53 protein-coding genes (2 of these 53 running past the window's edge) are annotated in these 56,463 nt (G+C 71.0%); 25 read left to right on the top strand and 28 right to left on the bottom strand.

The window, feature by feature from the left end; genetic code table 11:
* Both ACFYZR_RS06680 and ACFYZR_RS06675 read right to left on the bottom strand, forming a co-directional pair.
* Positions 1-309 carry the 5' portion of a DNA-3-methyladenine glycosylase I gene (locus tag ACFYZR_RS06680; protein ID WP_391905934.1) on the bottom strand. It extends 285 nt beyond the left edge of the window, so the window shows 309 of its 594 coding nt (coding positions 1-309); the start codon lies at positions 307-309; its stop codon lies off the left edge, out of view.
* Positions 306-752, bottom strand: coding sequence for a DivIVA domain-containing protein (locus ACFYZR_RS06675; RefSeq protein WP_391905931.1), 447 nt, complete (start codon positions 750-752; stop codon positions 306-308). Before ACFYZR_RS06675 ends, ACFYZR_RS06680 begins: the two co-directional genes overlap by 4 nt.
* Before the next feature lie 116 nt (positions 753-868).
* Here ACFYZR_RS06675 and folP point away from each other — a divergent pair, with 116 nt between their 5' ends.
* Positions 869-1,768, top strand: coding sequence for a dihydropteroate synthase (folP, locus tag ACFYZR_RS06670; protein ID WP_391905928.1), 900 nt, complete (start codon positions 869-871; stop codon positions 1,766-1,768).
* 10 nt (positions 1,769-1,778) lie between these two features.
* Here the strand turns inward: folP and ACFYZR_RS06665 are convergent, their stop codons facing one another.
* Together ACFYZR_RS06665 and dapE are read right to left on the bottom strand one after the other, a co-directional pair.
* The gene (locus tag ACFYZR_RS06665; RefSeq protein WP_391905925.1) at positions 1,779-2,528 is read right to left on the bottom strand and encodes a TIGR00730 family Rossman fold protein; all 750 of its coding nucleotides are present in this window, start codon (positions 2,526-2,528) and stop codon (positions 1,779-1,781) included.
* A gap of 105 nt (positions 2,529-2,633) precedes the next feature.
* Complete coding sequence (gene dapE / locus ACFYZR_RS06660; protein WP_391905922.1) at positions 2,634-3,713, bottom strand: succinyl-diaminopimelate desuccinylase; 1,080 nt, start codon at positions 3,711-3,713, stop codon at positions 2,634-2,636.
* 73 nt (positions 3,714-3,786) lie between these two features.
* On the opposite strand from dapE, the gene ACFYZR_RS06655 reads away from it, so the two are divergent.
* Entirely contained in the window at positions 3,787-4,698 is a 912-nt protein-coding gene (locus ACFYZR_RS06655; protein WP_391905919.1) for a hypothetical protein, read from the top strand.
* 289 nt (positions 4,699-4,987) lie between these two features.
* On the top strand, positions 4,988-5,386 hold the full coding sequence (locus tag ACFYZR_RS06650) for an ATP-binding protein (RefSeq protein ID WP_391905917.1): 399 nt from the start codon (positions 4,988-4,990) through the stop codon (positions 5,384-5,386).
* A gap of 126 nt (positions 5,387-5,512) precedes the next feature.
* On the opposite strand, the gene ACFYZR_RS06645 is transcribed toward ACFYZR_RS06650, so the two are convergent.
* Positions 5,513-6,610, bottom strand: a complete 1,098-nt coding sequence (locus ACFYZR_RS06645) for a bifunctional succinyldiaminopimelate transaminase/glutamate-prephenate aminotransferase (protein ID WP_391905914.1) — start codon at positions 6,608-6,610, stop codon at positions 5,513-5,515.
* A 111-nt stretch (positions 6,611-6,721) separates the two neighbouring features.
* Positions 6,722-7,051, bottom strand: a complete 330-nt coding sequence (fdxA, locus tag ACFYZR_RS06640) for a ferredoxin (protein WP_229351726.1) — start codon at positions 7,049-7,051, stop codon at positions 6,722-6,724.
* 114 nt (positions 7,052-7,165) lie between these two features.
* Between fdxA and ACFYZR_RS06635 the strand changes: the two genes are divergently transcribed.
* Both ACFYZR_RS06635 and ACFYZR_RS06630 read left to right on the top strand, forming a co-directional pair.
* Entirely contained in the window at positions 7,166-8,170 is a 1,005-nt protein-coding gene (locus ACFYZR_RS06635) for a GNAT family N-acetyltransferase (protein WP_391905911.1), read from the top strand.
* A 62-nt stretch (positions 8,171-8,232) separates the two neighbouring features.
* Complete coding sequence (locus ACFYZR_RS06630; protein ID WP_391905908.1) at positions 8,233-9,084, top strand: transglutaminase-like domain-containing protein; 852 nt, start codon at positions 8,233-8,235, stop codon at positions 9,082-9,084.
* 96 nt (positions 9,085-9,180) lie between these two features.
* Here the strand turns inward: ACFYZR_RS06630 and ACFYZR_RS06625 are convergent, their stop codons facing one another.
* The 8 genes from ACFYZR_RS06625 to ACFYZR_RS06590 form a co-directional block, all read right to left on the bottom strand.
* Positions 9,181-9,810, bottom strand: coding sequence for a response regulator transcription factor (locus ACFYZR_RS06625; RefSeq protein ID WP_358624311.1), 630 nt, complete (start codon positions 9,808-9,810; stop codon positions 9,181-9,183).
* A gap of 16 nt (positions 9,811-9,826) precedes the next feature.
* Complete coding sequence (locus tag ACFYZR_RS06620; protein WP_391905905.1) at positions 9,827-11,044, bottom strand: sensor histidine kinase; 1,218 nt, start codon at positions 11,042-11,044, stop codon at positions 9,827-9,829.
* A 47-nt stretch (positions 11,045-11,091) separates the two neighbouring features.
* Positions 11,092-11,832 (bottom strand): ABC transporter permease, encoded by a 741-nt coding sequence (locus ACFYZR_RS06615; RefSeq protein WP_391905902.1) that lies wholly within the window; start codon positions 11,830-11,832, stop codon positions 11,092-11,094.
* Positions 11,829-12,782: an ABC transporter ATP-binding protein gene (locus ACFYZR_RS06610; protein ID WP_391905899.1), complete on the bottom strand. Its 954-nt coding sequence runs from the start codon at positions 12,780-12,782 to the stop codon at positions 11,829-11,831. Before ACFYZR_RS06610 ends, ACFYZR_RS06615 begins: the two co-directional genes overlap by 4 nt.
* Positions 12,783-12,937: 155 nt before the next feature.
* Positions 12,938-16,078 carry a hypothetical protein gene (locus ACFYZR_RS06605; protein ID WP_391905896.1) on the bottom strand — a complete coding sequence of 1,047 codons (3,141 nt, stop codon included), beginning with the start codon at positions 16,076-16,078 and terminating at the stop codon, positions 12,938-12,940.
* 199 nt (positions 16,079-16,277) lie between these two features.
* Positions 16,278-16,655: a DUF6113 family protein gene (locus ACFYZR_RS06600; protein WP_391905893.1), complete on the bottom strand. Its 378-nt coding sequence runs from the start codon at positions 16,653-16,655 to the stop codon at positions 16,278-16,280.
* Between the two features lie 8 nt (positions 16,656-16,663).
* Positions 16,664-17,560 carry an N-acetyl-1-D-myo-inositol-2-amino-2-deoxy-alpha-D-glucopyranoside deacetylase gene (gene mshB / locus ACFYZR_RS06595; protein WP_391905890.1) on the bottom strand — a complete coding sequence of 299 codons (897 nt, stop codon included), beginning with the start codon at positions 17,558-17,560 and terminating at the stop codon, positions 16,664-16,666.
* A gap of 107 nt (positions 17,561-17,667) precedes the next feature.
* A complete protein-coding gene (locus ACFYZR_RS06590; protein WP_126915863.1) occupies positions 17,668-17,862 on the bottom strand; it encodes a hypothetical protein in 195 nt (64 codons plus the stop codon).
* 223 nt (positions 17,863-18,085) lie between these two features.
* Here ACFYZR_RS06590 and ACFYZR_RS06585 point away from each other — a divergent pair, with 223 nt between their 5' ends.
* The 8 genes from ACFYZR_RS06585 (at position 18,086) to ACFYZR_RS06550 (ending at position 28,127) form a co-directional block, all read left to right on the top strand.
* On the top strand, positions 18,086-20,209 hold the full coding sequence (locus ACFYZR_RS06585; RefSeq protein ID WP_391905887.1) for an alpha/beta fold hydrolase: 2,124 nt from the start codon (positions 18,086-18,088) through the stop codon (positions 20,207-20,209).
* A 221-nt stretch (positions 20,210-20,430) separates the two neighbouring features.
* Positions 20,431-21,453: an ABC transporter permease gene (locus ACFYZR_RS06580; protein WP_391905884.1), complete on the top strand. Its 1,023-nt coding sequence runs from the start codon at positions 20,431-20,433 to the stop codon at positions 21,451-21,453.
* A 72-nt stretch (positions 21,454-21,525) separates the two neighbouring features.
* Positions 21,526-23,334, top strand: coding sequence for an ABC transporter substrate-binding protein (locus ACFYZR_RS06575; protein WP_391905882.1), 1,809 nt, complete (start codon positions 21,526-21,528; stop codon positions 23,332-23,334).
* Positions 23,335-23,338: 4 nt separating this feature from the next.
* A complete protein-coding gene (locus ACFYZR_RS06570) occupies positions 23,339-24,316 on the top strand; it encodes an ABC transporter permease (protein ID WP_391905879.1) in 978 nt (325 codons plus the stop codon).
* Complete coding sequence (locus ACFYZR_RS06565; RefSeq protein WP_391905877.1) at positions 24,313-25,410, top strand: ABC transporter ATP-binding protein; 1,098 nt, start codon at positions 24,313-24,315, stop codon at positions 25,408-25,410. The genes ACFYZR_RS06570 and ACFYZR_RS06565 overlap by 4 nt, the downstream gene beginning before the upstream one ends.
* A gap of 14 nt (positions 25,411-25,424) precedes the next feature.
* On the top strand, positions 25,425-26,456 hold the full coding sequence (locus ACFYZR_RS06560) for an ABC transporter ATP-binding protein (RefSeq protein ID WP_391905874.1): 1,032 nt from the start codon (positions 25,425-25,427) through the stop codon (positions 26,454-26,456).
* Between the two features lie 19 nt (positions 26,457-26,475).
* Positions 26,476-26,664, top strand: coding sequence for a cittilin family RiPP precursor (locus tag ACFYZR_RS06555; RefSeq protein ID WP_391905871.1), 189 nt, complete (start codon positions 26,476-26,478; stop codon positions 26,662-26,664).
* 131 nt (positions 26,665-26,795) lie between these two features.
* Entirely contained in the window at positions 26,796-28,127 is a 1,332-nt protein-coding gene (locus tag ACFYZR_RS06550) for a cytochrome P450 (protein WP_391905868.1), read from the top strand.
* A 93-nt stretch (positions 28,128-28,220) separates the two neighbouring features.
* On the opposite strand, the gene ACFYZR_RS06545 is transcribed toward ACFYZR_RS06550, so the two are convergent.
* The 5 genes from ACFYZR_RS06545 to ACFYZR_RS06525 form a co-directional block, all read right to left on the bottom strand.
* Positions 28,221-29,246, bottom strand: coding sequence for an ABC transporter ATP-binding protein (locus ACFYZR_RS06545; RefSeq protein ID WP_391905865.1), 1,026 nt, complete (start codon positions 29,244-29,246; stop codon positions 28,221-28,223).
* Positions 29,247-29,256: 10 nt separating this feature from the next.
* The gene (locus tag ACFYZR_RS06540; protein ID WP_391905862.1) at positions 29,257-30,252 is read right to left on the bottom strand and encodes an ABC transporter ATP-binding protein; all 996 of its coding nucleotides are present in this window, start codon (positions 30,250-30,252) and stop codon (positions 29,257-29,259) included.
* A gap of 11 nt (positions 30,253-30,263) precedes the next feature.
* Complete coding sequence (locus ACFYZR_RS06535) at positions 30,264-31,178, bottom strand: ABC transporter permease (protein WP_391906064.1); 915 nt, start codon at positions 31,176-31,178, stop codon at positions 30,264-30,266.
* 106 nt (positions 31,179-31,284) lie between these two features.
* Positions 31,285-32,208, bottom strand: a complete 924-nt coding sequence (locus ACFYZR_RS06530; RefSeq protein ID WP_391905859.1) for an ABC transporter permease — start codon at positions 32,206-32,208, stop codon at positions 31,285-31,287.
* Between the two features lie 42 nt (positions 32,209-32,250).
* Positions 32,251-33,888, bottom strand: coding sequence for an ABC transporter substrate-binding protein (locus ACFYZR_RS06525; RefSeq protein WP_391905856.1), 1,638 nt, complete (start codon positions 33,886-33,888; stop codon positions 32,251-32,253).
* A gap of 206 nt (positions 33,889-34,094) precedes the next feature.
* Between ACFYZR_RS06525 and ACFYZR_RS06520 the strand changes: the two genes are divergently transcribed.
* From ACFYZR_RS06520 to ACFYZR_RS06490, 7 genes are all read left to right on the top strand, one after another.
* Positions 34,095-34,970: an SDR family oxidoreductase gene (locus ACFYZR_RS06520; RefSeq protein WP_391905853.1), complete on the top strand. Its 876-nt coding sequence runs from the start codon at positions 34,095-34,097 to the stop codon at positions 34,968-34,970.
* A 121-nt stretch (positions 34,971-35,091) separates the two neighbouring features.
* On the top strand, positions 35,092-35,487 hold the full coding sequence (locus ACFYZR_RS06515) for a DUF6507 family protein (protein WP_391905851.1): 396 nt from the start codon (positions 35,092-35,094) through the stop codon (positions 35,485-35,487).
* Between the two features lie 200 nt (positions 35,488-35,687).
* Entirely contained in the window at positions 35,688-38,174 is a 2,487-nt protein-coding gene (locus tag ACFYZR_RS06510; RefSeq protein WP_391905848.1) for a hypothetical protein, read from the top strand.
* A 16-nt stretch (positions 38,175-38,190) separates the two neighbouring features.
* A complete protein-coding gene (locus tag ACFYZR_RS06505) occupies positions 38,191-39,045 on the top strand; it encodes an immunity 49 family protein (RefSeq protein ID WP_391905845.1) in 855 nt (284 codons plus the stop codon).
* 55 nt (positions 39,046-39,100) lie between these two features.
* Positions 39,101-39,544 carry an SUKH-3 domain-containing protein gene (locus ACFYZR_RS06500; RefSeq protein WP_391906061.1) on the top strand — a complete coding sequence of 148 codons (444 nt, stop codon included), beginning with the start codon at positions 39,101-39,103 and terminating at the stop codon, positions 39,542-39,544.
* A 15-nt stretch (positions 39,545-39,559) separates the two neighbouring features.
* Positions 39,560-40,972: a DUF6177 family protein gene (locus ACFYZR_RS06495; RefSeq protein ID WP_391905842.1), complete on the top strand. Its 1,413-nt coding sequence runs from the start codon at positions 39,560-39,562 to the stop codon at positions 40,970-40,972.
* 22 nt (positions 40,973-40,994) lie between these two features.
* Positions 40,995-41,909 (top strand): GDSL-type esterase/lipase family protein, encoded by a 915-nt coding sequence (locus ACFYZR_RS06490; protein WP_391905839.1) that lies wholly within the window; start codon positions 40,995-40,997, stop codon positions 41,907-41,909.
* 14 nt (positions 41,910-41,923) lie between these two features.
* Here ACFYZR_RS06490 and ACFYZR_RS06485 read toward each other — a convergent pair whose 3' ends face one another.
* Both ACFYZR_RS06485 and ACFYZR_RS06480 read right to left on the bottom strand, forming a co-directional pair.
* A complete protein-coding gene (locus ACFYZR_RS06485) occupies positions 41,924-42,286 on the bottom strand; it encodes a hypothetical protein (protein WP_391905836.1) in 363 nt (120 codons plus the stop codon).
* On the bottom strand, positions 42,283-42,477 hold the full coding sequence (locus ACFYZR_RS06480; protein ID WP_391905833.1) for a hypothetical protein: 195 nt from the start codon (positions 42,475-42,477) through the stop codon (positions 42,283-42,285). Before ACFYZR_RS06480 ends, ACFYZR_RS06485 begins: the two co-directional genes overlap by 4 nt.
* Before the next feature lie 275 nt (positions 42,478-42,752).
* Here ACFYZR_RS06480 and ACFYZR_RS06475 point away from each other — a divergent pair, with 275 nt between their 5' ends.
* The 3 genes from ACFYZR_RS06475 to ACFYZR_RS06465 all read left to right on the top strand — a co-directional run bounded on the left by ACFYZR_RS06475 (position 42,753) and on the right by ACFYZR_RS06465 (position 44,523).
* Positions 42,753-43,610, top strand: coding sequence for a helix-turn-helix domain-containing protein (locus ACFYZR_RS06475; RefSeq protein ID WP_391905830.1), 858 nt, complete (start codon positions 42,753-42,755; stop codon positions 43,608-43,610).
* Positions 43,607-43,828, top strand: coding sequence for a DUF397 domain-containing protein (locus tag ACFYZR_RS06470; protein ID WP_391905827.1), 222 nt, complete (start codon positions 43,607-43,609; stop codon positions 43,826-43,828). The genes ACFYZR_RS06475 and ACFYZR_RS06470 overlap by 4 nt, the downstream gene beginning before the upstream one ends.
* Before the next feature lie 173 nt (positions 43,829-44,001).
* Complete coding sequence (locus ACFYZR_RS06465) at positions 44,002-44,523, top strand: YbaK/EbsC family protein (RefSeq protein WP_391905823.1); 522 nt, start codon at positions 44,002-44,004, stop codon at positions 44,521-44,523.
* Between the two features lie 66 nt (positions 44,524-44,589).
* Here the strand turns inward: ACFYZR_RS06465 and ACFYZR_RS06460 are convergent, their stop codons facing one another.
* From ACFYZR_RS06460 to ACFYZR_RS06430, 7 genes are all read right to left on the bottom strand, one after another.
* Positions 44,590-45,738: an ABC transporter ATP-binding protein gene (locus tag ACFYZR_RS06460; RefSeq protein ID WP_391905820.1), complete on the bottom strand. Its 1,149-nt coding sequence runs from the start codon at positions 45,736-45,738 to the stop codon at positions 44,590-44,592.
* The gene (locus ACFYZR_RS06455; RefSeq protein ID WP_391905817.1) at positions 45,731-46,792 is read right to left on the bottom strand and encodes an ABC transporter ATP-binding protein; all 1,062 of its coding nucleotides are present in this window, start codon (positions 46,790-46,792) and stop codon (positions 45,731-45,733) included. Before ACFYZR_RS06455 ends, ACFYZR_RS06460 begins: the two co-directional genes overlap by 8 nt.
* 11 nt (positions 46,793-46,803) lie before the next feature.
* Positions 46,804-47,760, bottom strand: a complete 957-nt coding sequence (locus ACFYZR_RS06450) for an ABC transporter permease (protein ID WP_391905814.1) — start codon at positions 47,758-47,760, stop codon at positions 46,804-46,806.
* Positions 47,753-48,679: an ABC transporter permease gene (locus ACFYZR_RS06445; protein WP_189451621.1), complete on the bottom strand. Its 927-nt coding sequence runs from the start codon at positions 48,677-48,679 to the stop codon at positions 47,753-47,755. The genes ACFYZR_RS06450 and ACFYZR_RS06445 overlap by 8 nt, the downstream gene beginning before the upstream one ends.
* Positions 48,680-48,844: 165 nt before the next feature.
* On the bottom strand, positions 48,845-50,488 hold the full coding sequence (locus ACFYZR_RS06440) for an ABC transporter substrate-binding protein (RefSeq protein ID WP_391905811.1): 1,644 nt from the start codon (positions 50,486-50,488) through the stop codon (positions 48,845-48,847).
* A 390-nt stretch (positions 50,489-50,878) separates the two neighbouring features.
* A complete protein-coding gene (gene typA, locus ACFYZR_RS06435; protein ID WP_391905808.1) occupies positions 50,879-52,783 on the bottom strand; it encodes a translational GTPase TypA in 1,905 nt (634 codons plus the stop codon).
* A 186-nt stretch (positions 52,784-52,969) separates the two neighbouring features.
* Positions 52,970-55,174, bottom strand: a complete 2,205-nt coding sequence (locus ACFYZR_RS06430; RefSeq protein ID WP_391905805.1) for an ABC transporter family substrate-binding protein — start codon at positions 55,172-55,174, stop codon at positions 52,970-52,972.
* A 301-nt stretch (positions 55,175-55,475) separates the two neighbouring features.
* On the opposite strand from ACFYZR_RS06430, the gene ACFYZR_RS06425 reads away from it, so the two are divergent.
* Positions 55,476-55,778: a hypothetical protein gene (locus ACFYZR_RS06425; RefSeq protein WP_391905803.1), complete on the top strand. Its 303-nt coding sequence runs from the start codon at positions 55,476-55,478 to the stop codon at positions 55,776-55,778.
* 52 nt (positions 55,779-55,830) lie between these two features.
* On the top strand, positions 55,831-56,463 hold the 5' portion of the coding sequence (locus ACFYZR_RS06420; RefSeq protein WP_391905801.1) for a hypothetical protein. Its footprint extends 210 nt past the window's final position; the window shows 633 of its 843 coding nt (coding positions 1-633); its start codon is at positions 55,831-55,833; its stop codon lies off the right edge, out of view.

The raw sequence follows: 56,463 nt of genomic DNA, 5'->3' as shown, positions 1-56,463 counted from the left end.
GTTGCGGATGATGCCCGGGTCGGCCAGCAGCCGTTCGGCGTCCTCCTCCGTGAAGGCCGCCACCTTCTCGATGGAGAAGCCCGCGAACGCGGCCCGGAACCCCTCGCGGCGCCGCAGGATCGTCAGCCACGACAGCCCCGACTGGAAGGCCTCCAGCGATATCCGTTCGAACAGGGCGTCGTCGCCGTGGACCGGGTGGCCCCACTCGGTGTCGTGGTAGACGCGGTAGTCCGCGAGGGTCTCCGCCTCCAGCCCCCAGGGGCAACGGGCCAGGCCGTCCGCCCCGATGACGACCCCACCGCCGCTCATGACGCCTTCCCCTGACTGTCCTGCGGCTCCTGCTCCGCCTGCCGACCCTGCTCCTGCTCCGGCCCCTCCCCGCCCGGCCGCTCCTCCACCACGCCGCTCTCGCGCTCCAGCAGCCCCTGCACCCCTATCGCCGCCGCCTGCGCCCCGGCGAGCGCCGCCTCCAGCTCGGCGATGCGGGCGTCGCGCTCGGCGAGCTCCGCGCCGAGCCGGTCCAGGGCGTCGTCGGTCTCGGCCATGCGGTAGCCGCGCAGGGCCAGGGGCAGGCGCAGCGCCTCGACGTCGGCGCGGCCCAGCGGCCGGCCGGCGGGCAGCGGCCAGGCCATCCGGTCGTGGGCGGCCTCGGGCAGGACGTCCCCGCCACCGCCGTCCCCGCCTCCCCCGGCGACGGCGAGCGTGACCGCGGCGACCACCACGACCAGCGCGATGAGCAAGAACCAGAACACGGCCGTCCCCTCGTTGCGTCCAGGCGGCCGGCGTCGGCCAAACCGTCGACTCCGATCGTGCCATGCCGCACTGACAGTTAAGGTCGCTGGCGGACCAGGGAGAGGAAGAACGGAAAATGCTGCGGCTTGGACGACGCGAGTTCGACACCCACGAACCGGTGATCATGGCGATCGTCAACCGGACCCCGGACTCCTTCTACGACCAGGGCGCCACGTTCAGCGACGAGCCGGCGCTCGCCCGGGTGGAGCAGGCCGTGGCCGAGGGCGCCGCCATCATCGACATCGGCGGGGTCAAGGCGGGCCCCGGCGCCGAGGTGACGGCCGAGGAGGAGGCCCGGCGCACGGTCGGGTTCGTCGCGGAGGTCCGGCGGCGCCACCCGGACGTGGTCATCAGCGTCGACACCTGGCGGCACGACGTCGGCGAGGCGGTCTGCGAGGCCGGGGCGGACGTGCTGAACGACGCGTGGGGCGGCGTGGACCCCAAGCTGGCCGAGGTGGCCGCCCGTTACGGCGCCGGCCTGGTGTGCACCCACGCGGGCGGCGTGGAGCCGCGGACGCGGCCGCACCGCGTCGAGTACGACGACGTGATGGCGGACGTCCTGCGGGTGACGCTGGGGCTGGCGGAGCGGGCCGTGGAGCTGGGCGTACGGCGCGACGGCATCATGATCGACCCCGGGCACGACTTCGGCAAGAACACCCGTCACTCGCTGGAGGCCACGCGCCGGCTGGGCGAGATGACGGAGACGGTTCCCCGAGCTCTCGGCTTCGCTCGAGCAGGGGATACCCCATTGCCGGTGCTCGTCTCGCTGTCCAACAAGGACTTCGTGGGCGAGACGCTGGACCGGCCGGTCAAGGAGCGGGTCATCGGGACGCTGGCGACGACGGCCGTCTCGGCGTGGCTCGGCGCGCAGGTGTACCGGGTGCACGAGGTCGCGGAGACGAAGCAGGTGCTCGACATGGTGGCGGCCATCGCCGGCCACCGCGCGCCCGCGGTGGCCCGGCGAGGGCTGGCGTAAGACGGGCCCGTCAGGTGCCCGCTTCCTTCGTGACGACCCCGATCGCCTCTTCCACGTCGTCCGTGATGTGGAAGAGCTGGAGGTCCGCCGCGCTCACCTTGCCCTCGGCGACGAGCGTGTGCTCCAGCCAGTCGAGCAGGCCCCGCCAGTATTCGGTGCCGAAGAGGACGATGGGGAAGCGGGTGACCTTCTTCGTCTGGACGAGCGTGAGGGCCTCGAAGAGCTCGTCGAGGGTGCCCAGTCCGCCGGGCAGGACCACGAAGCCGCTCGCGTACTTCACGAACATGGTCTTCCGGACGAAGAAGTACCGGAAGTCGACCCCCAGGTTCACATAGGGGTTGAGGCCCTGCTCGAAGGGCAGCTCGATGCCGAGGCCGACGGAGATCCCGCCGGCCTCCATCGCGCCCTTGTTGGCGGCCTCCATCGCGCCGGGCCCGCCGCCGGTGATGACGGCGAAGCCCGCCTCGACGAGGCCGCGCCCGATGGCCACCCCGGCCTCGTAGTCCGGCGAGCCCGGCTTCGTACGGGCCGACCCGAACACGCTGATCGCCGGTGGCAGTTCGGCGAGGGCGCCGAAGCCCTCGACGAACTCGGCCTGGATGCGCAGGACCCGGAAGGGGTCCTCGTGGACCCAGTCCGCCGTCCCCCGGGTGTCCAGCAGATGCTGGTCCGTGGTGCCCGCCTGCATCTGGCCGTGCCGGCGGACGACCGGCCCCCGGCGCTGTTCCCGTCGCCCGCGCGACGCCTCGGGACTGCCCATGCCGTGCTCCCTCCGCCGCGGGCCGCAGAACCCGCGGATCGTCGGTCTCGTTGCGCTTCAGGGTAGGTGGTGACCGCCGGGACGCCGCCCCTCCGGACGACCGGATCAAGCCGTCAGCCAGGCACGCAGCCGCTCCTCGCAGTGGATGATCTTCGCGGTGTCCACGTGCTCGTCCCGCTTGTGGGCGTAGAGGGGGTCGCCGGGACCGTAGTTGACGGCGGGCACGCCGAGGGCGCTGAAGCGGGCCACGTCCGTCCAGCCGAACTTGGGCCGCGCCGCGCCGCCGACGGCCGCCATGAACGCCACGGCCGCCGGGTGGTCGAGACCGGGGCGGGCGCCGCCGGAGTGGTCGTCGACGACGAACTCGGTGACGCCGCAGTCCGCGAAGACCTCGCGGACGTGCGCGAGCGCCTCCTGCGGCGTGCGGTCCGGGGCGTAGCGGAAGTTCACCGTCACGGTGCACTCGTCGGGGATGACGTTGTTGGCGACGCCGCCCTCGATCCGTACGGCGTTGAGGCCCTCGTGGTACTCGAGGCCGTCGACGACGGGGCGGCGCGGCTCGTAGGCGGCGAGGCGGGCCAGGATGGGGGCGGCCGCGTGCACGGCGTTGGAGCCCATCCAGCTGCGTGCCGAGTGGGCCCGCTCGCCCGTCGTGCGCAGCAGGACGCGCAGGGTGCCCTGGCAGCCGCCCTCGACCTCGCCCTCGGAGGGCTCCAGGAGGATGGCGAAGTCGCCCGCCAGCCAGTCGGGATGGGCCTCGGCGACATGGCCGAGGCCGTTGAGGTGGGCGGCGACCTCCTCGTTGTCGTAGAAGACGAAGGTGAGGTCGCGGTTGGGCTCGGGGACGGTCGCGGCGACGCGCAGCTGCACGGCGACGCCGGACTTCATGTCGCTGGTGCCGCAGCCCCACAGGATGCCGTTCCCGTCCAGGCGGGAAGGCACATTGTCGGCGATGGGCACGGTGTCGATGTGCCCGGCCAGGACGACCCGCTCGGCGCGGCCCAGGTTCGTACGGGCCACGACGTTGTTGCCGTGCCGGTCGACCGTCAGGTGCGAAAGCTTGCGCAGCTCGGTCTCGATGGCGTCGGCGAGCGCTTTCTCGTCACCGCTCTCGGAACGGAAGTCGACGAGCCGGGCGGTGAGGGCGGCGGCGTCGAGGGACAGGTCCAGTGCGGGATGATCCATGCGGCGAGCCTAACGCGACGCCCGGTACGGTCCGGAGGGGCCGCCGGGCGGACTCTCAAGTAACGTGGCCCGCATGTCCGGGATCATCGTCACCCGCCGTGGCCGCCTGCTGCGTACCGTGGCCGCCTGTGCCGTGCTGCTGGCACTGGTCGGCTATCTGGTGGCGCAGCTGATCACCGGTGGGCCGGGGGCGCCGCGCTGCACGATGCGGGCGAACGGGCAGTCGTACTCCCTCTCCCCCGAGCAGGCGGTCAACGCGGCGACGATCTCCGCCGTGGGATCGGCGCGCGGACTGCCGGAGCGGGCCGTGACGATCGCGCTGGCCACGGCGATGCAGGAGTCGGGGCTGCGCAACATCCACCACGGCGACCGCGATTCGCTGGGGCTCTTCCAGCAGCGGCCGACCCAGGGCTGGGGCACGGCGGCGCAGATCACGGACCCGGTCTACGCGGCGGGGAAGTTCTACGACCATCTGGTGGAGGTGCCGGGCTACTCCCGGCTGCCGCTGACGGTGGCCGCGCAGAAGGTGCAGCGCAGCGGTTTCCCGCAGGCGTACGCCAAGCACGAGCCGGACGCGTCGTTGCTGTCGTCGGGGCTCACGGGCCGCGCGGTGGCCTCGTTCAGCTGTACGAAGAGCCCGAGCGACGGCAAGGCCGGCGACCCGGTGGCGGTGCGGGCGAAGCTGAGCCGAGAGTTCGGGGTGGCGGCCGCCCTGTCCGTGACCGGGGACGGCCGGGCCGGGGTGGCCGGCGGCCGCACGGTGACCGTGCCGGTGCGCCCGGGGCCGGACGACGAGTCCCCGTCGCGGCGCGGCTGGGCGGTGGCGTCCTGGGCCGTGGCGCACGCGGCGGAACTGCGGATCGAGCGGATCTCCTTCGGCGGCCGGGTGTGGTCGGCGGAGAATTCGGCGGACGGCTGGCGGAAATCGGCGGAGGAAGCGGGCGGCGACGGCCCGCCGGCGGTACGGATCACGACCGTTCAGTAGTACGACCGTCCCCTCTCCGGGAGTATCCGCCGCATACGGGAGTTGCCGGGGCGGCGGCAATCCGCACGCGTTCTCGACCCGCCCTCAACTCCCTTGTGAATAAAGGCTTTTCGGGCTTCCGTATCGATTGACAACCTGCCCGGTATGGCGGGTTTTCAGTGGGCCCGATAATGCGACGCATTACTCAGTCTTTACCCTGGTCCACCGCAACCTTCGCCGGGCTCACGCGGTAGTCACTGCGTCCGCACGCCGGACAGCAATCGACTTCCCACTCCGTCAAAGGAGCAACATGTCCCTCCCCCTCACGCGCCGGATCGCCCGGGTGGCCCTGCTCGTCGCTGCGGGCGCCGCTCCCGTCGTCGGCGCGGCCGGATCCGCGAGCGCCGCGGACCTCACCAAGGCCACGGATCTGGCTCCGGTGAGCGCGCTGGACACCTCCACCGTGAGCAAGACCGCCGGCGCGACCTCCCAGCAGGCCGGCACCATGGCGGCGGGCGTCGGGCAGAAGGCCGTCGGCACGGCCGTACCGGTGGCGTCCCACGCGGTGCACAAGGCCGGCAACGAGACCGTTCCCGCCGCCAACAAGGCCGCGGGCAACCTCGTGGGCGGCGCGGCCTCGGCCGTCGGCGGCACCGCGCAGGGCGTGACCAAGGGCGGCGTTCCGCAGCTGCCCGGCGTCGGCGGCTGATCCGTCCGTCGGGCACGGCGGCGTCACGACACCGGAGCGGCGGCGCCACACAGCAGCACCGAGGGGCCCGGGAGCTTTCGCTCCCGGGCCCCTCGTCGTGCGTGCCGCGCGCGGCGTGCGTAGGCGCTACTCGGCCAGACGGCGGACCGCCGCCTCCACCCGCTCGTCGGTGGCGGTGAACGCGATCCGTACGAACCGCTCGCCCGCCGGACCGTAGAAGTCACCCGGCGCGACGAGGATGCCGCGCTTGGCCAGCGCGTCGACCGTCTCCCAGCACGACTCGTCGCGCGTGGCCCACAGGTACAGCGACGCCTCGCTGTGCTCGATCCGGAAGCCCGCGGCCTCGAAGGCGGCGCGCAGCGCGTCCCGGCGGCCGGCGTAGCGGGCCCGCTGCTCGGCGACGTGCGCGGAGTCGCCCAGGGCCGCGACGGTGGCGGCCTGGACCGGGGCGGCGACCATCATCCCGCCGTGCTTGCGGATCTGGAGCAGCTCACCGAGGACGGCCGGGTCGCCGGCGATGAACGCGGCGCGGTAGCCGGCCAGGTTCGAGCGCTTGGAGAGCGAGTGGACGGCGACGATCCCCTCGTACGAGCCGCCGCAGACGTCCGGGTGGAGCACGGAGACGGGGTCGGCCTCCCAGCCCAGCTCCAGGTAGCACTCGTCGCTGAAGACCAGCACGCCGTGCTCGCGCGCCCAGGCCACCGCGCGGCGCAGCTCGTCCTTGGACAGCACGCGGCCGGTGGGGTTGGACGGCGAGTTCAGCCAGAGCAGCTTCAGGCCGGCCGGGTCGAGCTCGGTCGGGTCGTCGTAGACGACGGGCTCGGCGCCCGCCAGCCGCGCGCCCACCTCGTAGGTCGGGTAGGCGAGGCGGGGGTAGGCGACCTTGTCGCCGGGGCCGAGGCCGAGCTGGGTGGGCAGCCAGGCCACCAGCTCCTTGGAGCCGACGACCGGCAGCACGTTCGCGTGCGTCAGGCCCCGGGCGCCCAGGCGGCGCTCCACCCAGCCGGTCAGCGCGTCGCGCAGCGCGGCCGTGCCCCACACCGTGGGGTAGCCGGGGCTGTCGGCCGCGTCGGCCAGCGCACGCTGGACCACGGCGGGCACCGGGTCGACCGGGGTGCCCACGGACAGGTCCACGATGCCGTCGGGGTGGGCGGCTGCGGTGGCCTTGTAGGGCTCGAGCCGGTCCCAGGGGAAGACGGGGAGGCGGGAAGAGACTGCGCTCACGGTGCTCGCTGCTCGCTCTCGTGCGCTAGGGGTGGCCGGTGGGGGGAGAGAAAACACCGCGGGCCCCGCACGGCGATGGCCGTACGGGGCCGCGGCGAGGACCGCTGTGGGTCAGTGCTCCGGGTTGATGTCCGCGGGCAGAGACGCGATGAAGGGGTGGTCGCGCTCGATCAGGCCCAGCTTGGAGGCACCACCGGGCGAACCGAGCTCGTCGAAGAACTCGACGTTCGCCTTGTAGTAGTCCTTCCACTCCTCCGGCGTGTCGTCCTCGTAGAAGATCGCCTCGACGGGGCAGACCGGTTCACAGGCACCACAGTCGACGCATTCGTCCGGGTGGATGTACAAGGACCGGGAGCCCTCGTAGATGCAGTCGACGGGGCACTCCTCGATGCACGCCTTGTCCTTCACGTCGACACAAGGCTGCGCGATGACGTAGGTCACGCTGTCGTTCCTCCTCGGTAGGGCTCATCTCGCGCGGGAGCGCGGCGTCGTCGATGCCCACACCTAGTATCTCCCTCCCCGGGCACATGACGAACAAGAGGGGCGGACGGAGCTGTGGAATTCACCACGGGCGGAAGACTGGAGGTCCGGATCTCCACGGCAGATGTGGGAAAAAGGGTCTCCGTACGACGGCTGAACGACTCCGGGAGTTCGGAGCGTTTCACCGACGCGGTGGGCGTACTGACGTCCTGGAGCGACGGTGTGCTGCGAATCACACGCCGTACCGGGGAGGTCGTGGAGGTTCCCGAGGCCTCTCTGGTCGCGGGGAAGGTCGTCCCCATGACGCCCGCCCGGCGGCGGGGGCCCGCCGCCGGGCTGCGTGAGCTCCAGGAGGTCGCGGCGCGCGGCTGGCCCGCGCGCGAGACCGCCCGGCTGGGCGGCTGGACGCTGCGCGCCGCGGGCGGCTTCACCGCCCGGGCCAATTCCGTCCTGCCCCTCGGAGACCCCGGGCTGCCCCTGCCGGAGGCCCTGGACCGGGTGGCCGCCTGGTACGCGGAGCGCGGCCTGCCGGCGTATCTCCAGGTCGCCACGGGTCACCCGGACGCGGACGAGCGGCTGGACGCGGAGCTCGCCCGGCGCGGCTGGACGGCCGAGCGGCACGCCGTGACCCGGACGGCCGCGCTGGCGCCGATCGCCGACGCCGTGGCCCCCGGCTCCGGTGACGTACGGCTGACCCGCGAGCCGGACGCGGCCTGGCTCGCCGCCTACGGGCGGGCCGGCGCGGACCCGGCGGACGCCCGGGCCGTGCTGGGCGGCGGGCCGTCGGTGTGGTTCGCGACCGTGCCGGGAGCCGCCGGGGAGCGCCCGGCGGCCGTCGCGCGCTGTGTCGTCGACGGCCGGTGGGCCGGGTTCGCGGCGCTGGACGTGGCCCCGGAGCGGCGCCGGGAGGGGCTGGGCACGCTGGTGATGGCCCGGCTGGCCCAGGAGGCGCTGGGCGAGGGGGCCTCGGCGGCGTACCTCCAGGTCGAGGCGGACAACACGGCCGCGGCCGCGCTCTACGACGAGCTCGGTTTCACCACCCACCACGCCTACCACTACCGTCGCGGCCCCCAGGGCTGACACGGTCGCACCATGGACAGTGGCGGTGGCTGCGCCACCGCCCCGAGGGGTACGAGGCACCCATGTACGACGACACGACCGCCCGGCGGCGCCGCTTCGCCGGGGCCGCCCGGGACGAGCGGCCCGACCTGGCGCTGCTGTGCCTGCTGATCGCCGCCGAGGCCGAGGCCGTGGCGGGCGGGGAGCTGGGCGAGGAGGCGACCGACGCCGCGCAGATGGAGCTCGACCGGCTCGCCGGGTCGCTGCCCGCGCTGGGCCGCCGGGCGGCACCGGTCCTCTGGGCGGACGCCCTGGCCACGCTCCTCGGCGAGCGCTGCGGCTTCCACGGCTCGCCCGCGGACTACCGGCGGCTGGAGTCCTCGCTCCTCCACGAGGTGCTCCGGCGGCGGCGCGGGCTGCCGATCCTGCTGTCCGTGGTCTGGATGGAGGTCGCCCGCCGGGCGGGCGCGCCGGTGTACGGGGTGGCGCTCCCCGGCCACTTCGTCGTCGGCCTGGGCGACCCGCTGGGCGAGCATGTGCTCGTCGACCCCTTCGACGGCGGCCGGGTCCTGTCCGAGGAGGACGCGGGGCTGCTGGTCGCGGGCGCCACGGGCACTCCCCTGACGCCGTCGATGTTCTCCCCGGCGGTCCCCCAGGAGATCGTGCTGCGCGTCCTGAACAACATCCGCGCCTGGGCCGCGGCGCGGCCCGAGCGCAGCGACGTCCAGCTGTGGGCCGTCGAGCTGTCCCTCCTCCTGCCCAGCCACCCCGCCCGGCTCCGCTACGAGCGCGCAGAGCTCTTCGTCGAGCGCGGCGACTTCGCGCGGGGGGCACGGGAGCTGGAGGAGTACGCGGAGGTCATCGCGGCGGTCGAACCGGAGGCGGCGGAATCGGTCCGCCACCAGGCACTGGCGGCGAGGGCGATGCTGAACTGAGAGCGTTTGTGGGCAATCGTTCCGCAGGGCTGGGGGCACCTCCCAGCGGTAGCTGGGGGAGGGTGGGCACAAACGGCCCACCGGCCCGCACCGCCCCTACAGCCACCCCTTGTCGCGAGCGATCCGTACCGCTTCCGCCCGGTTCCGCGCGCCCGTCTTCTGGATCGCCGTGGACAAATAATTCCGCACCGTCCCGTGCGAAAGATGCAGCTTCCGCGCCAGCTCCGCGTTCGTCGACCCGTCGGCGGACGCCGTGAGGACCGCGCGCTCGCGGTCGGTCAACGGATTCGCCCCCTCGGCGAGCGCGGCCGCCGCCAGGGTCGGGTCGATGACGCGCTCGCCGCGCAGCACCCGCCGCAGCGCGTCCGCCAGCTGGGCCGCCGGGGCGTCCTTCACCAGGAACGCGTCGGCGCCGGACTCCATGGCCCGGCGCAGATAGCCGGGCCGGCCGAACGTCGTCAGGATGACGACCTTGAGCGCCGGCAGTTCCCGCCGCAGCAACGCCGCCGCGTCGAGCCCGGTCATCCCGGGCATCTCGATGTCCAGCAGCGCCACGTCGAGGGCCGTGGCACGGGCCGCGTCCAGGACCTCGTCGCCCCGGGCCACCTGCGCGACGACCTCGATGTCGTCCTCCAGGCCGAGAAGCGCGGCCAGCGCCTCCCTGACCATCGACTGGTCCTCGGCGAGGAGGACACGAATATTCCCGGGCGGCTGTGCTGAAGTCACAGCGACAGGGTAGAGGTCAGACGGCCACCCGCCGCGAGAGCGGTACGCACGCCCGCAGCCGGAACCCGCCGCGTGGGCCCGTGCCGGTCTCCAGCCGGCCGTCGGCGAGGGCGAGCCGTTCGCTCAGCCCGGTCAGCCCGTTCCCGTAACCGCGCCCCGGACCGCGGCCGTTGTCGGTGACGGTCAGGCACATGTCGTCGCCCGCCTCCGTGAGCGTCACCTCGCAGCGCGTGGCACCGCTGTGCCGGACGACATTGGTCACCGCCTCGCGCAGCGCCCACGCCAGGGCGCCCTCCTCGTCGGGCGGCAGATCGGGGTGGCCGGCCGCGGCCCGGGCCAGATCGGCGGTGATGCCGGCGGCGGCCAGGGCGGTACGGGCCCCGGCGAGCTCGGCCTCCAGGGTGGGGCGGCGAAAGCCGCTCACCGCCTCCCGGACGTCCACCAGCGCCTGCCGGCTCACCCGTTCGATGTCGGCGACCTGCCGGGCCGCGTCCTCCGTCTTGTCCGGGAGCATCCGCCCGGCCAGCTCGCTCTTGAGCGTGATCAGCGAGAGCGAGTGGCCGAGCAGATCGTGGAGGTCGCGGGCGAGCCGCAACCTCTCCTCGTTGGCGGCGAGATGGGCCACCGTCGCCCGTGCCTCGCGCAGCGCACGGGTCGTCAGGGCCATCTGCCGCACCCCCACCATCGCGAACCCGCCGAGGAGCGCGGGGACGACGAGCGCCACCACGAACTCCGCCACGGGCCCCCGCATGCTCGCGCCGACGGCCACCAGTACCCCCGTGACCAGTGGAACGGCGGCGCGAGCGAGCTTGGTGGGGAAGACCGCCCCGCAGGCGATGCTCGAGAAGACGAAGAGCACCAGCCAGGGGGTCCCCAGGGTGAGGGACAGGACGAGGGCCAGGCCCAGCATCACCCCGATCCAGCCGAGCACCTTGGGCCGGTCCAGGGCCCGGGAGGTGTGGCGGAAGACCAGGGTCAGATAGGCGGCCACGAAGGCCACCAGGCCCACGCCGCCCAGGACGTCGGCGACCAGGGTGTGGTGGTCGCCGAGGACGTCCTCCGCCGGGGCGGCGAGGTAGAAGAACCAGATGGAGATCCACAGCAGTTTGATCACTATCTGGCGGCGGTTCTCGGGCTGGGTGCCCATGCCGTTGTGGGTCTCGGCGGCCGACGGGTCGTCCTCGATCTCCATGACGGCGCGCCAAGGGTTCCAGCGTCGCTCGCGTCCGGCCATCGGCCCGTCTCCTCCTCCGTCCGTCCTCACGCCCGTCCTGCGCCGGCTCAGGCCTTGCGGGTGTCCTTGCGGTAGAGCCAGGCCGCGGATCCGGCGAAGAGGACAAGATAAGCCAGCAGCAGGCCGACGTCCTTCAGGTGCGGCGCGTCGCCGCCCTCGATGGCCTGGCCCAGCGCCGCGTAGGCGTGGGTGGGCGTCCACTTGGCGATGGACTGGAGCCAGCCCGGGAAGGTCGCGGTCGGCATCCACAGGCCGCCCAGGATGGACAGCGCGAAGTAGACGATCATCGTGACCGGGCGGACGGCGTCACCGGAGACCAGATAGCCCAGGGCCACGCCGAGCGCGGCGAAGACGATGCTGCCGGCCCAGATGGAGCCCGTCAGCGCGCCCCACTGCCAGGCGTCGAGCCGGACGTGCTTGACGCCTGCGGCGACGGCGAAGACGACCAGGATGGAGGGCAGGGAGACCACGGCGGCCGAGGCCACCTTGGCGGCCACGTAACCGCGGCCGGGCAGGGCGGTCAGGCGCAGCTGGCGCACCCAGCCCTTCTCGCGCTCCTTGGCGATGCGCTCGCTGTTGCCGACGAGGACGGCGGTGATGGCACCGAAGGAGGCCATCGAGACCATCATGATCAGCGGCAGCGTCAGGCCGGTGCCCTCGACGATCTCCTTCTCGCTCGCACCACCGGCGATGATCACGAAGAGCAGCGCCGGGTAGAGCACGGAGAAGAACATGAACTTCTTGTTGCGCAGGGTGCGCGTTATTTCGAGCTTGACGAGAGTCTTCACTTGGCCGCCTCCTCGGCGGTCGCGGCGTCGTTGATGGCGAGGAAGGCCTGCTCCAGGCCGAGGCCCGCGACCTCGAGGTTGCGCGGGTAGAGACCCAGCCCGTAGAGGGCGTGGACGGTGGCGTCGGCGTCGTGGGACTGGATGCGCACGGTACGGCCGGACACCTCCAGCGCGGCGAGGAACGGCAGCTCGCGCAGCGCGCCCTCGCCGACCGGCTGGTCGAGGTCGAAGACGATCCGGCGGGCGCCGGCCTTGGCCTTGATCTCGGCGGCCGAGCCGTCGGCGAGCAGCGTGCCGCCGCGCAGCACGATGACGCGGTCGGCGATGGCGTCGGCCTCTTCGAGGTAGTGGGTGGCGAAGAGGACCGTACGGCCCTGGCGCGTCTGCTCGCGCATCACGCCCCAGAACGCCTGGCGGGCCGAGACGTCCATGCCGGTCGTCGGCTCGTCCAGGACGATGAGGTCATTGGCGCCGGCCGTGGCCATGGCGAAGCGCACGCGCTGCTCCTGGCCGCCGGAGAGCTTGTTGACCATGCGGTCGGCGATGCCGGTGAGGTCGGCCGCCGCCAGCACCTGGTCGACGGGGAACGCCTTGGGGTGGAGGTCGCAGGCGAGCTTGACGATCTCGCGGACCTTCACCTCCTCCATCAGCCCGCCGGTCTGGAGCATGGCGCCGACCCGGCCCTGGAGGATGGCCTGCTGGGGCGTGGTGCCGAAGACCTCGACGCGCCCGGCGTCGGGGTTGCGCAGGCCCAGCAGCAGGTCCAGGGTCGAGGACTTGCCCGCGCCGTTGGGGCCGAGCAGGGCGACGGTCTCGCCCGGGAAGAGGTCGAGGCTCAGATCGGCGACGGCGCGCACGGTGCCGTAGTTCTTGCTGACGTTCTCAAAGCTGACCACGGGGGCGCCCGTGCGGCGCCCGTCCCCCGTGTTGATGCTTGCCGTAGTGGTCATGGAAGACATCTTCGCTGGTCAGGGGGTGCCGTCGGCAGTGTCGGACGTCGTGGACGGGAGATGACAGATGTCATGGACAAATCCATGCCCGGACGCACACGAGCCCCCGTGCCGCTGGGGCACGGGGGCTCGTGGGGGACGTGCGAGGGGCTCGCTCAGCCCGTCTGCTGGATCGTCCCGACGCGCTCGGCGGGCGTCTTGCCGCGCAGCGCCTTGCCGAGGGCGCCCGCGACGTCCTGCGGGGTGACGGGCTTCTTGGTGCCGTCGCCGCGCTGGATGAGGACGCCGTCGAACTTCTTGCCGTAGAGCTTCTTGAGCTCCTCCAGGTCGTAGCTCTCGACGAGCTTGCCGCCCACCTCCTTGACGGAGAGGATCTTCGGCAGCGACAGCTCCGGCCCGAACTGGATGCTGTGGGCCGCGTCCGCCTGCACGGTGACCAGAGCGGACATCGCGGGCTTCGCGAACTCGTTCATCATCCGGTCGACCTCGGCGTTGGTCACCTTCGGCTGCTGCGCGGACGTCGTCAGCTCGACGGGCTTGTCCTTGCCGGTGGCCGCGCGGTCGCGGTAGGCCTGGGCGATCGCCTTGACCGACTTGTCCACGTCCACGCCCTCGTACGGCTTCCCGTAGACGGGGACGGCCTTGCCCGGCTCGAACTTGATCGTGCCGTCCGTCGCCGAGCCGGTGTCACCGGCCAGCGACTTGAGGGCGGCGGCGACCTTCTCCTCGTCGACGTTCAGGGCGGGCTCGGCGGCGTGGGTGTTGCCGATGAGCGAGCCCAGGACGGTGACGGGGTTGTAGTCCCGGCCGGACGCGTCGCGCACGGTGGCCTGGGTGTCGATGGACAGGCCCGCCACGGAGGGCTTGAGGGCGGCCGGCTTGCCGCCGATGGAGAGCTTCAGCGGGGCGGTGGCGCGGTCGCCGAGGGCCGAGTCGAGCTTCTTGACGGCCTCGTCCTTGGACTTGCCGCCGATGTCGACGCCGAGAACGGTGGTGCCGTTCGGGACGTCGGCGTGGTCGAGCAGCAGCCCCGCCGCGTAGGCGGCGGCGACCAGGCCGATGACCCCGCCGCCCAGGAGGACGAGCTTGGAGCGGCCCTTCTTCTTGGGCGCGGGCTTGGGTGCCACCTTGCCGGCCGGCTTGGCCGCCGGGGCCGGCGGCTTGGGCACGCCGGTACCGGACTTCGCCGGCGGGGGCGGGACGGCCCCCTTGGGCTTGGGCACGGCGATGCGCGGCGCACCGGCGTCCGCCGGGGGCTTCGGCACCTGCCCGGCGGTCGCCGGAGGAACGTTCGGCACGCCACTGACGAGCGTCTCGCCGGCCGGCCTCGGTACGGACCCGGACGGTGCGCCCGGCGCACCCGGCGCGCCCGGTGCGGGCATGCCGACGGGAGCGGAAGCGGAAGGGGAAGCGGAACCCTTTGGTCCGCGCTTCTTCTTGCCCTTGCCCGCACCGCCGCCCTGCGGAGCGCCGCCCTGCGGGGCCGGCGGCGGGACCACGGGAACGCCCTGGCGCGGTGTGTCGGTGCGCCCGGTCGCGAACGCGGCGCCTCCGGCGGGCACGCCACCGATGGTGGGGCCGACGGTGGGCATGGACATCTGCTGGGTGGTCCCGGCGTTCGGCGCACCGCCCTTGGCACCCGGACCACCGGGACGGCCCTTGCCGCCGGGCGGCGGCACGGCACCGGCGGCGGCACCCGGGCCACCCGGCTGCGGCATGCCGCCGGTCGTCGCGGCGTCACCGGGCCACGGCACACCGCCGTTCGCACCGGGAACACCCGGCTGCGGAACGGCACCGGTCGTCGAGGCATCGCCCGGCCACGGCGCACCGCCGCCGACGGCACCCGGACCACCCGGCTGCTGTCCGCCGCCGGCCGTCATACCGTCACCCGGCCACGGGGCACCGCCCTTGCCGACGGGGCCACCCGGCTGCGGCACGGCACCCGCCGTCGAAGCGTCACCCGGCCACGGCGCACCCGCGCCCGCGGCACCCCGACCGCCCTGGCGGCCCTTGCCACCGGACTGCGGGACGCCGACCGGCGTCGAGGCGTCACCCGGCCACGGCGCACCACCGTTGGCACCGGGGCCGCCCGGGTGGCCCTTGCCACCCGGCTGCTGTCCGCCACCGGCCGGCGAGGCGTCGCCGGGCCACGGCGCACCGCCCGTCGGCGCGGGGTCGTCGGGGTGCTGCATGGCGCCCTGCGGGGTGGACGTGCCGGGCCAGTCGTCGCCGGCGGCGGCCGCGCGGCGGCGTGCCGCGCCCTTGCCCGTGGGGAGGCCCTGCTGCGCGCCACCGGTCGGCGTACCGTCACCCGGCCACGGGGCACCGCCGTTGCCGGTGGGGCCGCCCGTCTGGGGCATACCGCCGGTCGTCGCGGGGTCGCCCTGCCACGGCGCGCCGGCATCCGGCACGGGCGGCTGCGGCATCGCGCCGGTCGTCGAGGCGTCGGCCGGCCACGGCGCACCGCCGCCGGCGGCACCGGGAGCGCCCGTCTGCGGCACACCCTGCGGCATGCCGCCGGTCGTCGCGGGGTCGCCCTGCCAGGGCGCGCCGGCGCCCGGTACGGGCGGCTGCGGCATCGCGGCGGTGGTGGAGGGGTCCTGCGGCCAGGAGCCGCCGGAGCCCGCGGCCGGGGCGGGGGCGGGGGCGGGGTTGCCGCCGTACGCGCCACGGGCGGCGGCGCCGCGGCGCGGCAGCGGCGGCGCCTGCTTGCCGGCGGAGCCGGAGCCCGCGCCGCCCACGGGCGGCTGGCGGCGGGCCGCTGCGGGCGGCGGCGGGGTCGTCCCGGAGGACTTGCGCGGCGCGAACCAGTCGCTCGTCCCGGAACCCGAACCGGAATCGGAAGCGGAACCCGAACCGGAGCCCGCGGCGGCGGCCGCGCCGGCCGCGGCGGCGGGGGACTTCTTGCCCGTCTTGGGGCGCGTCGGCAGGCCGGACTTACGGGACCCGGCGGGAGCGGAGGCGGCGGGCGCGGCGGGCGCGGCCGGACCGGAGGCCGCGCCGGGCCCGGACGGCGCGGCGGCGGCCGCGTCCGCGGCGCCGCCCTCGCCGTCGACGGTCGTACGCATGACGACGGGCGGAATGGGGCGCGAGCCGGGGATGTTGATGCGGATCCGCGTCGTCATCGTGGTCTCGGTCTTCGGCTCGTTCGGCCTGGCGGCCGAGGCCGGCGGAGCGGCGGGGCCCGGTGCGGCTTCCTCCCCCTGGGGGGACCCGTAGGGCGTGGTGCCCGAGGGGTAGGCGGCACCACCGCGGCCCTGGGCCCCGGAGGACGAACTGTCAGATGCACGGCTCAAAGCAGGATCTCCCGGTTACTCTTCGCCGCCCTCTTTTGACCTCGCTTGGGGTCGCCCATGCCGGAGGCCAGGGGAGGCTCGGCGGCGCGCACCACCATACTGGGGACCACGGGCCCGTATTCGACGACTGCTGGATCACTCCCCCGACCGGCCGGATGACAGTCGGGTAGAAATCATCACGACACTTCCCAAGTCGGGCCTAAGCGCCGTCCGGTTGCGGCACTTTCGCAACCGTGGCGCACATCACAGCGACGCCCATGCCGCCCAGGAGGTAGGCGTACGAGCCCAGGCCGGCCGCGAAGAGGAAGTCGCCCTCCGGCCGGCCGGCCGCCAGGATCAGCACGGAGACGAGCCAGCCCGTGCCGGCCGCCGCGCCGCCGATGCGGCTGCGGGTGGCGACCACCGAGCCGTAGCACAGCCCGCCGACGGCGAGGAGGGCCAGCAGCAGCCCGCCGGGGAACCAGCCGCCCTGGACGAGGGCGCCCGCGACGCCCGTCACGAAGCCGAGGACGGCCAGGCCCAGATAGGCGGCGAGCCGTCCGGGGCCGGGCACGGTGAAGAGTCCGCTGTTGTCCATGGGCCCGGTCACACACCCGTCCCGGCGAACAGGTCGTCCTCGCGGGCGCCCGGGGCCGCCCCCGGCTCGCCCCGGACGAGCCGGTAGTACTCGGTGGGGAAGAGCGGCTGGCCCAGGTCGTTGGAGAGGGCGAAGAAGGGGCCGTCCACGGCGATCTGCGTGGCGTGCGCGCGCATCGCCGCCGCCTTCCGGTCCGCGTGGGCGGAGGCGTCGACCGCCGCCGTCACGTCCTCGTCGGGCAGCACGCCGGGGACGTCGTCGACGGAGGCGATGCCGGGGAAGAGGTCGCCCTCCCGGCCGGCCTCGCGCAGCCGGGCGAAGCCGGCCTCGACCACGGAGCGCGGGACGCAGTTCCAGTAGATCTTCGCGATCGTGTGGGGGTCGCCCAGGTCGCGGCGGAAGGCCGGCTCGGCGGCGAGGTCCGCGGCGCGCATCGCGACGCGGTGGGCCTGGATGTGGTCCGGGTGGCCGTAGCCGCCGTTCTCGTCATAGGTGATCAGGACCTGGGGGCGTACCCGGCGGATCACCTCCACGAGGGACGCGGCGGCCTCGTCCACGTCGGCCCGCCAGAAGCAGTCCGGGCGGTCGTTCTGCGGGGCGCCCATCATGCCGGAGTCGCGGTAGCGGCCGGCCCCGCCGAGGAGGAGGTGGTCGGTGACGCCCAGCTCCGCCATGGCGGCGTCCAGTTCGCCCGCGCGGTGGGCGCCGAGGGTGTCGTCCCGGTCGGCGGCCAGGTGCGCCAGGGCGGGCGGGATCACCTCGCCCTCCTCTCCGAGCGTGCAGGTCACCAGCGTGACGTGGGCACCCTCGGCGGCGTACTTGGCCATGGTCGCGCCATTGTTGATCGACTCGTCGTCCGGGTGCGCGTGCACCAGGAGCAGCCGGCGGCCGGGAAGATCGGTCATGGGGACAGCCTACGGTTCACGGCGGTCCGCCGGGTTGCCGCCCGCGACCGCCGCGCACCGCGCCCGCCTCCGCCGGTCGCCCCGGCCGGGCGGGCCCGTCCGGCCCATCAGAACTTGATGTTGCTGACCATGGCCGTGACGCTGGATGTGAACTGGTGGATGGTCGGGCCCACGGAGGAGCTGGCGAGGTAGAACCCCAGCAGCACGCAGATCGCGGCGTGGCCCGTCTTCAGCCCGGATTTCCGGACCAGCAGGATGACGATGATCGCCAGCAGCACCACCGCCGAAATCGAGAGTGCCACAGCGGCTCACCTCCAGGGACGCGCGGTCGGACGGACGGCTTCGAGCGGATGGCATACGAATGCCCGAGGGCACGCGGACACCGGAGTTCATACCCACTATGCGCGAGCGATCATAACTTTCCGTGCGCGGGCATGACTCGGAGCACAGGAGCAAACACGGGGCGCACGGCGAGTTCTCGCCGTCTTGGGTGAACCCGGTGGTAAGGGCCGTAGGCTCCCCCGCATGACCGGACAGCTCTCGTTCCCCCGTCAGCACGCCCGTACTCAGCGCTTCACCCTGGGCGCGCCCCGTTCCTTCAGCGTCTCCCCGGACGGCTCGCGCGTCGTCTTCCTGCGCTCCCGCGCGGGCACCGACCGGGCGAACGTCCTGTGGGTGCTGGATCTGGAGGAGGGCCGGGAGTATCCGGCCGCCGATCCGTTCGCGCTGCTGGAAGGCGCGGACGAGGAGTTGTCCGCCGAGGAGCGGGCGCGTCGCGAGCGCAGCCGCGAAGGGGCGGCGGGCGTGGTGTCGTACGCGGTGGACGCCGCGGTGGAGCTGGCCGCGTTCGCGCTCTCCGGACGGCTGTTCGTGGCCGAGCTGCGCGGCGGCACGGCCCGTGAACTGTACGTCCCGGGCCCGGTGAGCGACCCCCGGCCGTCCCCCGACGGGCGGCACGTGGCGTTCGTCGCGCACAACTCCCTTCAGGTGGTGGAGGCCGACGGCGACGACCGCGCCACGGTCCTGGCCGGGCCGGACGGGGAGACCGTCTCCTGGGGGCTGGCGGAGTTCATCGCGGCCGAGGAGATGGACCGTTCGCGCGGCTTCTGGTGGTCGCCGGACGGCGACGCCCTGCTGGTCGCCCGCGTGGACGACGCGCCCGTGCGCCGCTGGTGGATCGCCGACCCGGCCCACCCGGAGGCGGCGCCCGCCGAGGTCGCCTACCCGGCGGCCGGCACCCCCAACGCGGAGGTGTCGCTCTGTCTGGTGGGCCTGGACGGCACCCGGACGGACATCGAGTGGGACCGCGAGCGCTTCCCCTATCTCGCGCGGGCGCACTGGTCGGCCGACGGGCCGCCGCTGCTCCTCGTCCAGGCCCGTGACCAGCGGACCCAGGCGTATCTGGCCGTCGACACGGCCTCCGGGTCCACGCGGGTCCTGCGCACGGACGAGGATCCGAAGTGGCTTGAACTTTTCGATGGTGTGCCCGCGTGGACGCCCTCCGGGGAGCTGCTGCGGATCGGCGACGAGAGCGGGGCCCGGGTCCTGACGGCCGGCGACCGGGCGTTGACGGGGCCGGATCTCCACGTCCTGGCGGTGCTGGACATCGGGGAGGACGACATCCTGTTCTCCGCCTCCGCCGGAGCGGGAGCCTCCGATCCGGAGGTGGGCGAGGCCCATGTGTACCGGGTGGGCGAGCGGGGCGTGGAGCGCGTCTCGGAGGGCCGGGGCCGGCACTCGGCGGTCCGTACGGGCGCGGTGACCGTCCTGGCGTCGGCGGACCCGGAGCGGCCCGGGACGGAGGTCCGGGTGCTGCGCGACGGCAAGCAGATCTCCTCCGTGGTCTCCCACGCCGAGACGCCGGTGCTGGCGGCCCGGCCCCGCTTCGTCCGGGCGGGCGCCCGCCGGATCCCCACCGCCGTGCTGCTGCCGAGCGGTTACCGGGAGGGCGACGGCCCGCTGCCGGTGCTCATGGACCCCTACGGCGGGCCGCACGGGCTGCGCGTCGCCGCCACGCACAACGCCCATCTGACCTCGCAGTGGTTCGCCGACCAGGGCTTCGCGGTCGTCGTCGCGGACGGCCGGGGCACCCCGCACACCTCGCCGGCCTGGGAGAAGGCCGTCCACGAGGACTTCGCGGGCGCCACCCTGGACGACCAGGTGGAGGCGCTGGAGGCGCTGGCGGAGGAGTTCCCGCTGGACCTCGGCCGGGTGGGCATCCGCGGCTGGTCGTACGGCGGCTATCTGGCGGCCCTCGCGGTGCTGCGCCGCCCCGACGTCTTCCACGCCGCCGTGGCGGGCGCGCCGGTCACCGACTGGCGGCTGTACGACACCCACTACACCGAGCGCTATCTGGGCCTGCCCGAGGAGCGGCCCGAGGTGTACGCGCGGAACTCCCTCGTCACCGACGACGGTCTGTCGTCGCCGGCGGAACAAACCCGTCCGCTGATGATCGTCCACGGTCTCGCGGACGACAATGTGGTCGCCGCGCACACCCTGCGGCTCTCCTCGGCACTGCTGGCGGCGGGCCGTCCGCACGAGGTGCTGCCGCTGTCGGGCGTGACGCACATGACCCCGCAGGAGCAGGTGGCGGAGAATCTGCTGCTGCTCCAAGTGGACTTCCTCAAGCGATCGTTGAAGATCGCCTGACCCTCTTGGGGTGACACCGGGCGCGGCGTGCTTGACCTGCTGTCAAGCACGCCGCCACCTCGATCCGCACAACCTTCGCCCAAAAAGCGGGAGAAGACCGCATCCCCCGCACCGGCCCCCTTGACTGCACCGCTCGCACATTGCGAAAGTCCGCTCAGCTCACCCGTGTTGGTGATTGCCACGAGTGGCCGTGGTGACGAGAGTTGCGGGGGATGTGCGCGATGACGAGTCCTTCCCAGAGCCCTTCCGAGGCGCCCTCCCCGGCCTCCCCGCCCGCCGGGGCCGCCGTCGCGGGGGCGGCCGGGCTCGTGGGCCGCTCGCCCGGACAGCTGATGTGGCGGCGCTTCAGACGCGACCGCACCGGCGTCGTCTCTGCCTGGATCGTGCTGTTCTTCTTCGTGGTCGCGCTGGCGGCCCCGCTGATCTCCCTGCTCTACGGCAAGGACCCCACGACGACGTACGGGCTCAACGAGACCGGGCTGCTCAATCAGTACGGCTATCCGGTCCGGCCCAACGGCGGCATCTCCGGGGAGTTCTGGTTCGGCATCGAGCCGACCCTGGGCCGCGATGTGCTCACCCAGCTCGTCTACGGCATCCGCACCTCGCTGCTGATCGCCGCCGCGGCCACCGTGCTGTGCGTGCTCACCGGCATCCTGGTCGGGGTGACCGCCGGGTACGTGGGCGGCCGGACCGACTACTTCCTGGGCCGCTTCATCGACCTGCTGCTGGCCTTCCCGGCCCAGCTGTCGTTCGTCGCCTTCACGCCCGTCGTCTACTCCCTCTTCGTCAGCCCCGGCAAGGAGACCCCCACCTATCTGCGGGTGATCACCCTGATCCTGGTGCTGTGGGTGCTGGGCTGGATGGGGCTCGCGCGGCTGCTGCGCGGGCAGGTGCTCAGCCTGCGGGAGCGGGAGTTCATCGAGGCGGCGAAGGTCACCGGCGCCTCGCCCTGGCGGATCATCACCAAGGAGCTGCTGCCCAACCTCTGGACGCCGATCCTGGTGCAGGCGACGCTGATGCTGCCCACGACCGTGACGATCGAGGCGGGGCTGTCCTTCATCGGCGTGGGGATCCTGGAGCCCACGCCCGACTGGGGCCGGATGTTCGCCAATGGCGCCAAGTACTACGAAAGCGACATCACCTATATCTTCTTCCCCGGGCTCGCGATGATCGTCTTCGTGGTCGCCTTCAATCTGCTCGGGGACTCCGTCCGGGACGCCTTCGACCCCCGGACCAGACGCTGACGGCCCACCGGCCACGCGTCACTGCCATGACATGTCACGATCCGTCCGGCGAACAGGCAGGTGCAGCGATCCATGACTCGTAGGCCAAGGTCCTATAAGGGCAGAGTCCGGCTCTCGGCCGTCGCCGTGGCGGCGGGCGCCGTGGTGCTCTCCGCGTGCAGCAGCGGAGGCGGTGGCGGCGGGGACGGTGACAAGAGCCAGGGGCCGGGCGAGGACAAGACCAGGTCCGCCAACTACTCCATCGGCACCAAGGCCGACTCCACCGGCCCGGCCCCCGAGGTCCAGGGCGCCAGGAAGGGCGGCACGGTCGGCGTCCTCCAGCGCGACGCCTTCAACCACCTGGACCCGGGCCAGATCTACTACGCCGACGTCCTCACCGACCAGATGCTCTACAACCGCACCCTGACCTCCTACAAGACGGACGACAAGGGCCGGGTCAAGGTCGTCGGCGACCTCGCCACCGACGCGGGCACGCCCTCGGACGGCGGCCGCACCTGGAAGTTCACCCTCAAGGACGGGCTGAAGTTCGAGGACGGCTCGCCGATCACCGCCAAGGACATCCGCTGGGGCGTCGAGCGGCTCTACGCCTCCTTCGAGACGGACGGCCCCCTCTACATCCCCCAGTGGCTCTCCGGCGACGGCAACGATTTCCGCAAGGCGCTGCCCGACGGCCCCTACAAGGGACAGCACCTGCCGGCGTCCGTCCTGGACACCCCCGACGACAAGACGGTGGTCTTCCACTTCCGCTCGCCGCACGCCGACACCCCCTTCGCCACCGCCATGCCCAACATCGGCCCGGTCAAGGCCGAGAAGGACACCCAGCAGAAGTACGACAACGCACCCTTCTCCTCCGGCCCGTACAAGGTCGGCGACTACAAGGTCGGCAAATCCCTCACGCTCGTGCGCAACGAGCACTGGGACGCCAAGAGCGACCCCATCCGCCACCAGTACGCGGACAGGTTCGAGATCAGCTTCGGCCACCAGTACGCCGACTCGACCCGGCGTTTCCTGGCCGACCAGGGCGCCGACAAGAACACCATGTCGTTCAGCAACGCCGTCGCCCCGGAGATGACGGAGAAGGTCCTCGCCCAGGCCGACACCAAGAGCCGCCGGCTGCTGGAGATCCAGCCGTACGTCGACTACATCAGCTTCAACACCAGCCGCCTCAAGGACGTAAGGGTCCGCAAGGCCCTCGCCTACGCCATGCCCAACGGGCAGATCCTCCAGCAGAACGGCGGGGCGACCGCCGGGGTGATCGCCACCAACTTCCTCTCCCCCGCCATGGACGGCTACCGGCCGACCGACCCCTTCGGGAAGAAGGCCAAGCCCGCCGGCGACCCCGAGAAGGCCAAGGAGCTGCTGAAGGAGGCCGGAAAGCTCGGCCAGGAGGTCGTCTACGCCTACGCCAACACCGACGTCCAGCAGAAGGTCCAGGTCGTGGTCGTCCAGGCCCTGGAGCGGGCGGGCTTCAAGGTGCAGCGCAAGGAGATCGACTCCAACATCTGGCGCACCGAGATCGCGAAGGTGAAGAACGACTTCGACCTCTACCGCACCTCCTGGGGCGCGGACTGGCCGGTCTCCTCGACCGTCGTCCCGCCGCTCTTCGACGGCCGCCAGATCGCCGACGGCTCCCAGAACTACGGCCACCTCGACGACGCCAAGGTGAACGCGGAGGTCGACCGCATCAGCGCCCTGCCCGATGTGAAGCAGGCGGCCCCCGCGTGGCAGAAGCTCGCCGACAAGATCCTCACAGAGGACGTCCCGGGCGTGCCGACCTTCTACAACAACCAGTTCTCGCTGTGGGGTTCGAACCTCGGCGGGATCAAGTACCACCCGGTGTACGGGACGGTCGACCCGACGGCCGTGTTCGTGAAGCGGTGAGCTCGTGCTGAGATTCCTCGCCCGCCGAACCCTCGGCGCGATCGTCATCATCCTGCTGATCAGCGCGATCACGTTCTTCCTCTTCTTCGCGCTGCCCTCCGAGCCCGCCCTGATGTCCTGCGGCAAGAACTGCACCGCCGACTCCCTCGCGGTGATCAACAAGAACCTCGGCCTCGACCAGCCCGTGCCCGTCCAGTACTGGCACTACATGGTGGGCATCTTCGCCGGCCGCGACCTCACCGTCGGCCACTGCCCGGCCCCCTGCTTCGGCTACTCCTTCTCCAACCAGCAGCCGGTCTGGGGCACGATCGTCGACCGCTTCCCCACCACGCTCTCCATCACCATCGGCGGCGCGGCCGTCTTCCTGACCGTCGGCGTGGGCATCGGCATGCTCGCCGCCGCCTTCCGGGGCACCTGGATCGACAAGGCCGTCAGCTCCCTGTCCCTCCTCGGCAACGCCCTGCAGATCTACTTCGTGGGCGTCATCGCGCTGGCCGTGCTGGTCAGCGGGCTCCACTGGATGGACAACCCCGCCTACTACCCGATCACCGAGAACCCGGTGAAGTGGTTCACGGGCATGATCATCCCCTGGCTGGTGCTCTCCATCATCTTCATCGCCAACTACAGCCGGATGACCCGCTCCCAGATGATCGAGCAGCTCGCCGAGGACCATGTGCGCACCGCGCGCGCCAAGGGCCTCGGCAGACGCACGGTCTTCTTCCGCTACGCGTGGCGCGGGGCGATGGCACCGATCGTCACCATCTTCGGCATCGACCTGGGCTCGCTGTTCGGCGGGGCGATCATCACGGAGTTCACCTTCAGCCTCCACGGCCTGGGGCGGCTCGCGGTCTCCTCCGTCAGCGAGACGGACCTGCCGACGCTGATGGCCGTGATGCTCGTCGGCTGCACGGCGATCGTCGTCGCCAACATCGTCGTCGACGCGGCGTACGCGTTCATCGACCCGAGGGTACGGCTGGCATGACCGAGGGCGAGCCCGGGCCCCGACCTGGAGAACGACACGTGATCACCGACCGTCCGGCCACCGGCACCCCCACCGCCGACCGCCCGTTCCTCGCCATCAAGAACCTCCGCGTCCGCTTCCATACGGAGGACGGCACCGTCCACGCCGTGGACGACCTCTCTCTCGACCTCCACCGCGGCCGCACCCTCGGCATCGTCGGCGAGTCCGGCTCCGGCAAGTCCGTCACCGGGCTCGCCGTGCTGGGGCTCCACGAGCCGCGCAGCACCGCGATCGAGGGCGGGATCCTCCTCGACGGCCAGGAGTTGACGGCCGCCCCCGAGTCCGTCCTGGAGAAGCTCCGCGGCGACAAGGTCGCGATGATCTTCCAGGACTCGCTGACCGCCCTCTCCCCCTACTACACCGTCGGCCGGCAGATCGCCGAGCCCTTCCGCAAGCACACCGGCGCCTCCCGCCGCGACGCGCGGCTGCGCGCGACCGAGATGCTGGAGAAGGTCGGCATCCCCAACCCCGCGCTGCGCGTGGACGACTACCCCCACCAGTTCTCCGGCGGGATGCGGCAACGCGCGATGATCGCCATGGCCCTGGTCTGCGACCCCGAGCTGCTGATCGCCGACGAGCCGACCACGGCCCTCGACGTCACCGTCCAGGCGCAGATCCTCGATCTGCTGGGGGACCTCCAGCGGCAGTCCGGTTCGTCGATCGTCCTGATCACCCACGACCTGGGCGTCGTCGCCAACACCGTCGACGACCTGCTGGTGATGTACGCGGGCCGGGTCGTCGAGCGCGGCCCGGTCCGCGAGGTGCTGCGCGAGCCCCACCACCCCTACACCTGGGGCCTGCTGGGCTCGATGCCACGCCTCACCTCGGACGTGGAGGCGCCGCTCACCCCCATTCCCGGCACCCCGCCGAGCCTGCTGGCGCCGCCGCCCGGCTGCCCGTTCCAGCCGCGGTGCGCGTACACCTCCCTCGTCGGGGGCGACCGGTGCCAAACGGAACGCCCGGAGGCGCCGGCGGGCCGCGGGGCGGCCTGCCACCTCACGGCCGGTCAACGGCACACCGTCTTCACCGAGCAGATCAGGCCCCGACTGGGCTGAGGAGCGCCTCCACCATGACCCACAGCATTCCCCCGCAGGGCGAGCAGCGGCCGCTGCTCGTCGCCGAGGGCCTGACCAAACACTTCCCGATCATGGGCGGCTTCCCGGTGAAACGGAGGGTCGGCGCCGTCCAGGCGGTGGACGGGATCGATCTGGCCATACGGGCCGGGGAGAGCTTCGGCCTCGTCGGCGAGTCCGGCTGCGGCAAGTCCACGACGGGCCGGCTGCTGACCCGGCTGCTGGAGCCGACGGCCGGCCGGATCCACTACCGGGGCGAGGACATCACCCACGCCGACCGCGGACGGCTGGCCCCGATCCGCTCCGAGATCCAGATGATCTTCCAGGATCCCTACTCCTCGCTGAACCCCCGGCAGACCGTCGGCAAGATCATCTCCGGGCCCATGGAGATCAACGGCATCGCTCCCCCGGGCGGCCGCGAGGCCCGGGTGCGCGAGCTGCTGGAGGTCGTCGGCCTCAGCCCCGAGCACTACAACCGCTTCCCGCACGAGTTCTCCGGCGGCCAGCGGCAGCGCATCGGCGTGGCCCGCGCGCTGGCGCTGGAGCCCAAGGTGATCGTCGCGGACGAGCCGGTGTCGGCCCTGGACGTCTCCATCCAGGCCCAGGTGGTCAATCTGCTGGCCCGGCTCCGGCGTGAGCTGGGCATCGCGTTCCTGTTCATCGCCCACGACCTGGCCGTCGTACGGCACTTCTCCCAGCGCGTTGCGGTGATGTACCTCGGCAGGATCGTGGAATCCGGCGACCGGGACGACATCTACCGGCGCCCCCGCCACCCGTACACCCACGCGCTGCTGTCGGCGGTGCCGGAGGCGTCGGACACCGCCGACGGACCGGCCCGGGAGAGGATCCGGCTGACCGGGGACGTCCCCTCCCCGATCCGGCCGCCGTCCGGCTGCCGCTTCCGTACACGCTGCTGGAAGGCGCGGGAGAAGTGCGCGGAGGAGGTGCCTCCACTGGTGCCGGCCGAGGGCGACGGGGAGGGGCATCTGACCGCGTGTCACTTTCCCGAGTTCCGGCCCGGCCCGTAATGAAAGGCTCCGGGTTACCGTGAAGGGGCGCGCGAAACCGGCGCGCAGCAAGCGGAACACCACCCCACCGATCCATGCGCTGTCCCTTCAGGAAATCGACGAGCTCGAGAAGGAGGTGCACGCCATGCGCAAAATCATCCTCACCGGGGCTCTTTTCGCCCGGCTCACCCGTAAGGACCGCCTCACCCTGCCGTACTCGTACTACTGAGCCGGCACGGTGACCTCACCCGGTGGCCGCGGCAGCGATGTCGCGGCCACCGGCCTTCCGTCCACCGAGCTTCCGTCCACCGGCCTTCCGTCCACCGGCCTTCCGTCCACCGACCGACCTGCGAGGCGTCCATGACCACCGCCGCTTCCTCCGGCGCCGGCACCGGCGCCGGCATCCCGGGCCCGGGCGGGGACAAGTACCTGGGAAATCTCCACGCGTTCAGCACGGACCCGCTCGGCTTCCTGACCGAGTGCTCCCGCACCTACGGGGACGTGGTGCGGCTCGGCGCCAGCAATGTGCTGCTGACCGATCCGGGCGACGTCGAGCGGATGCTGGTCGACCGGAACGCGAAGTTCTCCAAGGCCGGCGCGGACACCCGGCGCGGCTCGCGCCGTCAGGGCTTCCCGCTGTCGACCATGAACAGCGACGGCGCCACCTGGCAGGCCAAACGGCACCGGATGCAGCCCGCCTTCGGCCGCAAGCTCTCCACCAAGGCGGCGGAGATCGTCGCCGACCAGGGCGAGCGCATGCTCGCCGGCTGGCGCCCCGGCACCCCTCGTGACCTCCAGGCCGACGTCTCCGTGCTGACACTGCGGCTGGTGACGTCGCTGATGTTCGGTGACGAGTTCGGCGAGGAGGACACCGACGGGATCGCCCGGCTGGTCGCCCCCATCATGGACCTGTCCACCTCCCCCGTGCTGCTGCCCGAATGGGTGCCCACCCCGCGCAAGCTGCGCATCCGGCGCTCGATGGCCCGCGTCGACCGCACCCTGCGCGCCCTGGCCGCCTCCCCCGCGGCCGCCGACCCCGACCGGGCACCCGTCCTCCACGCCCTCGTCCACGGGGACCCGACCCCGACCCCGGACGAGCTCCGCGACGAGCTCGCCACCCTGATCATGGCCGGGTTCGAGACGACGAACGACGCCGTCGTCTGGACGAGCGTCCTCCTCGCCCGCCACCCCGAGATCGCCGAACGGGTACGGGCGGAGGCCGAGGCAGCGTTCACCACCACCCCGGCCGGGCTCGCCCGCATGGAGGCGCTGCCGTACACCAACGCGGTGGTCCGCGAGTCCCTTCGGCTCTACCCGCCGGTCTGGCTGACCAGCCGGGACGCCACCGAGGACATGGAGTTCAGCGGCCACCTGATCCCCGCCGGGACGACGGTGACCGTCAGCCAGTGGGTCGCCCACCGCGACCCCCGCCACTGGGAGGACGCCGAGGAGTTCCGCCCCGGGCGCTGGACGGGCAAGGGCCCGTCGGTGCCCCGCGGTTCGTACTTCCCCTTCGGCCTCGGGCCGCGCGTCTGCGTCGGCGCGGCGGTCGCGACGACGGAGACGGTGCACATCGTCGCGGACATCTGGCGCCGCTTCCGGCTGGAGCTCGTCCGGCCGGAGCGGATCCGGCCGAGGCCGGCCTTGGCCTTGCAGCCGGTAGGGGTCGAAGTCGTCCCGAGGGAGTGGTAGGCCGGGCTGATTTCAGCCCGGCCGGCGTTTGAGGACCGGGGGTCCGGGGGCGGAGCCCCCGGGAAACGGTGAAAGGGCGGGACCGGGGCCTCCTCACTCCCCCGGCACGACATGACGCTCCTCCGCGAAGTGACAAGCCGACGCATGCGCCACCGGCCCCCCGCCCCGGAACCACTCCGGCACCTCCAGCCCCGGTACCACCTCCGCGCACTTCTCCCGCGCCTTCCAGCACCGCGTACGGAAGCGGCAGCCGGACGGCGGGTCCGCCGGGGACGGGATGTCCCCGGCCAGCAGGATCCGTTCGCGCCGCTCCCGCGCCAGCGGATCCGGCACCGGAACAGCGGAGAGCAGCGCCTGCGTATACGGATGCGTGGGGTGGTCGTAGATCTCCCGGTCCGTGCCCACCTCCGCGAAGCGCCCGAGGTACATCACCGCGACCCGGTCGGAGATGTGCCGCACCACCGACAGGTCGTGGGCGATGAAGACGTACGACAGCTTGAACTCCTCCTGGAGCCGCGCCAGCAGATTGACCACCTGCGCCTGCACCGAGACGTCCAGCGCCGAGACCGGCTCGTCGGCCACGATCACCTCGGGCCGCAGCGCCAGCCCCCGCGCGATGCCGATGCGCTGCCGCTGTCCCCCGCTGAACTGGTGCGGATAGCGGTTGATGTGCTCGGGGTTGAGGCCGACGACCTCCAGCAGCTCCCGGACCCGCGCCCGCCGGCTGCCCTTGGGCGCGGCCTCGGGGTGGATCTCGAAGGGCTCCCCGACGATGTCGCCGACCGTCATCCGGGGGTTGAGCGAGGTGTACGGGTCCTGGAAGACCATCTGGATGTTGCGGCGGACGGCCTTGAGCGCCCGCCCCGACAGCCGGGTGATGTCGTCGCCCTTGTAGAGGATCCGCCCGGCGGTCGGCCGTTCCAGGTGGACGAGGAGCTTGGCGACGGTGGACTTGCCGCAGCCGGACTCCCCCACGATGCCGAGCGTCTCGCCGCGCCGCAGGTCGAAGGAGAGGTCGTCCACGGCGTGGACGGCGCCGACCTGTTTCTTGAAGAGGATGCCCCGGTGCAGCGGATAGTGCTTGACCAGGTCCCGCACCTCAAGGATCGCCTCACCCACAGCCCCTCCCTCAGCCTTTACCGGACTCACCGAGGGTCTCCTTCCAGAAGTGGCAGGCGCTGCCGCGCCCCGGGGCCACGTCGAACAGCGGTGGCCGGTCGGTGCGGCAGATGTCCTGGGCCAGGGGGCAGCGCGGGTTGAAGGGGCAGCCGGGCGGGATGGCGGTGAGGCTGGGCGGCATGCCCTTGATCGCGTAGAGCTCCCGGCCCTTCTGGTCCAGGCGGGGGATGGAGTCCAGCAGGCCCTTGGTGTACGGGTGGGCGGGCGCGGCGTAGAGCTCGCGCACCGGGGCGGTCTCGACGATCCGGCCCGCGTACATCACCGCGATCCGGTCGGCGACGTCGGCGACGACACCCAGGTCATGGGTGATGAGGATGAGCCCCATGTTGTACTCGCCCTGCAACTCCGCCAGCAGGTCCATCACCTGGGCCTGGACGGTCACGTCCAGCGCGGTCGTCGGCTCGTCGGCGATGATCAGGTCCGGCTCCAGGGCCAGCGCCATCGCGATCATGATGCGCTGACGCATACCGCCCGAGAACTGATGGGGGTAGTCCCCGGCGCGTTCCTTCGCCGCCGGGATGCGGACCCGGTCCATCAGCCGGACGGCCCGGGCGCGGGCGTCCTTGCGGGTCATGCCCTCGTGGACCTCGTACATCTCGCCGAGCTGGGCGCCGACGGTCATCACGGGGTTCAGCGCGGAGAGGGCGTCCTGGAAGATCATGGCCAGTTTGGCGCCGCGGATCCGGCGGCGGTGCTCCTCGCCCATGGTGAGCAGGTCGCGGCCGCGGAAGAGGACCTCGCCGCCGGTGACCCGGCCGGGCGGCGAGTCGAGGATGCCCATGACGGCCTGGGCGGTCACGGACTTGCCGGAGCCGGACTCGCCGAGCACCGCGAGGGTCTCGCCGGCGTCGACGGAGTAGCTGACGCCGTTGACGGCCTTGGCCACCCCGTCCCGGGTGCGGAACTCCACGCGCAGGTCGCGTACGTCGAGCAGGGTGTTCGTCATGTCGCCCTTCCTCAGCGCAGCTTGGGGTCGAGGGCGTCGCGCACCGCGTCGCCGAGCATGATGAACGCGAGCACCGTGATGCTCAGCGCCCCCGCCGGCCACAGCAGCATGTGCGGGGCGTTGCGGATCTGGATCGAGGCGTTGGAGATGTCGATCCCCCAGGAGACGGTGGGCGGCCGGAGGCCGACTCCGACGAAGGACAAGGTCGCCTCCAGCGCGATGTAGGTGCCCAGCGCGATGGTCGCGACGACGATGACGGGCGCGACGGCGTTGGGCGCGATGTGGCGGAGCAGCAGGCGGGCGTTGCCGGCGCCGAGGGCGCGCGCGGCCTGGACGTAGTCGTGCTGTTTGGCGCCGACGACCGCGCCGCGGGCGATCCGGGAGATCTGCGGCCAGCCCAGCAGCACGATGAAGCCGACGACCGGCCAGACGGAGCCGCTGGGGACGACGGAGAGGAAGACGAGTCCGCCGAGGATGATCGGGATGCCGAAGAAGATGTCGGCGAGCCGGGAGAGCAGCGCGTCCCACCAGCCGCCGTAGAACCCGGCGAGCCCGCCGAGGACGCTGCCGAGCAGCGCGGCCCCGGCGGTGGCGCAGACGCCGACGGTGATGGAGGCCCGCGCGCCGTGCACCGTACGGGTGTAGACGTCGCAGCCCTGGGTGTCGAAGCCGAAGGGGTGGCCGGGTGCGGGGCCGTCCTGGGCCCTGGCGAGGTCGCAGCTGAGCGGGTTGCCGCCGGCGACGGCGCCCGGCCAGATCGCGATGAGGACGAGGAAGGCGATGACGAGCGCGGAGACGAGGAAGACGGGGTTGCGGCGCAGGTCGTGCCAGGCGTCGGACCAGAGGCTGCGGGCCTTGCCGCTGCCGGTGCCGCCGGGGACGGGGCCGTTCTCGAGACTCGCCGCGTCGCTGGTGGCCAGGGTCATGGCGCCGCCGTCCCCGGGTGTGATGGTGGCGTTGGGGTCGGAGGGGTCGGCGTACGGGGGCTCCGGGAGTCCCGGAGGTGGCCCGGGCGACGGCGGCGGTGGGGTGTCAGGCATAGCGGATCCTCGGGTCGAGCACGGCGTAGAGGAGGTCGACGAGCAGGTTCGCCATGAGGAAGACGATGACGAGGATGGTCACGAAGCCGACGACGGTCGGCGAGTTCTGCCGGAGGATGCCCTGGTAGAGCTGGAATCCGACGCCGTGGATGTTGAAGATCCGCTCGGTGACGATGGCGCCGCCCATCAGGGCGCCGATGTCGGTGCCGATGAAGGTGACGACGGGGATGAGGGAGTTGCGCAGCAGGTGCCGGGTGATGACGCGGTGCCGGGGCAGGCCCTTGGCGACGGCGGTGCGGAGGTAGTCGGCGCGGGAGTTCTCGGCGATGGAGGTGCGGGTGAGGCGGGTGACGTAGGCGAGCGAGGTGAGGGCGAGCACGACGCCCGGCAGGAGGAGTTCGTCGAAGGGCGCCTCGGGCGATACGGACGGGGAGACCACCGCCCATTTGACGCCGATGAGGTACTGGAGCACATAGCCGCTGACGAAGGTCGGCACGGAGACCACGATCAGGGTGAGCAGCAGCACGGTGGTGTCCAGGGAGCGGCCGCGGCGCAGTCCGCTGAGAAGGCCCAGGGTGACGCCGATGACGATCTCGAAGAGGATGGCGACGATCGTGAGGCGTACGGTCACGGGGAAGGCGTCGGCCATCAGCTCCAGGACCTCCTGGCCGTTGAAGGCGGTGCCGAAGTCGCCGGTGAGGATCTGCCCCATGTAGTGGGCGTATTGGAGCCAGAGGGGCTTGTCGAGGTAGAGCTCCTGGCGGATGCGCGCGGCGGTCGCGGGGTCGGGCGCCTTGTCGCCGAAGAGCGCGGCGATGGGGTCGCCGAGGGCGTACACCATGAGGAAGATCAGGAACGTGCTGCCGATGAACACGGGGATCATCTGGAGCAGCCGCCGGATCACATACCGTCCCATCAGGACTCCCGATTCGTTCGGCCGAGGCGGCTACTTGGGCGGCTATTTGACGGTGATCCGCTCGTAGACGGGCACGCTGAAGGGGTTGAGCTCGACGTCGGTGATGTCGGTGGAGTAGCCGGCGCTGCCGTTCTGGTACCAGAGCGGGATGGCGGGCATCTGAGCGGCGAGGATCCTCTCCGCCTGCTGGAACTTCGCGACGGCCTTGGCCGTGTCGGATTCGGCGTTGGCCTCGTCGACGAGCTTGTCGAAGCCCGGGTCGCTGAACTTCCCGTAGTTGGAGGAGGCGTCGGTGTAGTAGAGCGGCTGGAGGAAGTTCTGGACGAGCGGGTAGTCCATCTGCCAGCCGGAGCGGAACATGCCGGTCATCCGGTGGTCGGTGATCTGGTTGCGGAAGTCGGCGAAGGTGCCGACGGGGTTGACGGTGCAGGCCTGGTCCTTGCCCAGGGCGTTGTTGATGCTGTTGCAGACGGCGTCCATCCACAGCCGGTGGGAGCCGGTGTCGACGTTCGAGGTGATGGTGACCCGGCCGCCGGGGAGCCCGCCGCCCTCCTCGATGAGCTTCCTGGCCCGGGTGGGGTCGTAGCCGCAGGCGTCGCCGCACAGCCCTTCCCGGTAGCCGCCCTTGGCACCGAGGACGGGTGAGGTCCAGTCGGTGGCGGGGGTGCGGGTCCTGCGGTAGATCTGCTCGGTGATCTGCTTGCGGTCGATGGCCATGGACAGGCCCTGGCGGACCTTCTCCATGCCGGGCTTGTTCCAGGCGGCGTCGTACATGGGGAAGACGAGGGTCTGGATGATGCCGGCGGGCTGGTTGATGTAGCGGTCGCCGAGGTCCTTCGCGACGTTCTTCAGCTGGGCGCTGGGGATGTCGTCGACGAGGTCGATGTTGCCGGCCTGGAGGTCGGTGTAGGCGGTGTTGTTGTCGGTGTAGACCCGTAGCTCCACTCCACTGTTGCGGGCCTTGTCGGGCCCCGCGTAGCCGTCCCAGCGGGTGAGCCTCATCTGGGAGCCCTTGGTGTACGAGTCGATGAGGTACGGCCCGTTGCCGATGGGCTTCTTCAGCCACTTCTCGTGCTGGTCGAAGAAGGCCCTGGGCAGCGGCGCGTAGGCGGTGTAGCCGAGGGTGTCGGGCCAGGTGGAGAACGTGGTGCGCAGGGCGACGGTGAAGGTCCGCTCGTCCTTGACGGCGAGGCCGGAGAGGGTACGGGCGGTGGGGGACCCGTTGGCGGGGTGGACCTTCTCGTAACCCTCGACGTCCTGGAAGAAGGAGGCGTTCTTCTGTTTGTTGTCGACGAGGGCGGCGTAGTTCCAGGCGTCGACGAAGGACCTCGCGGTGACCTTCTCGCCGTCGCTGAAGGTCCAGCCGTCCTTGAGGGTGACGGTGAAGTGCCGCTGGTCGGGGCTGACGATCTTCTCGGCGACCATGTCGACGGCGGCGCCGGTCCTGGGGTCGTACCGCTTCAGCCCCCGGAAGATCATGTCGAGTACCTTGCCGCCCTGCACCTCATTGGTGTTGGCGGGCTCCAGCGGCCCCTGCGGATCCCCCCACGAGGCCCGTACCGCCCCCACGGCGGTGCCGCCCCCGCCGCTGCCACAGCCGCCGGCCAGCAGGGCGACGGCCGCGCAGCAGGCGAGCCCGGCCGCGGCCCTGACGCGCGTGCCTCGACCGCGTAGCCGCATGGATGCCTCCTTGGTCGGACGGGCCGGAGCCGGGGCCGGGGCCGGGCGTGCTGCCAGGCCACATATCACCTCATGAGGCGTTATAAATCGGCACTCATAACACGGCTTGTCATAGAAACCGCCCATATGCGGGAGTGAGGACCGCCACCGGGGCGGGGCAAGGATGAAGGGCCGGAAGGGGGGCTCCACCGCACGAGAGGCCCCGGATGCCCCCCACCGCCCACCCCCACCCCCACCCCCACAAGACCTGGTTCATCACCGGCACCTCCTCGGGCATCGGCCGCCAGCTGACCGAGCTGCTGCTCGTCCGGGGCTGCCGCGTCGCCGCCACGGCACGGCGGACCGAGACCCTGGACGACCTCGCGGCGGAGCACGGCGACCGGCTGCTGGTCCTCTCCCTGGACGTCACCGACACGCCGGCCGTCCGGCGGGTCGTCGACGAGGCGTTCGCGGCGTTCGGCCGCGTCGACGTCGTGGTGAACAACGCGGGCTACGGGCTCTTCGGCGCGGCCGAGGAGCTGACGGACGAGCAGATCGCCCGGCAGCTCGCCACCAATCTCACCGGCTCGATCCAGGTGGCCCGGGCGGCCCTGCCCCACCTGCGGGAGCAGGGCGGGGGCCGGATCGTCCAGATCTCCAGCATCGGCGGCCAGATCGCCTTCCCGCTGCTGAGCCTGTACCACGCCACCAAATGGGGCATCGAAGGGTTCTTCGAATCACTGCGCCAGGAGGTCGCCCCCTTCGGCATCCAGACCACGATCGTCGAGCCGGGCGCGATCCGCACCGCCTTCGTCGACCGGGGCCTCGACCGGGCGGCTCCCCTGGAGGCGTACGAGGACACCGACCTCGGCGAGTTCCGCCGCAGCATGCTCGCCGGAACCGCGATCGACCCCATCGGCGACCCGGCCAGACTGGCCCGCGCCGTCATCGACAGCGCCGACCAGGACCCCGCCCCCACCCGCCTCGTCCTCGGCAGCGACGCGTACGAGATGGGGAGGACGGCGCTGTCGCAGCGGCTGGCCGACCTGGAGGCGCAGCGGAGCGTGGCGTACTCGACGGACGCGGAGGACGCGCGGGGCTGAGGGAGCGGCAGAGGTCAACCGTCACACGCGTGTACTGAAAAACAGGTGTGTCAGTCGGTTGTGGCAAGGTGCCATATGAAGCAATCGCACATGTGACGGGGACCGGGGATCGGGGGATTCGGTGACAGCGTGGGACATTCGTCCGGCGGAAGTGGGCGGGGTGCTCCAACGGACGGCGACGGCGGCGGAGGGCCTGTCGAAGGCGGGCCAGAACGTGCAGAAGACGCTGCCGAGCGCCGCGACGGCGGCGGGCACGATCAGCGGCATGGTCTGCGGCCCGGTGCCGAGCGGTCCCGTCGCGGGGGCGCTGAGCGAGTTCGCCAAAAAGTGGTCGGGCGACCTGCAGTACATCGCCAAGCGCACGGCCGCCTCGCTGAACGGCGCGTCCGAGGCCACCCGTCACTACGTCGAGGGCGACCTGGAGATGGCCGCGACCACCCAGAGCGACGCCCTTAAACAGCCCGAGATAGACATGCCCGGGCAGGGCGGCGGGGGCAAGGACGGTGAGAAGAAGTGAGCGACGAGGAGCTCATCGTCCCCTCGGGCATACCCCAGTTCACGGGCAACGTCGACACGCTGGTGTCCGATGCCAAGACCATGGCCTCGGACGCCAAGCTCTTCCGCGACTCGGGCGCGTCCGTCCACTCCACGTTCCAGGGCCTCCAGGCCTGTTACAAGGCGCCGGAGGCGGAGAAGCTCTTCGCGACGACGGCACCGGTGGCGACGAAGGCCGGCGCGTTCGCGAGCGACCTCGAAAAGGTCTCCGGCGCGCTGAGCACCTACGCGAGCGAGATACGCCCGCTGGCCAAGAAGCTCGGCGACCTCAAGGACGAGGCCGTCGCCTTCGTCGCGAGCGTCGAGGGCGACGACCACTGGCGCCGGGACAAGAAGAAGGTCGACCACAACAACAGCCTGTGGCGCAGCGTCAACGCCACGGTCGCGGCCTTCACCGACGCCGAACGCTCCTGCCACGACAAGATCGTCGCCCTGGTCGGCGGGGACAAGCTCACCGTCGACGACGGCTCCCACAAGCCGAACATGTACGGCTACAAGGCGAGCGACCTCGACCACGCCGAGTCGACGCCGTGGGGCTCGATGGCGGAGCGCGAGTACACGGGCATCGCCTGGCTGGGCCACCAGATCAAGAGCTTCGTCTGGGACGGCTTCATCGTCGACGGCGTCTGGGGCACCATCACGGGCCTGGGCACCCTCGTCGGCACCGACGGCTGGGACAAGGCCGGCCAGGCCTGGACGGGCCTCGCCAAACTCGCCACGGGCATCGCCATCACCGCCTCCCCGCTGGGGGCGGCCTACTGGATGGCCCCCGAGGACAAACTCCCCAGCTGGCTGCGCGACTCGCGCACGGCGATGAAGGAGACGGGCAAGGCCCTCGTCGCCTACGACCAGTGGGGCAAGAACCCGGCCCGCGCGGCGGGCGGGGTGACCTTCAACGTTCTCACCACGGTTTTCACGGGCGGTTCGGGCGCGGCGGCAAAGGGCGGCGCTGTCGCGAAGACCGTATCGGTGCTCGGCAAGGCGGGCCGGATCGTCGATCCGATCACATATGTGGGCAAGGCGGGCAAGTTCACCTTCGTCAAGGTGGGCGACCTGATGTCAGGCCTGAAGAACCTCCGGGTGGGCTCGACGGTCCACCTCGCGGAAGAAACGTTCAAGCTCCCGGGGGAGGGCGCGGCCCTCCCGAAACGCCCGCCGAACCTGCCGGAGACCGCGGTCCCGTTCCTCGCCGACGGCAACAAGGTCGTCTACCTCGAAAAGGGCAGCAGCCGCTTCTTCGACGCGGAGGGCAAGGAACTCCAGGCCGCGACGAAGGAACTCTCGGCGGACGAACGCGCCGCGAAGGCAGCCGCCGAGCGGCAGAAGCAGCCGCAGCACTCCACGGTTTCGGAGCGCGAAAAGGTCCCGGTCGCGGCGAGCGTCCACGCGGGCGGCGACGCGACGGCGCCAGCGGCGCGCGGCGGCGGGCACATACCCGCGGGCGGGCACACGCCGGGCCAGGCCTCCCAACACGTACCGGGCGACGGGCATGCACCGGGTGGCGCGGCTGGACATGAGACCGGTGGAGCGGCAAACCGCACAGGGGCAACCACCCACACCGGCGAACACTCCGCATCGTCATCCGGCCACGGCACCCCGGGCGGGTCCGATGCCGGACACGCGTCCGGGCCCGGCCACGCCGGAGAGCCCGGCCCATCCGGCGTGGTCCCCGTCCAACAGCACCCTGGCGGCACCGGTACGGGTGCCGGCTCGAGCAGTCACGGCCCTTCCGGGCAACACGCGAACCCCGGATCGGGCGGCCATCGCCCTTGGGACGATCTGACCGAGACGGAGAAGAAGGACATCATCCGCGAGCAGATCGGAAAGGCGAACGACAAGAATTCGACATGGTTCGATGACCATTACTATGACGATGGCCGACGCCACTCCATCTACAAGGCAGATGCCGACAACGGATATCCGCTTCCACAGCTGAAGAAGGATCCAAGTAACCCCGGAAAATGGATCGACGCCAACGATCGCCCGGCGGCAGCCAATGAGAAGAATCGATTCTCCCCCTATCATGTCGTGGGGGCCCGGGACGGGGTGAGCGGGGACCATCTCAAAGCACTCGACGCTTCTGCAGCCGACCGCAAGGCCTCGTTGGAGCTCTTCACGGCAGAGCGCGAGTACAAGAAGAACCCGTCGCCGGTGACGGAGCAGGCCGTCAAGGACGCACGCGAGGCCTTCGGCGTCGATCGCGCCAACAACAGCAAAATAAGTGAGAAGTTCGGCGAGGACGTGGCCGAGTTTCACGCCATGCCGGAAAACTTCCCGGATGCCGCAAAGATCGAGGACCTCTACAAGCCCCCGAACGGCAGCCGTGCGTTCGACCAGGTATGGGAACGACCGGACGGCCACTACGTCGTGGTCGAGGCGAAGGCTCCGGACGGAAGACTGGGCACACGCGAGGGGAACGGCTCCGCGACCCTTCGCACGAAGCTGGTGAAGCAAGGGACCCGCGATTACTTGCTCACCATCCTCGCCGACATGGAGGACCGCGCCGCACAGGTGCCGAGGGACGCCGAGTTGGCAGAAAAGATCAGGGAAGCCCTGGATGCAGGGAAAGTGGATTACGTAAAGGTCCAAGCCGAAAATAATCTCGGCCAGTATGCTGGCTATGAGCTCACGCACTTCGACATCAGGTAGAGGAGAGGGCCCAGTGGTGACCATTCCCCGTCACAACTTCCCGACGGAGAACGCGGCCCGCGGCGTGGAGGTGATCACCCGTAGTGCCGGCAGGGCCGTCGAGGACCTGGAGGAGAACCCCCAGGTGTTCGAGCGGGCGCTCGGCATCACCCTGACGGTGGCCAAGTCGCGGTGTGCCCTGGACCCACTCTCGGGAGAGCTCCCGACGTGGGAGGCGTGGGTGACAGCCATGCAGGTCGGATCGGCAATGTTCGCCTCCGCCCGGACGGCGGAGGGAACGGTCCGGTGCCGTATCTCAGACAAGGACCGGGGCATCCCCGCCACCGGGCCCCAGCCCTACGCAGACGCCGGCAATTGGCTCAGCGCTTTCTACCTTGCGATCATCTGCCGTGAGCAAGACCGCATGACCGAGCTCTGCAGTGTCCCGGTCTCCCTCCTCCGGGAGTCCGGAGCCATCTACGACGAATACATCTACGCGTGGGTGGAGACCCTCCAGGCCTTCTGGCTGAACCGCCCCGGCCTGGGCGAAAAGCTGGTCGAAGCGGTCGAGGGCACCAAACCGGAGGCGGCCCGCATCGCCACCCCCGAGATGATGCTCAAAATCCTCTACCCGCCGCTCGAACTCCTCCACCGCTTCATCCGTCAGGACCACGCCCAGTTCAACGTCGCGTTGTCCGACGCGTTGACGTGGCACAAGGAGTTCTGGACAGCCGACGAGGACCGGGCCATGCGCAGCGACGGCCTCGTCGCCCTCGGCCCGCTGGCCATCGCATGCCTGGCGTTCGATTCCGGATACCCGATCGAGGTGCAGTCCGAGTATCTGCCGAAGGCGCTCCTGGAAGGGGCATGGCTCGGAGAGTTCCCGACCTGACGGAGTGGCTACGCCGGTGCTGAACACTCACACCACGGAAGTAGAAAGTTGACTCATCGAGGGCGGTTGGTTCCCCGGCCGGGACATCGGTCCGCTCGCGAACGAGCTGACACGAATGAGGGTCCGAGATGCCGCGCGTCAGGGAGAAACCCTCAAGCCGTCGGGCACGGCGGTACGCTTCATCCGCTCGTACGGTGACCTCGAGCTGCCGTTCCCCCGGAGTTCCCCCGAGGTCAAGTTGGTCCTCGACCCGACAGGCGGCTACGACGGAGACGCCGGGAACTTCGTCGAACTCGCGCAGAACATCGGCCGAAAACTGTTCCCTGGCGCCTTCGAGACCTACGAGTGCGGGATCTGGCTCATCGATGAGACCGGGCGCTTCTTCTACTCGCATCACACAGGCTTCTACTTCCTGGGCGAGAACGAGTACGAAGCGTTTGCCATGGCCTTGAGCGGCTGGACCCGCCCGGACGCCGAAGACTTCTACGTACCTACCTGACGACCGGGAAGCCACATGAAAGACGTCATAGCCCTCACCCCCAAGATGCCCGACTCCTGGGCCGTCGTGGCCGGGCTCTACGCGGGTGGGCCCGAGGTCGAGGCGGCCGGGGTGAATGGCGGGGCCGTCGTGCAGTTGCGGGCGGCGGACGGGCGGCCGCTGGTGTCCGTTGAGGCGCCGTTGCTCGTGCATGTGCCCGGGGAAGCCGAGCGGCTGCTCGGGGACGGGGTGGGGGCGCCGCGCGTCCCCTATTGGTGGACCGAGGTGCGGGCCTCGACCGCGTTGCCCGAGGCCACACCGCTCGCCGGGTCCGTGGCGGGGCGGCTGAGGATGCTGCTCGGCGGGGCGGTGTGGCCCGCCGAGGCCGCGTCGCTCGACGTCGTACCCGTGCCCTCCTCGCCGAACAGTGTCACCACCGAGGCCGGGCTCGCCGTCGACGTGCTCACCGACTCCACCGCCGTCGTCCTCGCCGACCGGCCCGTCGTCCCCCTCAACGCGTGGATGTCCGAGATCCTGCGGACGGTCGGCGCCGCCGGGCTCGCCCTCCAGATCGTCACGCCGCCCCATGTACGCCTCACCCTCCCCCTCCGTACCGCCCTCGCCGGTGCGCCCAACCGCTGGGTCGTGCAGGACAGCGGAAATCGCTACTACGACGGGCTCTCCGGTGCTGAACTCCGCTGGCAAGATGGGACGTTCACCCCGGCCCGGACGGACGACAGCAAGACCCCGGTGGCCACGGCCTTCACAGACGCCGCTCCCGCCACCGACCAACAGCTGATCGTCTCCTTCCGCGTCCTGCACGAGCACGTCACCGACGAACTCGTCCTCGGCAGCGCCCTCCGCACCGCCTGGACCGCGCTCACCGGCGCGGCTCCCGCAGGCTGGGGCACCGCCGAGCCCGTCAATCTCCCCTGGTCGACGGAGCAGTTGACCGCCCTCGCGCGCGAGCGCTCCCCCGAGCCCACCCACCTCCTCGCCGTCGGCCACCCCGGCCGTCCCGCGCTCGCCGGGCTCCGCGTCAGCCGCACCGAGGGCGGTGTCGCCGAGGACGTCACGCTCACCCTCGGCTACGGCCGGGACGAGACCCCGCCCCTCGACGCCGTCGAGCCCCTCGCCCGTACGCTCGCCGGCGAGCACGGGCACGGGCACGGCCTCGTATCGCTCCTCGTCTCCCTGCGCCGGGGCCGCCGCGACCTCACCGTCCCGCCGCGCTTCGAGGCCCCGCCGATCCCCGTCTCCTTCACGCTGGGCGCCGCCGACGTCCACCGGACCGGCCTCGACCACGCGCTCCGCCCGCCCCTCGACCTCACCCCCGTGCGCCTCGGGCCCGCCGTCCACTACCCGCTCGGCGACGGCACCGACGCCCGGGCGTGGACGGTGCTCCAGCGGCTGTCCGCCCACCTCAAGGCCGCCCACGCCGATGGTTAGGACCGATGGTTAGGGTGATGCGGTGATCGAGTCCCGTCCCCACACCCTGTTCTCCTTCGGCACGTTGCTGGACGAACGGGTCCAGAAAGAGCTTTTCGGCCGGTCCGTGCCCACGTCCCCGGCATCGCTGGCCGGATACACGACCCGCCCGATCCGGATCACGGACGAGTCCGTGATCGCCACCAGCGGCCTCGACGTCCACCTGACCCTGGAGCGCAGGATCGGCGCCGTGGTCGAGGGTGCCGTCCTGCACCTCACCGACGAGGACCTCGCCGCCGCCGACGACTACGAAGTCGACGACTACGCCCGCCGGCGCGTGTGCCTCTCCTCCGGGGAGACCGCCTGGGCCTACCTCGACGCGAATCCGCTCCGCCCGGCGCAGCGCATCGTGATCGTGGGCGACAGCATCGCCTACGGCCGCTGCGACCCGCAGGGCGGGTGGGCCGCGCGGCTGGCGGCCGCCCACATCGCGCGGAACGAGGCCACGCACCGGGTCTTCAACCTGGCCATCCCCGGCAGCACCCTCGCCGACGTCAGCGAGCAGACGCCCACGCTGCTGGCCCCTCGCCTGCCCGACACCCTCCTCGTCGCCGCCGGCATCAACGACGCGGCCGTTCCCGACGGGCTGACGCGTATCGCCGACAGCCTCGACTCCCTCGCCGCCACCGCCCTGAGCCACAACGCGCGGCTCGTCGTCGCGGGGCCGATATGGCTCGACGAGGAGCACGCCCCCGACTACGAGGGCCTGTGCTTCACCCGGGCCCGGGCGCTGGAACTGCGCGTGTCCCTGCGGGCCTGGTGCGACGCGAACCACGTCGACTTCCTCGACATGTGGGAGCCGCTGCGCGAGCGGGCCCATCTGCTCGTCGACGGTCTGCACCCCGGCCCCGAGGGGCACGAGGCGCTCCACCAGCACCTCGGCGCCATCGGCAGCTGACCCCTCTCGCTCACCTACGGATGCGCCTCCCGCTGGTGCCGCCCCATTGCGGTCGCCAGCCGGGTGGCCTCGTCGCGGTCGCCGGCCTCGACGGCCGCGTACCGGCCCTGCTTGATCTCCCAGCAGACCCGGCAGCGTGAGGGCGATTGCGAGTGCGCAAGCGCGGCCTCGCGTCGGCTGCGCTCGTTGACGTCCGCGACGCGGGCGCGGAGCGCGTCCCCCGTGACCGCCGGGCGCAGGTCGCCCGGCAGCGCCTCCCACTCCCGGCCGCCACCGGGAGCCCTGAGCAGCACCCGCCCGCCGACGACGGCCATGACCTCACCCACGCGGTCCCGCCCGACGTCGCGGACGACCGCCCCGATCTCAGGGGCGGTCACCGCGCGTTCTCCTGACGCGGGACGAAGTCGATGCCGTGCGCCGTGATCACCACGGTGTAGTCCGGCTCCGGCGGTTTCGCCGGGGTCCGTACCGCGCCGGCGGCACAGCGCGTACAGGTCCTACGGCTGGTTCGACTGGGCACGAACAGGGCTCTCGCCCAGCCGAACCAACGGAAGATAGAGTTCTCCACGTCGACGCTCCTAGAGCAGCGTTGGCCATGCCCCGGGGTCGTGTCAGCGGCCGCCGGGGCTTCTGGTTTGGGCACACGCGGGTGCCCAGATGACCCCACCGCAACGGTTACCCGTCCCGGCGAGGGCACGTGACGCAGCATGCCCGCCGGCCAAGGACGTCGCAACACAATCCAGCAATGTGCATACGCACGGAGGAATTCGCCGCCAGGGCAAGGGGCTTCATGCGCAACACTGGGCGCGTAAGCGCCTTCGCAACGCACCTGGAGGCTGGGTCATGCCTGCGATCCCCACCATCCGCCGCCGCATGCTCGGAGCGGAACTCCGTTCCCTGCGCGAGGGTCTGGGACACACGGCCGACGAGATGGCACGACGTCTCGGTTGGCACCAGACAAAGGTGAGCCGCATCGAGAACGGCCGCTCCGGAGTACGCATTCATGAGCTCGAAGCGATGCTGGATCTCTATGAGCTCACGGATCCCGAGGTTCGGGAGAGCCTCGTCAACCTGGCGAGGGAGAGCAAAGGGCGCATGTGGTGGACGCCCTACGCAGACGTGCTCGCCGAGCGATACACGTCGTACATCGCACTGGAGACAGAAGCCACCTCCAAGCGAACGTTCGAGATGACGCTGGTCCCCGGCCTGCTTCAGACACCGGGATACACCCGCGCCGTCATCAACGCGCTCGCACCCGACGCCAGACCGGAGGCCGTAGACGCCCTGGTGAACGTCCGCCTGGCTCGGCAGAGCGCCACCTTGCGCCGCGCGTCACCTCTCAACCTGTGGGCGGTCGTGGACGAGGCGGCCCTGCGACGTTCGATCGGTGGGCCGCACGTCATGCTCAAGCAGCTCCATCACCTGCTGGAAGCGTCGGAGGAAGCCAACATCACCCTCCAGGTTCTGCCGTTCGCATCAGGTGGCCACGCAGGGCTGATGGGATCGTTCACCATCCTTCAATTCCCCATCCGCAGCGATCTCGACGTGGTGTACACCGAGTCCGGTGTCAGTAACATCCGACTTGAGCGGCAATCCGACCTTGCGACCTACAGCCGAGTGTTCGACAAGCTGCATACAGCGGCGCTGGGCGTGACGCCGTCACGCAAGTTCATCTCCCACGTCGTGAAGGATCTCCAATGAGCCACAGCAACCGTTCTGACGTGGACCTGCGCGACGCCCCATGGCGCAAGAGCAGCTACAGCGGCGTCCAGTCCGACTGCCTTGAGATAGCCGACGACTTACCCGATCTCACCCCCGTCCGCGACAGCAAGAACCCTCACGGACCCGCCCTGCTCTTCGAGACCAGCGCATGGTCAGCCTTCGTCACAGGCGTTAAAACCGGGCGCATCGGTCATTGACGACCGTGTCCATCGCCTGTCGAAACACACCCGCCACCGTGGGCCTCGCTCTCGGGGCCGTTACCGCCGCCATCGCACGCGCCTCAGCCGCTGGCCTCGGCCGGGGGCCGACCGCCCTCTGCCATACTCATGCACCCTGAAGCTAATTCGTACACGCAGACACGGGTGGGGACATGAGCGCGAACGAGGCCGTCTACGACAAGACCGACGAGACCGACAAGACCTACGAGAAGCTGGTCGCCCTGCTCGACGAACGCGGCGCCGCCTATCGGGTGATCGAGCACGAGGCCGAGGGCGGCACCGAGGCCGTGAGCCGGTTGCGGGGGCACTCCCTGGAGCAGGCCGCCAAGTGCATCGTCGTCATGGTGAAGCTGGGCAAGAAGGAGAAGCGGTACGTGCTCGCCGTCGTGGCCGGCGACAGGCGCGTCGACCTCGCCGCGATCAAGGGGCTGCTCGGCGGGAGTTACGCCGGGTTCGCCTCGCAGGACGTCGCCGAGCGGCTCTCGCGGTGCGTGAGCGGGACGATCCTGCCGTTCTCCTTCGACCCGGAGCTGGAGCTGATCGTCGACCCGGGGCTGCTCGGGCACCCCGAGTTCTTCTTCAACGCCGCCCGTCTCGACCGCTCGCTCGCCCTCTCCACCAGCGATTACCTCAAGGTCGCGGAGCCTCGGGTCGAGGAAATCGCTGTCGCCTGACGCATACGGAAGCGCCCGGGCCGATCCTCGATCGGCCCGGGCGCTCCGGTGGGACGACGACAAGCCCTACGCCGCGCCCACCACGTCCTTCTCCTCCGCGAAGTGGCACGCCGACTCGTGCGCCGCCGGTGTCGACTTGCCCGCGAAGACCTCCGGCACCGCCAGCAGCGGCACCTCCTCCGCGCACTTGTCCTGCGCCTTCCAGCAGCGCGTACGGAAGCGGCAGCCCGACGGCGGGTTGGCCGGGGACGGCACGTCGCCCGTCAGGATGATCCGCTCCCGGCGCTCGCGCGCGTCCGGGTCCGGGACCGGGACGGCGGAGAGCAGCGCCTGGGTGTAGGGGTGCGTCGGGTGGTCGTAGATCTCGGTGTCCGTGCCGATCTCCGCCATCTTGCCCAGGTACATCACGCCCACGCGGTCCGAGATGTGCCGGACGATCGACAGGTCGTGGGCGATGAAGACGTAGGAGAGGTTGAACTCGTCCTGGAGCTTCTCCATCAGGTTGATGACCTGCGCCTGCACCGAGACGTCCAGCGCCGAGACGGGCTCGTCGCAGATGATGATCTCGGGGTTGAGGGCCAGGCCGCGCGCGATGCCGATGCGCTGCCGCTGGCCCCCGCTGAACTGGTGCGGATAGCGGTTGATGTACTCGGGGTTGAGGCCCACGACGTCCAGGAGCTCCTGGACCCGCTTGCGGCGATCGCCCTTGGGGGCCACCTCCGGGTGGATCTCGAAGGGCTCCCCGATGATGTCGCCCACCGTCATACGGGGGTTGAGCGAGGTGTACGGGTCCTGGAACACCATCTGGATGTTGCGGCGGACCGCCTTCAGCGCGCGCCCGGACAGCTTGGTGATGTCCTGGCCCTTGTAGAAGACCTCGCCGGAGGTGGCCGTCTCCAGCGTCATCAGCAGCTTGGCGACGGTGGACTTGCCACAGCCGGACTCGCCGACGATGCCGAGGGTCTCGCCCTGGTAGAGGTCGAAGGAGACCCCGTCGACGGCCTTGACCGCGCCGACCTGCTTCTTGAAGAGGATGCCCTGGGTCAGCGGGAAGTGCTTGACCAGGTTGCGCACCTGGAGGATCGGCTCACCGCGCTCGACGGGGGCCGCCAGCACCGCCTCGACCTCCTGGGTGGTGGACGCGTCGCTGACCTCCACCTCGGAGACGTTCGGCGTCGCGTCCACAGCTTCGTCCTTCTTGCTGCTCTCAGCCATGGATCGTCTCCTTCCAGAAGTGGCACGCGCTGCCGCGGCCGGCGAGCTCCGCGCCGTCCCGCTCGGTCACCTGGTGGAGGACCGGAACGTCCGTTCGGCAGCTGTCCTGCGCCATGGGGCAGCGCGGGTTGAACGCGCAACCGGCCGGGATGCGCAGCAGGTTGGGCGGCAGGCCCTTGATCGCGTAGAGCTCCTGGCCCTTCTGGTCCAGGCGCGGGATGGAGTCGAGCAGGCCCTTGGTGTACGGGTGGGCCGGGCGCTTGTAGAGCTCGTGGACCGGGGCGGTCTCGACGATCCGGCCCGCGTACATCACCGCGATCTTGTCGGCGACGTCGGCGACGACGCCCAGGTCATGGGTGATCAGGATCAGGCCCATGTTGAACTCCTGCTGGAGTTCCGCCAGCAGGTCCATCACCTGGGCCTGGACGGTGACGTCCAGCGCGGTCGTCGGCTCGTCGGCGATGATCAGGTCCGGCTCCAGGGCCAGCGCCATCGCGATCATGATGCGCTGACGCATACCGCCCGAGAACTGATGGGGGTAGTCGTCGACACGCTGCTTGGCGGCCGGGATGCGAACCCGGTCCATCAGCTCGATGGCCTTGGCCTTGGCCTCCTTCTTGGAGAGGCCCTGGTGCACCCGGTACATCTCGCCGAGCTGGTAGCCGACGCTGAGGACGGGGTTCAGCGAGGACAGGGCGTCCTGGAAGATCATGGCGATCTTCCGGCCGCGGATCTTCCGCCGCTCGTCGGCGGACATGGCGAGCATGTCCTGGCCGCGGAAGAGGATCTGGCCCTGCGGGATCTTCCCGGGGGGCATGTCGAGGATGCCCATGATGGCCTGCGCGGTCACGGACTTGCCGGAACCGGACTCGCCGAGCACGGCGAGGGTCTCACCGGCGTCGACGGTGTAGTTGACGCCGTTCACGGCCTTGGCGACGCCCTCGCGGGTGTGGAACTCCACATGGAGGTCGCGCACTTCGAGCAGCGGGACGTTCTTGTCGCCGTCGGCCGCCGGCTCGGGGGCGTTCGCGGTCTTCTCGGTCGCAGTGGTCACGTACGCCTCCCTCAGCGCAGCTTGGGGTCGAGGGCGTCGCGCACCGCGTCGCCGAGCATGATGAACGCGAGCACGGTGATGCAGAGCATGCCGCCGGGGAAGAACATCACATGCGGGTTGTCCCGGATGGAGTCCTTGGCGTCCGAGATGTCGATGCCCCACGAGATCGTCGGCTCGGAGAGGCCGAGACCGAGGTAGGACAGCGTGGCCTCGGCCGCGATGTAGCCACCGAGGGCGATCGTGGCGACGACGATGACGGGCGCGATGGCGTTCGGCAGGATGTGCCGGAACATGATGCGCCCGGTGCCCGCGCCCAGCGCCCGGGCGGCCGTCACATAGTCGGACTGCTTGGTGGTGATCACCGAACCGCGCATCACTCGTGCGATCTGGGTCCAGCCCAGGAAGGCCATGGCGGCGGCCACGACCCACACCTTCCGGTCCGAGAAGCTCACCAGGATGACCATCGAGCCGAGGAAGAAGGGGATGCCGAAGAAGATGTCGGTGAGGCGGGAGAGCAGCGAGTCGACCCAGCCGCCGTAGTAGCCGGCGATCATGCCGACCAGGCCGCCGAGGACCGTCACGGCGATGGTGACGAGCACACCGACGCTGATCGAGGCGCGGGCGCCGTAGACGACACGCGCGTAGATGCTGCGGCCCTGCTTGTCGTAGCCGAACCAGTCGGCCGAGAAGACGTCGCCGTACGACGGCTTGGTGAGGAAGTGGTGCGTGAGGTCGCCGTTGCGGGGGTTGGTGCTGGTGAACAGCGACGGCCAGCAGGCCATCACCAGCAGCAGCACGATCAGCAGCGCGGAGATCACGAAGAACGGGTTGCGCCGCAGGTCCCGCCAGGCGTCGCTCCACAGGCTGCGGGGCTTGCCGGCGGCCGCGGGAGCGGCGATGACGGCGGCCGTCCCGTTTCCGGCGGTCTCGGTCGCCGCCGTGCCGGAGGTCTTGGTCACGTCAGGCATACCGGATCCTCGGGTCCAGGACCGCGTAGAGCAGGTCGACGATCAGGCTGGTGAACAGGAAGACGAGGACCAGGACGGTGACGATCCCGACGGTGGTCGTGCCCTCGCCCTGGTTGACGGCCCGGTAGAGCTGCTGGCCGACGCCCTGGACGTTGAAGATGCCCTCGGTGACGATCGCGCCGCCCATCAGGGCGCCGATGTCGGTGCCGAGGAAGGTGACGACGGGGATCAGCGAGTTGCGCAGCAGGTGGACACCGACGATCCGGCGCCGGGGCAGGCCCTTGGCGAGCGCGGTGCGCATGTAGTCGGAGCGCAGGTTCTCGCTGATGGTGGTGCGGGTCAGCCGCGCCACGTACGCCAGCGACAGCGAGCCGAGCACGGCGCCCGGCAGGATCAGCTCGGTGATGTCCTCGGAGTTCCTGACGTTGGGCGTCACCCAGCCGAGCTGGACGCCGAAGACGGTCTGGAAGATGTAGCCGAGGACGAAGACCGGGACCGAGATCACCAGCAGGGTGAAGACCAGGACGGCGGTGTCCAGCGCCTTGCCGGCCTTGAGGCCCGCGAAGACGCCGAGGGTGATGCCGAGGACGACCTCGATGACGAACGCGACGACCGCCAGCCGGATGGTGACCGGGAAGGCCTCGCCCATCACGTCGGAGACCTGCCGGCCGCCGAAGGTCTCACCGAAATTGCCCTGGAACAGATCGGTCATGTAGTTCCAGTACTGGTGCCACAGCGGCAGGTCGAAGCCGTACTTGTGGCGCAGCGCCTCGACCTGGGCCGGGTCGGGCACCTTGTCGCCCCACAGCGCCTTGATCGGGTCGCCGGGGAGCCAGTGCACCATCAGGAAAATCAGTAGCGTGGTCCCGATGAACACCGGGATCATCTGGAGCAGTCGCCGCGCGACATAACGCCCCATCATGCCTCCAAGTCAGTCGCAGCCCGCGACGCCGGACAGCCTGACTTCCCTTGCGTGTGGGGGGAATTGCGGTGCCGGGGATGTGCGGGAGCGCCGGTGCCGCCGACGGGTCGGCGGCACCGGCCTTGCGGGTGTACGAGTACCTGGGCGTTGCCGCCCTCGGGGTTACTTCTGCTTGACCTGGATGGCCCAGAAGAGGGGCTCGCCGTCCTGGCCGTACTTGATCTTGTCGTACACCTTGGTGGACTGGCCGGAGTTCACGGCGTAGTACCACAGCGGGATGACGGGAAGCTTCTTGGTCAGGGCCTTCTCGGCGTCCTGGTAGAGCTTCACCGACTCGTCCAGGGAGTTGACGTTGTCCGCCTTGGCGGCGAGCTCGTCGAACTCCTTGTTCTCGTAACCACCCTGGTTGCCGTCGGCCTTGGAACCGTAGAGGTCACGCAGGAAGTTGGCGTTGACGGGGTAGTCGAGGTTCCAGCCCGACCGGTACAGCGACTTGACCTGCTTCTTCTCGCGGGTGTCGAGGTCCGCCTTGAAGTTCGGCTTGGAGTCGCCGACGCAGTCCACACCGGTGTTGGTGCGGATGCTGTTGCAGACCGCGTCGACCCACGGCTTGTGGTTCAGGTCGGCGTTGTACTGGATGGAGATCTTGTTGCCCGGGACGCCGCCGCCCTCCTTGATGAGCTGCTTGGCCTTCTCCGGGTTGAAGGTGCAGGCCTCGCCGCAGGAGTTGGCCTGGTAGCCCAGCACGCCCTTGGCGACGAAGCTGTTGGCCGGGACGCGGGTGCCGTGGAGGGTGTTCTTGGTGATCGTCTCGCGGTCGACCGCCATCGACAGGCCCTGGACGACCTTGTTGTCGATGCTCTTCCACTGGTCCGAGTAGTACGCGACGGCGACGTCCTGGATCGCCGAGTACTCCACCGTGGCGGCGCGGTCGCCGAGGTCCTGCTTGTAGCTGGTCAGCGAGGTGTCCGGGATCTGCTCGACCCAGTCGAGGTTGTCCGAACGGAGGTCGTTGTAGGCGGCGTCGGCGGTGGTGTAGTTCTTGAAGGTGATGCCGCCGTTCTTGGCCTTGTTCGGGCCCGTGTAGCCGTCCCACTTCTTCACAACGATCTTGTCGTTGTGCGCCCAGGAGTCGAACTTGTAGGGGCCGTTGCCGACCGGCTTCTCACCGAAGCCCTTGGGGTCCTTGAAGAAGGCCTGGGGCAGCGGCGCCCAGACGATGTACCCCAGCTTGTAGTTGAAGTACGGGACCTTGTTCTTGAGGGTGACCGTGAACTCGTTGTCGTTGACGACCTTCAGGCCCGACATCTTGTCCGACTTGGGCTCCGCGCCCTTCTCCGCCGGGTGGAGGTCGTCGAAGCCCTCGATGTCGCTGAACCAGTTCGAGTTGATCTGGTTGTTCTTGGTGTTGGCCGACCAGTTCCAGGAGTCCACGTAGGACTGCGCGGTCACGGTCTCGCCGTTGTGGAACTTCCAGCCCGGCTTGAGCTTGACCGTCCAGTGCTGGGCGTCCGAGGACGTCACCGACTCGGCGTTGACGTTCACGATCTTGGCAGTGCCCGATTCGTACGTCACCAGCGTCGAGAACAGGGTGTTCAGCACCCGGTGACCCTGGCTCTCCTTGGCATTCGCCGGCTGGAGCGGGTTCTGCGGCTCGTTGGTCTGAACGGTGATCGTCCCGTTGGGGTCGACCTTTCCGTCCGTCAGACCGCCACCGCTGTCGCTCTTGTCACCGCCACAGGCCGTCGCGGCCATCGCCACGACTATCGCGCACGTGACCCACTTGGCGCTCCTGGCACCGCGCATGGGTTTGCCTCCTCAAGAGTCCACTTTTCGCTACAAGTGAGGCGCCGGTCCCCCGCTGACACCCCTGACAGCGAAAGACGGAACCGGCACCTCGAGTGTGCTCGTGAGTCGGCGCTCCCCACAGCGCGTGACCCATTGACCCGAGCTCAGTGACCCCACTATTTATTACGACCGCCCTTTAAACCACTCTTACTGGGTCTCGCTTTGGTCACATCGATCATCGCGAGTCGTTCGAAATGCGGACAAAGACAGCACAGACAGACACCTACGAAACGGACTGTTAACACGACATCCGGAGCGTGAGCCCCGCTATCCGGACGAAAAACGCCGTCGGGCCCGGCACCGGAGGAGTTCCGGTGCCGGGCCCGACGGTTGGGGCCTGAGCGTGCGTCAGCGCTTGGCGCGGGAAGCCGTGCGGCCGCGCTCCTTCTGGTCCAGGACGACCTTGCGGATGCGGACCGCCTCCGGGGTCACCTCGACGCACTCGTCGTCGCGGCAGAACTCCAGGGACTGCTCCAGCGACAGCTTGCGCGGCGGGACGATCGCCTCGAAGGAGTCGGCGGAGGAGGAGCGCATGTTGGTGAGCTTCTTCTCCTTGGTGATGTTGACGTCCATGTCGTCGGCGCGCGAGTTCTCGCCGACGATCATGCCCTCGTACACCTCGGTGCCCGGGTCGGTGAAGAGCACGCCGCGCTCCTGGAGGTTCGTCATCGCGAAGGCGGTGACGGCACCGGCGCGGTCGGCGACCAGCGAACCGTTGTTACGGGTCTTCAGCTCGCCGAACCACGGCTCGTGGCCCTCGTGGATGGAGTGGGCGATACCGGTACCGCGGGTGTTCGTCAGGAACTCCGTGCGGAAGCCGATGAGGCCACGGGACGGGACGACGAACTCCATGCGGACCCAGCCGGAGCCGTGGTTGGACATGTTGTCCATGCGGCCCTTGCGGGTGCCCATGAGCTGGGTGACGGCGCCCATGTGCTCCTCGGGGACGTCCACCGTGAGGCGCTCGACCGGCTCGTGGGTCTTGCCGTCGACCTCCTTGGTGACGACCTGGGGCTTGCCGATGGTCATCTCGAAGCCCTCGCGGCGCATCTGCTCGACCAGGATGGCCAGCGCCAGCTCACCGCGGCCCTGCACCTCCCAGGCGTCGGGGCGCTCGGTGTCCAGGACGCGGAGCGAGACGTTACCGATCAGCTCGCGGTCCAGACGGTCCTTGACCTGGCGGGCGGTGACCTTGCGGTCCTTGACGGCGGACTTGGCGTCCGCGCCCTTGCCCGTGCCGCCACGGCCGACCAGCGGCGAGGTGTTGGTGCCGATGGTCATGGAGATCGCGGGCTCGTCGACCGTGATCAGGGGCAGCGCGACCGGGTTCTCCGGGTCGGCCAGGGTCTCGCCGATCATGATGTCGGGGATACCGGCGACCGCGCAGATGTCACCGGGGCCGGCGACCTCGGCCGGCTTGCGGGTGAGCGCCTCGGTCATCATCAGCTCGGTGATGCGGACGTTGGAGACCGTGCCGTCACGCTTGATCCACGCGACGGTCTGGCCCTTGCGCAGCTCGCCCTGCTCGACGCGGAGCAGCGCGATACGGCCGAGGAAGTTGTCGGCGTCGAGGTTGGTGACGTGGGCCTGGAGCGGCGCGTCGTCCTCGTACGTCGGGGCCGGGACGTGCTCCAGGATCGTGGAGAAGAACGGCTCCAGGTTGGTGCTGTCCGCGGGGACGGTGCCGTCCTCCGGCTTGGTCAGCGACGCGATGCCGTCACGGCCGCAGGCGTAGACGATCGGGAACTCGATCTGGTCCTCGTCGGCGTCCAGGTCGAGGAAGAGGTCGTAGGTCTCGTTGACGACCTCGTCGATGCGCGAGTCCGGGCGGTCCGTCTTGTTGATGCACAGGATGACCGGCTTGCGCTGCTGGAGCGCCTTGCGCAGCACGAAGCGGGTCTGCGGCAGCGGGCCCTCGGAGGCGTCGACGAGCAGGACGACCGCGTCGACCATCGACAGACCGCGCTCGACCTCGCCACCGAAGTCGGCGTGGCCGGGGGTGTCGATGATGTTGATCGTGATCGGGTCCCCGCCGTCCTTGGGGTGGTACTTCACCGCCGTGTTCTTGGCGAGGATCGTGATGCCCTTCTCACGCTCCAGGTCGTTCGAGTCCATGACTCGGTCGTCGACGGAGTCGAGCTGGTGGGCGGCGAAGGCGCCGGCCTGCTTGAGCATGGCGTCGACGATGGTCGTCTTGCCGTGGTCGACGTGGGCGACGATGGCGACGTTACGAATGTCGTGGCGCGTGGGCATACTTGCGGCGCTTCTCCCGGAATCGTGGATGGCGGCGCGTACGGTCCGGTACGCGTGCCTTGCCGGGCAGATCACGCCACGGCCTCACTCCATGGTACGGGGCGCCGCCGCGATTGGCTTTCCGGGACCGGGCTCAGCCCTGCTGACCTGCGGTTTCATCCCCCGGAGACGGGGGCCGGAGCCCCCTCACCGCTCGAAGCCGATGTCCTGGTAGCGGGGACTGGCCAGCCCGAAGGCGCCGGCGTTGACCACGGTCCGCCGGGCCCCCACCAGCTCCGGCCGCTGGTACAGCGGCAGGGACGCCGCCACGGCCCAGATCCGCGCGTCCGCCCGGCCCACGAGATCACGCGCCGTGTCGGCGTCGAGCTCCGTCGAGGCCGCTTCGAAGAGGCGGTCGATCTGGTCGGTACCGACGCGGGTGTAGTTCTGCTCGACGACCAGGGAGCCGTCGGCCGCGGGCTGGGGCTTGGCGAAGACGGGGCGGGCGTCGGTGGCCGGGAAGGGGCCGGTGGGCCAGCCGTAGAGGGCCAGGTCGAAGTCGCCGGAGGCGATGTGGTCCTTGAAGAAGCCGCCGTCGTCGACGGCGACGAGCTCCGTGCGGACCCCGATGGCGTCGAGCTGGCGGGCGATCCGCTCGCCCACGGCCCGCAGCGGCTCGGCGCCGCTGCCCTTGGGCAGGAGGAGGCGCAGGACGAGCTTCCTGCCGTCCTTGAAGCGGGCGGGGGCGGCCCCGGACTTGCCCCCGTTGTCGTACGCGGTGCCGTGGCCGGCCTTGCCGTCGGCGACGGCGTCCGCGTTGCTCTGGTCGTCGCCGCCGTCGCCCTCGTCGTCCCCGTCGTCGCCCGTACCGCCGCCCGGGGCGGGCACTCCGCCGCCGCCGTCGGCCTTCTTCGCCGGGCCGGCGCCGTGCCCCTCCTTCCAGCCCGCGTCGGTGAGCAGGGCCATGGCGGCGTGGGGGTCGACGGAGCCGACGGCGTCGCTGTTGTCCTCGTAGCCCGGCTGCCCGGCCACCAGGAGGTGGCTGCCCAGCGGCGCGGCGGGCAGGCCCAGGGGGGTCAGGACGTACTCGGCGATGGCCTTGCGGTCGACGGCCCGGGCGATGGCCCGGCGGACGCGCTCGTCCGCGAGCGGCCCGGAGGCGGCGTTGAGGGCCAGCTGGGTGTAGGCGGGCTCCAGGGACTTGCGGACGACCAGGCCGCGCAGGGCGGTCACATCGGCGGCGGCGGGCTTGTTCGCGCCGTCCAGCCGGGAGCCGTCGGGGCGGGCCCGGCCGCCGCCCGGTGCGGAGGGGCTGCCGACGACGGAGGGGTGGCCCGCGGGCGGGGTCACGGGGGAGCGGCTGCCGGTGAGCCCCGGTGACCGGCCGTCCTTGTCGGCCCTGCCCCTGTCGGCCTTGTCCTTGTCGGACTTGTCCTTCGGCGCGGCGGTGACCTTCATGATGCGTTCGGCGGCGGCCGGGGTGAGCTCGGCGAGGTCGGCCCTGCCGCTCGCCAGCGCCTCCACGCGCTGCTCGCGCGGCACGGCCCGCAGCACCAGGTTCTCCAGCCGGGCGGGGTCGCCCCACCAGCGGGGGTTGCGGGCGAGGGTGAGCGTGCCCTGCTTGTCGTCCCGGGCGGCGACCCGGAAGGGGCCCGCGGCCTGGGGCGCCTCCTTGCGGAGGGAGTCGTTGAAGGTGCCGCCGGCGGCCATGACCGACTTCGGGTAGAGGGGGGTGAAGAGCACGGGCCAGTCGGCGAGGTTCTTGGCGAAGGTGACCTTGACCTCGCGGTCGTTCGCGCCGCGCTCCACGCGGTCGATGCGGTCGTAGCCGGCGTTGTGGGCCGCCCAGAAGGCGCTGTCCTTGCCGCGCAGGGCCTTCCACTGGGCCTCGAAGTCGGCGGCGGTGATCGCGCTGCCGTCGCCCCAGACGGCCTTGGGGTTGAGCTTGTAGACGACGACCTGCCGGGGGCGGCGCTGGGTGACGGCGGCGGAGACCAGGTAGTCCGGGTCCCGCTGCGGGCGACCCCGCTCGTCGAGGGTGAAGAGGGTGGGCAGCACCGCGCCGGCGACCCGCTGGGTGGCCGCGTCCGCGTCGGACTGGAAGGCGTTGTAGGTGGCGGGCAGCGCGTCGACGGCCCAGGTCAGGGTCCCCCGGTCGGCGACCTTGGCGCGGGGGACGGCCGCGATGTCGCGGGGGGCGGGCGGGCCGGCGTCGTCCTCCTCCCCACCGCCGCCGGAGCAGCCCGCGAGCAGCGGCAGGGGCAGCAGCACGGCGGCCGCGAGCAGGACGGCCCCCCGGCGCGGACGGCGGGACGCTCCCGGCCTGTCACGACGCGTACGGCGGGAGCGGACGGCGGAACCGGGCCCGGGCGGGGGCGACGGCGGGGACGACATGGGTGCCACGCGTGGCATGGGTGCTCCCTCCGCCGGACCGGTCCGGGATCGTTCGCGGCCGGCGCGGTGGCGCCGCGCCGGGGCGTCTGCTGCCGCCCACTGAAAGCGACGGCCCGTTCGAAGCCGTGCCGACACGTCGCCGCCCCGGCCGAGGCCACCCACTCGGCCGAACGATTCGCCAGCCAAAGGGGCGGCGGTGAACGCGTTCCGCCATTGGCGCGATCGAGGCGGCTATCTTCCCCTCGAGGGGTGTGACGCGCGACACTCTCTGTCGCATGACCGGGCGCCACCCGCCATCACCGAAGCGGAAGGCCACATCATGTCCGTCAACGATGACTTGAACGCGATTCAGCGCAGCCTGGACGAGCTGGGCCGCTCGGTGGACCGGCTGGAGCGGCAGCTGGGCAAGGGCGGGCTGGAGGTGCGCCGGCTGCGCACCCACTCGGAGCATCTGCGGGACGATCTGGCCCTGCTGCGCGACAGCGCCGGGCGGCCCGGGCGGCAGCAGCCGATCGAGCAGATCCAGCAGATGGTGCAGGTCCCCGACGCCCCGTACGACGCGTCCCTGTGGCGGGACGCGGACGAGGAGGGGCTCGGCTCCCGGGTCCGGCGCGCCCCCTAGCGGCTCCCGCACGGCGGAGAGTCCACCTACCCACTCCTGACCGGAGTCCCCCTTGGCCACTGGTACCGACCCCGAAACCACCGCCGCCGCGGGCCGGGCGCCCGCGCGCGGCGTCCACCACTCCTCGCGCGCGGCGATCCCGGCTCCCCATCTGCGCGCCGACCGCTGGTGGCTGTCGCCCGCCGTCACGGCCGCCGGGCTGCTCGCCTTCGTCGCGTACTCCACCTGGCGCGCCTTCGCGGGCGCCGACTACTACGCGGCCCCCTACGTCTCGCCCTTCTACTCCCCCTGCCTCGCGGACAACTGCGTGCCGATGAAGGGCGGGGCGGACTGGGGGATCGTCGGCTCGTGGTGGGGGCTGTCGCCCGCCCTGCTGGTGCTGATCTTCCCGCTGGGCTTCCGGCTGACCTGCTACTACTACCGCAAGGCGTACTACCGGGGATTCTGGGCCTCTCCCCCGGCCTGCGCGGTGCCCGAGCCCCACAAGAAGTACACCGGCGAGACGCGCTTCCCGCTGATCCTCCAGAACGTCCACCGCTACTTCTTCTACTTCGCGGTGATCGTCGCGGGAATCCTCACCTATGACGCGATCCTGGGCTTCCGCGACGCGGACGGCGCCTGGGGCCACATGGGCCTCGGCACGCTCGTCCTCCTCGCCAACATCGGGCTGATCTGGGCGTACACC

The sequence above is a fragment of the Streptomyces sp. NPDC001678 genome (genome assembly GCF_042892945.1).
GTDB lineage: Bacteria > Actinomycetota > Actinomycetes > Streptomycetales > Streptomycetaceae > Streptomyces.
This window is presented reverse-complemented; position numbering and strand designations above follow the sequence as displayed.

Excerpts from the sequence above, each read along its gene's own strand:
- ACFYZR_RS06650 (WP_391905917.1), top strand. The coding sequence starts at position 4,988 with ATGTCCCTCCCCCTCACGCGCCGGATCGCCCGGGTGGCCCTGCTCGTC.
- ACFYZR_RS06575 (WP_391905882.1), top strand. The coding sequence starts at position 21,526 with ATGACTCGTAGGCCAAGGTCCTATAAGGGCAGAGTCCGGCTCTCGGCC.
- ACFYZR_RS06530 (WP_391905859.1), bottom strand. The coding sequence starts at position 32,208 with ATGGGACGGTATGTGATCCGGCGGCTGCTCCAGATGATCCCCGTGTTC.
- ACFYZR_RS06600 (WP_391905893.1), bottom strand. The coding sequence starts at position 16,655 with ATGGACAACAGCGGACTCTTCACCGTGCCCGGCCCCGGACGGCTCGCC.
- ACFYZR_RS06450 (WP_391905814.1), bottom strand. The coding sequence starts at position 47,760 with ATGCCTGACGTGACCAAGACCTCCGGCACGGCGGCGACCGAGACCGCC.
- ACFYZR_RS06460 (WP_391905820.1), bottom strand. The coding sequence starts at position 45,738 with ATGGCTGAGAGCAGCAAGAAGGACGAAGCTGTGGACGCGACGCCGAAC.
- typA (WP_391905808.1), bottom strand. The coding sequence starts at position 52,783 with ATGCCCACGCGCCACGACATTCGTAACGTCGCCATCGTCGCCCACGTC.
- ACFYZR_RS06550 (WP_391905868.1), top strand. The coding sequence starts at position 26,796 with ATGACCACCGCCGCTTCCTCCGGCGCCGGCACCGGCGCCGGCATCCCG.
- ACFYZR_RS06540 (WP_391905862.1), bottom strand. The coding sequence starts at position 30,252 with ATGACGAACACCCTGCTCGACGTACGCGACCTGCGCGTGGAGTTCCGC.
- ACFYZR_RS06445 (WP_189451621.1), bottom strand. The coding sequence starts at position 48,679 with ATGGGGCGTTATGTCGCGCGGCGACTGCTCCAGATGATCCCGGTGTTC.
- mshB (WP_391905890.1), bottom strand. The coding sequence starts at position 17,560 with ATGACCGATCTTCCCGGCCGCCGGCTGCTCCTGGTGCACGCGCACCCG.
- ACFYZR_RS06655 (WP_391905919.1), top strand. The coding sequence starts at position 3,787 with ATGTCCGGGATCATCGTCACCCGCCGTGGCCGCCTGCTGCGTACCGTG.
- ACFYZR_RS06565 (WP_391905877.1), top strand. The coding sequence starts at position 24,313 with ATGACCGAGGGCGAGCCCGGGCCCCGACCTGGAGAACGACACGTGATC.
- ACFYZR_RS06585 (WP_391905887.1), top strand. The coding sequence starts at position 18,086 with ATGACCGGACAGCTCTCGTTCCCCCGTCAGCACGCCCGTACTCAGCGC.
- ACFYZR_RS06610 (WP_391905899.1), bottom strand. The coding sequence starts at position 12,782 with ATGACCACTACGGCAAGCATCAACACGGGGGACGGGCGCCGCACGGGC.
- ACFYZR_RS06665 (WP_391905925.1), bottom strand. The coding sequence starts at position 2,528 with ATGGGCAGTCCCGAGGCGTCGCGCGGGCGACGGGAACAGCGCCGGGGG.
- ACFYZR_RS06440 (WP_391905811.1), bottom strand. The coding sequence starts at position 50,488 with ATGCGCGGTGCCAGGAGCGCCAAGTGGGTCACGTGCGCGATAGTCGTG.
- ACFYZR_RS06495 (WP_391905842.1), top strand. The coding sequence starts at position 39,560 with ATGAAAGACGTCATAGCCCTCACCCCCAAGATGCCCGACTCCTGGGCC.
- ACFYZR_RS06475 (WP_391905830.1), top strand. The coding sequence starts at position 42,753 with ATGCCTGCGATCCCCACCATCCGCCGCCGCATGCTCGGAGCGGAACTC.
- ACFYZR_RS06470 (WP_391905827.1), top strand. The coding sequence starts at position 43,607 with ATGAGCCACAGCAACCGTTCTGACGTGGACCTGCGCGACGCCCCATGG.
- ACFYZR_RS06630 (WP_391905908.1), top strand. The coding sequence starts at position 8,233 with ATGTACGACGACACGACCGCCCGGCGGCGCCGCTTCGCCGGGGCCGCC.
- ACFYZR_RS06525 (WP_391905856.1), bottom strand. The coding sequence starts at position 33,888 with ATGCGGCTACGCGGTCGAGGCACGCGCGTCAGGGCCGCGGCCGGGCTC.
- dapE (WP_391905922.1), bottom strand. The coding sequence starts at position 3,713 with ATGGATCATCCCGCACTGGACCTGTCCCTCGACGCCGCCGCCCTCACC.
- ACFYZR_RS06520 (WP_391905853.1), top strand. The coding sequence starts at position 34,095 with ATGCCCCCCACCGCCCACCCCCACCCCCACCCCCACAAGACCTGGTTC.
- ACFYZR_RS06535 (WP_391906064.1), bottom strand. The coding sequence starts at position 31,178 with ATGACCCTGGCCACCAGCGACGCGGCGAGTCTCGAGAACGGCCCCGTC.
- ACFYZR_RS06580 (WP_391905884.1), top strand. The coding sequence starts at position 20,431 with ATGACGAGTCCTTCCCAGAGCCCTTCCGAGGCGCCCTCCCCGGCCTCC.
- ACFYZR_RS06465 (WP_391905823.1), top strand. The coding sequence starts at position 44,002 with ATGAGCGCGAACGAGGCCGTCTACGACAAGACCGACGAGACCGACAAG.
- folP (WP_391905928.1), top strand. The coding sequence starts at position 869 with ATGCTGCGGCTTGGACGACGCGAGTTCGACACCCACGAACCGGTGATC.
- ACFYZR_RS06620 (WP_391905905.1), bottom strand. The coding sequence starts at position 11,044 with ATGGCCGGACGCGAGCGACGCTGGAACCCTTGGCGCGCCGTCATGGAG.
- ACFYZR_RS06425 (WP_391905803.1), top strand. The coding sequence starts at position 55,476 with ATGTCCGTCAACGATGACTTGAACGCGATTCAGCGCAGCCTGGACGAG.
- ACFYZR_RS06430 (WP_391905805.1), bottom strand. The coding sequence starts at position 55,174 with ATGCCACGCGTGGCACCCATGTCGTCCCCGCCGTCGCCCCCGCCCGGG.
- ACFYZR_RS06560 (WP_391905874.1), top strand. The coding sequence starts at position 25,425 with ATGACCCACAGCATTCCCCCGCAGGGCGAGCAGCGGCCGCTGCTCGTC.